The 45,031-nt window shown below is 52.1% G+C and carries 33 protein-coding genes, 1 tRNA gene and 2 pseudogenes (1 of these 36 running past the window's edge); 28 read left to right on the forward strand and 8 right to left on the reverse strand.

The features are described from left to right. From ACCW76_RS17015 to ACCW76_RS17060, 10 genes are all read left to right on the forward strand, one after another. Positions 1-1,576 carry the 3' portion of a T6SS effector phospholipase Tle3 domain-containing protein gene (locus ACCW76_RS17015; RefSeq protein ID WP_436339369.1) on the forward strand. It extends 569 nt beyond the left edge of the window, so only the last 1,576 of its 2,145 coding nucleotides appear in the window; its start codon lies off the left edge, out of view; its stop codon occupies positions 1,574-1,576. Then, positions 1,570-2,322, forward strand: coding sequence for a T6SS immunity protein Tli3 family protein (locus ACCW76_RS17020; RefSeq protein WP_436339370.1), 753 nt, complete (start codon positions 1,570-1,572; stop codon positions 2,320-2,322). The genes ACCW76_RS17015 and ACCW76_RS17020 overlap by 7 nt, the downstream gene beginning before the upstream one ends. Continuing rightward, positions 2,322-3,077 (forward strand): T6SS immunity protein Tli3 family protein, encoded by a 756-nt coding sequence (locus tag ACCW76_RS17025; RefSeq protein ID WP_436339372.1) that lies wholly within the window; start codon positions 2,322-2,324, stop codon positions 3,075-3,077. The genes ACCW76_RS17020 and ACCW76_RS17025 overlap by 1 nt, the downstream gene beginning before the upstream one ends. Further along, entirely contained in the window at positions 3,077-3,820 is a 744-nt protein-coding gene (locus ACCW76_RS17030; RefSeq protein WP_436339373.1) for a T6SS immunity protein Tli3 family protein, read from the forward strand. Before ACCW76_RS17025 ends, ACCW76_RS17030 begins: the two co-directional genes overlap by 1 nt. Before the next feature lie 58 nt (positions 3,821-3,878). Next, on the forward strand, positions 3,879-4,133 hold the full coding sequence (locus ACCW76_RS17035) for a PAAR domain-containing protein (RefSeq protein ID WP_436339374.1): 255 nt from the start codon (positions 3,879-3,881) through the stop codon (positions 4,131-4,133). After that, the gene (locus ACCW76_RS17040; RefSeq protein ID WP_436339376.1) at positions 4,134-5,558 is read left to right on the forward strand and encodes a hypothetical protein; all 1,425 of its coding nucleotides are present in this window, start codon (positions 4,134-4,136) and stop codon (positions 5,556-5,558) included. Positions 5,559-6,252: 694 nt separating this feature from the next. Next, the gene (locus tag ACCW76_RS17045; RefSeq protein ID WP_436339378.1) at positions 6,253-8,346 is read left to right on the forward strand and encodes an AAA family ATPase; all 2,094 of its coding nucleotides are present in this window, start codon (positions 6,253-6,255) and stop codon (positions 8,344-8,346) included. Positions 8,347-8,367: 21 nt separating this feature from the next. Next, positions 8,368-9,348 carry a helix-turn-helix transcriptional regulator gene (locus ACCW76_RS17050; RefSeq protein ID WP_436339380.1) on the forward strand — a complete coding sequence of 327 codons (981 nt, stop codon included), beginning with the start codon at positions 8,368-8,370 and terminating at the stop codon, positions 9,346-9,348. Positions 9,349-9,878: 530 nt separating this feature from the next. After that, positions 9,879-11,294, forward strand: a complete 1,416-nt coding sequence (locus ACCW76_RS17055) for a hypothetical protein (RefSeq protein ID WP_436339381.1) — start codon at positions 9,879-9,881, stop codon at positions 11,292-11,294. Between the two features lie 10 nt (positions 11,295-11,304). Further along, positions 11,305-14,514 (forward strand): hypothetical protein, encoded by a 3,210-nt coding sequence (locus tag ACCW76_RS17060; protein ID WP_436339383.1) that lies wholly within the window; start codon positions 11,305-11,307, stop codon positions 14,512-14,514. 121 nt (positions 14,515-14,635) lie between these two features. Here ACCW76_RS17060 and ACCW76_RS17065 read toward each other — a convergent pair. Both ACCW76_RS17065 and ACCW76_RS17070 read right to left on the reverse strand, forming a co-directional pair. Then, positions 14,636-14,836, reverse strand: a pseudogene (locus ACCW76_RS17065) (IS3 family transposase); the annotation flags it as partial. 91 nt (positions 14,837-14,927) lie between these two features. Next, positions 14,928-18,443, reverse strand: a complete 3,516-nt coding sequence (locus tag ACCW76_RS17070) for an AAA domain-containing protein (RefSeq protein WP_436339385.1) — start codon at positions 18,441-18,443, stop codon at positions 14,928-14,930. A gap of 369 nt (positions 18,444-18,812) precedes the next feature. Here ACCW76_RS17070 and hsdR point away from each other — a divergent pair, with 369 nt between their 5' ends. From hsdR to ACCW76_RS17090, 4 genes and pseudogenes are all read left to right on the forward strand, one after another. After that, the gene (hsdR, locus tag ACCW76_RS17075) at positions 18,813-21,248 is read left to right on the forward strand and encodes an EcoAI/FtnUII family type I restriction enzme subunit R (protein WP_436339387.1); all 2,436 of its coding nucleotides are present in this window, start codon (positions 18,813-18,815) and stop codon (positions 21,246-21,248) included. 74 nt (positions 21,249-21,322) lie between these two features. Next, positions 21,323-22,795 (forward strand): N-6 DNA methylase, encoded by a 1,473-nt coding sequence (locus ACCW76_RS17080; protein WP_436339388.1) that lies wholly within the window; start codon positions 21,323-21,325, stop codon positions 22,793-22,795. Then, positions 22,795-24,543 (forward strand): restriction endonuclease subunit S, encoded by a 1,749-nt coding sequence (locus ACCW76_RS17085; protein WP_436339390.1) that lies wholly within the window; start codon positions 22,795-22,797, stop codon positions 24,541-24,543. Before ACCW76_RS17080 ends, ACCW76_RS17085 begins: the two co-directional genes overlap by 1 nt. A gap of 10 nt (positions 24,544-24,553) precedes the next feature. Beyond that, a pseudogene (locus ACCW76_RS17090) lies at positions 24,554-25,653 on the forward strand (nuclease). A 166-nt stretch (positions 25,654-25,819) separates the two neighbouring features. Here ACCW76_RS17090 and ACCW76_RS17095 read toward each other — a convergent pair. Continuing rightward, positions 25,820-25,896 (reverse strand) — tRNA-Arg (locus tag ACCW76_RS17095). Positions 25,897-26,071: 175 nt separating this feature from the next. Further along, on the reverse strand, positions 26,072-26,575 hold the full coding sequence (locus tag ACCW76_RS17100) for a DUF1198 family protein (protein ID WP_436339392.1): 504 nt from the start codon (positions 26,573-26,575) through the stop codon (positions 26,072-26,074). A gap of 176 nt (positions 26,576-26,751) precedes the next feature. Here ACCW76_RS17100 and folD point away from each other — a divergent pair, with 176 nt between their 5' ends. After that, positions 26,752-27,618 carry a bifunctional methylenetetrahydrofolate dehydrogenase/methenyltetrahydrofolate cyclohydrolase FolD gene (gene folD / locus ACCW76_RS17105; RefSeq protein WP_436339394.1) on the forward strand — a complete coding sequence of 289 codons (867 nt, stop codon included), beginning with the start codon at positions 26,752-26,754 and terminating at the stop codon, positions 27,616-27,618. Then, positions 27,618-27,830 (forward strand): ribosome-associated protein YbcJ, encoded by a 213-nt coding sequence (gene ybcJ, locus ACCW76_RS17110; RefSeq protein WP_038648448.1) that lies wholly within the window; start codon positions 27,618-27,620, stop codon positions 27,828-27,830. The genes folD and ybcJ overlap by 1 nt, the downstream gene beginning before the upstream one ends. A gap of 173 nt (positions 27,831-28,003) precedes the next feature. Here the strand turns inward: ybcJ and cysS are convergent, their stop codons facing one another. Next, positions 28,004-29,389: a cysteine--tRNA ligase gene (gene cysS / locus ACCW76_RS17115; RefSeq protein WP_436339396.1), complete on the reverse strand. Its 1,386-nt coding sequence runs from the start codon at positions 29,387-29,389 to the stop codon at positions 28,004-28,006. Between the two features lie 218 nt (positions 29,390-29,607). Here cysS and ppiB point away from each other — a divergent pair, with 218 nt between their 5' ends. The 4 genes from ppiB (at position 29,608) to purK (ending at position 32,580) form a co-directional block, all read left to right on the forward strand. Beyond that, positions 29,608-30,102, forward strand: a complete 495-nt coding sequence (gene ppiB / locus ACCW76_RS17120; RefSeq protein ID WP_034828227.1) for a peptidylprolyl isomerase B — start codon at positions 29,608-29,610, stop codon at positions 30,100-30,102. Beyond that, positions 30,102-30,818 carry a UDP-2,3-diacylglucosamine diphosphatase gene (gene lpxH, locus ACCW76_RS17125; RefSeq protein ID WP_436339399.1) on the forward strand — a complete coding sequence of 239 codons (717 nt, stop codon included), beginning with the start codon at positions 30,102-30,104 and terminating at the stop codon, positions 30,816-30,818. Before ppiB ends, lpxH begins: the two co-directional genes overlap by 1 nt. 191 nt (positions 30,819-31,009) lie before the next feature. Continuing rightward, positions 31,010-31,519 carry a 5-(carboxyamino)imidazole ribonucleotide mutase gene (gene purE / locus ACCW76_RS17130; RefSeq protein ID WP_038648460.1) on the forward strand — a complete coding sequence of 170 codons (510 nt, stop codon included), beginning with the start codon at positions 31,010-31,012 and terminating at the stop codon, positions 31,517-31,519. Next, a complete protein-coding gene (gene purK / locus ACCW76_RS17135; protein ID WP_436339401.1) occupies positions 31,516-32,580 on the forward strand; it encodes a 5-(carboxyamino)imidazole ribonucleotide synthase in 1,065 nt (354 codons plus the stop codon). The genes purE and purK overlap by 4 nt, the downstream gene beginning before the upstream one ends. Positions 32,581-32,723: 143 nt before the next feature. Here the strand turns inward: purK and ybbP are convergent, their stop codons facing one another. Next, complete coding sequence (gene ybbP / locus ACCW76_RS17140; RefSeq protein WP_436339403.1) at positions 32,724-35,141, reverse strand: putative ABC transporter permease subunit YbbP; 2,418 nt, start codon at positions 35,139-35,141, stop codon at positions 32,724-32,726. Continuing rightward, positions 35,138-35,824, reverse strand: coding sequence for a putative ABC transporter ATP-binding protein YbbA (ybbA, locus tag ACCW76_RS17145; RefSeq protein ID WP_045833127.1), 687 nt, complete (start codon positions 35,822-35,824; stop codon positions 35,138-35,140). The genes ybbP and ybbA overlap by 4 nt, the downstream gene beginning before the upstream one ends. Between ybbA and tesA the strand changes: the two genes are divergently transcribed. The 6 genes from tesA to ACCW76_RS17175 all read left to right on the forward strand — a co-directional run bounded on the left by tesA (position 35,792) and on the right by ACCW76_RS17175 (position 40,953). After that, positions 35,792-36,418 (forward strand): multifunctional acyl-CoA thioesterase I/protease I/lysophospholipase L1, encoded by a 627-nt coding sequence (gene tesA, locus ACCW76_RS17150; protein WP_436339405.1) that lies wholly within the window; start codon positions 35,792-35,794, stop codon positions 36,416-36,418. The genes ybbA and tesA overlap by 33 nt on opposite strands. A gap of 242 nt (positions 36,419-36,660) precedes the next feature. Then, positions 36,661-37,752: an acyltransferase family protein gene (locus ACCW76_RS17155; RefSeq protein WP_436339406.1), complete on the forward strand. Its 1,092-nt coding sequence runs from the start codon at positions 36,661-36,663 to the stop codon at positions 37,750-37,752. A 57-nt stretch (positions 37,753-37,809) separates the two neighbouring features. Next, on the forward strand, positions 37,810-38,583 hold the full coding sequence (locus ACCW76_RS17160) for an SDR family oxidoreductase (RefSeq protein WP_436339408.1): 774 nt from the start codon (positions 37,810-37,812) through the stop codon (positions 38,581-38,583). Positions 38,584-38,662: 79 nt separating this feature from the next. Then, a complete protein-coding gene (locus ACCW76_RS17165) occupies positions 38,663-39,517 on the forward strand; it encodes a co-chaperone YbbN (RefSeq protein WP_436339410.1) in 855 nt (284 codons plus the stop codon). 63 nt (positions 39,518-39,580) lie between these two features. Next, complete coding sequence (locus tag ACCW76_RS17170; protein WP_034828210.1) at positions 39,581-40,495, forward strand: SPFH domain-containing protein; 915 nt, start codon at positions 39,581-39,583, stop codon at positions 40,493-40,495. Further along, a complete protein-coding gene (locus ACCW76_RS17175) occupies positions 40,495-40,953 on the forward strand; it encodes an NfeD family protein (protein WP_045816373.1) in 459 nt (152 codons plus the stop codon). The genes ACCW76_RS17170 and ACCW76_RS17175 overlap by 1 nt, the downstream gene beginning before the upstream one ends. On the opposite strand, the gene cueR is transcribed toward ACCW76_RS17175, so the two are convergent. Continuing rightward, entirely contained in the window at positions 40,929-41,345 is a 417-nt protein-coding gene (cueR, locus tag ACCW76_RS17180) for a Cu(I)-responsive transcriptional regulator (RefSeq protein WP_045816350.1), read from the reverse strand. The two genes, ACCW76_RS17175 and cueR, sit on opposite strands and share 25 nt — an antisense overlap. A gap of 110 nt (positions 41,346-41,455) precedes the next feature. On the opposite strand from cueR, the gene copA reads away from it, so the two are divergent. Beyond that, positions 41,456-43,954: a copper-exporting P-type ATPase CopA gene (gene copA / locus ACCW76_RS17185; protein WP_436339413.1), complete on the forward strand. Its 2,499-nt coding sequence runs from the start codon at positions 41,456-41,458 to the stop codon at positions 43,952-43,954. A gap of 71 nt (positions 43,955-44,025) precedes the next feature. Further along, complete coding sequence (locus ACCW76_RS17190) at positions 44,026-44,826, forward strand: TraB/GumN family protein (protein ID WP_045833131.1); 801 nt, start codon at positions 44,026-44,028, stop codon at positions 44,824-44,826. Positions 44,827-45,031 lie beyond the last annotated feature (205 nt).

A 45,031-nucleotide genomic window follows, 5' to 3' on the forward strand; every position in this document is an offset into this window, starting at 1 on the left:
CTGTATTCCAGACATGCTGGGACCTGGCGCGAACGGCGGAGCCACATGGATGGCGGGGATTTACAGCCGCAAACTCAACGGTGGGGACTTTACGCACCCGATCTACGGCAATCCGCACCGCATTTACCAGTTTTTCGCCGCGCAGCGACTGGCGGATTTGATCCTGGCCATCCGCAGTAACCCCAACACGACATACGACACCATTAACATCGTCGCGCACAGTCAGGGCACAATCATCAGCATGCTGGCGAACATGCTGCTTAAGCAGAAGGCAAAAAATTTACCCGTCGCCGACTGCGCGATTCTCTGCCATTCACCCTACTCGCTTGAGCCACGATCTATGGAAAATATGCTGCCCGGCAAGCAACAGACGGCGCACGGGCGCCAGGAAACGCTGCGCAATTTCTGTCGGCTGATGGCCACCAACCCTAAGTACGACACTGCCGGTCGCTACAGCCCGGACTTTGTCAAAGCGATGTACAACGATGCCACCCTGTGGCGCAAGCACCGCTGGGACAGCGATCCCCGCTACAGCCGCAACAACTACGGCCGGGTCTATAACTACTTCTGCCCGGATGACGGCACCGTGTCGCTCTCTAACGTGCAGGGCATGGGCTGGCGCGGTATTCCAGATTCGTTCGCCAAAGGCATACCCAATCTGTATCAGCGCGCTTTCTGCCAGCACCACTGTACGGGCGTCACCCCGACCGGCGCGCCTTTTGAAAAGCCCGCTTTCCGTCCCGGTGATTTTAAGTATGACGGCTGGCCAACTAACGCCGCTTATCCGATGAAGAGCGGCGTGACCGAAAACGCTGAGGCCCTGCCTGAAGTAATTGAGCTGACCCTGATGGGGCAGGATAACCGCGGGGACATGAAGTACAAAACCGGTGTCGGGGGGGAGGATCGCTATATTGATTACTCCGCACGTGAGCATGAAAACGCCTGGCAGGTGACCGAGTTTCGCCCAGCGATCAGATTTGCCTATCCGCACCGCCCCGGTCAGGTGCTGTCAGAAAACGAGCTGGCCGAGGTCAACCGCCACTATGGAACCGCGTTTGTATCCGGTCGCGTGATTGGCAGCGCAACGCAGCGCTATCTGCTGAAACGGCGCAAAACGGACGATGAAATTAACGAGATGGAAAAATACGGCGACCCGGTAAAGTTCAGCCAGCACTCTTCAATAGTGATGGACCCTAACGTGCAGGAAAAGTCGGTGGCCTACGATCTCGCCATCGGTAACTGCATGGCCTTTGAAGACCCCTCATTCTGGCTCAGCCTACGCAAGCGTGCCGACTGGCGGCACGAGTTTAATCCGGATGCAAAAACCAAAATGTATTACAAAACTGGCATTTTGCATGAGGAAGAAACCAAACAATTTATGAATAAACCGGATAAAGCGCTGCCGACAGGGGAGTTTGGCGTGGTGAATGATTACGGTCCAAGAACGCGTATCAAACCAGCCCGGCATCCGGAGGTGCACAATAAAGAAGATCCCGTTCATCAGTGGAGCCAGCCGGAGCCGGCAGGCTATCAGGACGTGCCGGCGTATAGGAAAACCGAGGGAACAACATGGTGATGTTTAGGAAAAAGTCTGTAGCTACTACGCTGGCTGCCCTGATGGTGCTGAGCGCGAATGGATGCAGCAGTGTCCAGCTTAAGAAAAGGGAGAAGCCGGTTCAGGTGGTTTACCGCTTTGACGACCACCGCTGGCTGGAGTTGCATGGTTTTGCCTGCCAGGGCGCGCTTTGGTTCGTGGATGAAAAACGCGACATACGTAGTGAGATAACTTCACAGTTCTATCGCATTTTTACTCACCCTTACATCAACGCCTCTGAACAGTACATTGCTGTTCCGTGGTGGGGTTCTTCCGGAATGTCGATTTCACGGGATTTTGGCCACACGTGGAAGTCTGCCACCGTGAAAGGACGTGAAGACGATGAGGCAGGCTCTGATTCTCCCGAATACGAAAACATTAAATCTCTAACCGTAGTTAATAACCAGGGGTTTCTGCTGACAAAACAGGGGCATTTGTATATGTCCTCCTACCCCTTTGACGATCCTCGAATCCTGCCCGGGGGGGCAGGAATTGAATACGACGTAACATTCAGGGGTAAAGTTCGCCATTACAGATTAGAGCCGAGAAAGGAGTGGGTGGGGGGGGATGTTTCAGATTGGGGACTTTTCTATGTAGAACCTAAAGTCCTGCCTGAGCTCATACATCAGTATTACGCTAACTTCCAGAACCTGCCGACCCGTGTGCCTGAGGTTGTGGGATATACGGGCTGGACGCACATGCAGTGCGATATGAAGGCCGGTCTCTAATGCTCAAATTCGGTCTTAATAAGCATGCAGCTTCGGCGCTGGTTGGCCTGATTGTTTTAACTACGAGTGGCTGCAGCGGTAATCCGCTGAAGAAAAGGCAAAAGCCGGTTCAGGTAGTGTACCGCTTTGACGACCATCGCTGGCTGGAGCTCCACGGAATCGCCTGCCAGGGCGCGCTGTGGTTCGTGGATGAAAAGCGCGATATACGCAGTGAGGTGTCCTCACAGTTCTACCGCATCTTTACTAAACCCTACATCAACGCCTCTGAGCGTTACATTGCTGTACCGAGCTGGGACTCTGCGCATTTCTCTGTTTCCCGCGACTATGGCCAGACATGGATATCCTCTGAGATAAAAGGACGTGAAGACGATGAAGCAGGTTCTGATTCTCCTGAATACGAAAACATCAAATCCCTGACTGTGGTTAATGATCAGGGTTTTCTATTAACCAAACAAGGGCACCTGTATATGTCCTCCCTGCCTTTTGATGATCCGCGCATCATGCCGGGAGGGGAAGGGATTGATTACAGCTATACGTTTAAAGGCAAAGTTTACCATGACAGGCTGGAAGCTATTCGTCCGGGCAAAGGAGAAAACGTTTCACGCTGGGGTCTCCTGTATATCGATCCCCGTATTTTGCCTGTAAGAATGGAGCAGTATTACGCCAACTTCCAGAATCTGCCAACACAAGTGCCTGAGGTTAAGGGATATACGGGCTGGACGCACATGCAGTGCGATATGAAGGCCGGACTCTGATGTTCAGATTCATTCTGCATAAGCAACCCGCAGCGGCACTGGCAGCTCTGATGGTGCTAAGCGCAAGCGGGTGCAGCGGTGTTCCGCTTAAGAAAAGGGAGAAGCCGGTTCAGGTGGTTTACCGCTTTGACGATCATCGCTGGCTGGAGCTTCATGGTTATGCCTGCGAAGGCGCGCTGTGGTTTGTGGATGAGAAACGCAACATCCGCAGTGAGATAACCTCACAGTTCTACCGCATCTTTACCCACCCTTACATCAACGCCTCAGAACGGTACATTGCTGTTCCGTGGTGGGGCTCCTCCGGAATGACGATTTCACGGGATTATGGCCGTACGTGGAGGTCTGCAACCGTGAAAGGACGTGAAGACGATGAGGCGGGTTCAGATTCTCCTGAATACGAAAACATCAAATCCCTGACTGTGGTTAATGACCAGGGTTTTCTACTAACTAAACAAGGGCACCTGTATATGTCCTCCCTGCCTTTTGATGATCCGCGCATCATGCCGGGAGGGGAAGGGATTGATTACAGCTATACGTTTAAAGGCAAAGTTTACCATGACAGGCTCGAAGCTATTCGTCCGGGCAAAGGAGAAAATGTTTCACGCTGGGGTCTCTACTACGTTGATCCCAGGATTCTGCCTGAACTCATCACAAAGCACTATGCCAACTTCCAGAACCTTCCAACCCGCGTGCCTGAGGTGACGGGATATACGGGCTGGACCCACATGCAGTGCGATATGTAGGCTGGGATGTGAATTAACTCCCGCAGAAATGAATAACAAAATAAAAGGAAAAAATTACATGGACGGCGTCATTCGTTTGGGAGACCGGCTTTCGCCGGGCGGCTGCGTTACCGAAGCTAGCGGAGAGATGTTCGACGGTAAACCGGTCATGCTGACTGGTGACAAAGCACAGTGCAGTCAGCACGGTGCAACATTTGCTGTTGAAGGGCATCCTGCATGGATCATGAATGGTCGTAACGTTGTTACTGACCGCTGCAAAGCGAAGTGTGGCTGCCAGCTGCTGACCTCTTTGCCTGAAGCGGGAGTGCGGTAAATGAAATACTTCTGGAAGCCGCTGCTTTCCTACCCGGGTAAAACGGAGACACGCTTTCCTCGTCTGTTTACGGCGGTTGCGGGTATTGTTGCCACCCTTCTTATGCTGATGTTCAGTGCTCTCACGCTTGAGAGTGAGCAGCTGACTCTCAGCCTGCTTATCTGGCGATTATTGGCCCTGCCTGTGGCGGTATGTTCTGCTGTTGTTTCACTATGTTTTATTGTTTTCCACCTTATCTGTTCCTGGCGTCTTTTTATGCAACTTGCGTACATCGGCATCGAGAAAGATTGGAAATCCCGGGCTTCTGAATGGATGCGCCTGGCTGAACACGCTTCTATCTTTCCGGTTGATAACGCTGCGCTAAAAATGCTCAAGCTTGAGGGAGAAATGCCCGCGGATGGCGATATTGCTCTCAGACTTTCCGTTGAGGATGATGAAACGTCAGGCATGAGCCGAATGCAAATTGTGGTGCAGCATCTGCTGGAACAACTGGATCTGACGCACATTGACGCGAGAACCGAGCGCCCTGAACTGTTCCTCTACCTGGGAAACTCAGCGGAGTCTGTACGCGATGACTTAACATCACTGATTCAGTCTGCCCATGCCTCTCTGAAACAGGCCAGCTTCCACTACATTGAAGAAGTGCCTGACCTGTCACTGGTGCAGGAATGGGCAGATTCGTCATTTAGCGGATTTCGCCTGCTGATCATTGCCGAACTTCACAACGGCGATAGCCGTAATTTCTGCGAATATGCCTGCGCACTGCTCTTTTCCCGCAATCGGAAAATAGGCGGTGACAGAATGCCAGTCTGCTGCTTTAAGGGAATGAGCTCAAAAGTTCATCACCTGGGTAAGAAGATAGACGTACTGCTGTCTGCTGAGCAAGTCAAGGCCTCTGACCTGAGGCACGCCTGGACCGGCGACCTGCAGGGGGAAAGCCTTCATTTGCTGATGGATTCACTAAAGGAAAATAACGCAGGTATCAACATCCGGAGCTGGCAAAACATGCGGATAGCCGATACATGGACGCCCGGTTATCAGTGGCTGATGATGGAATGGTCAGCGAAGGCGGTTCGTCACGGACAGCGTGGTCAGCTTCTGGCTGCCAGGGAGAGCGCAGGCGAGCAGGTCATATTTCTTCAGATGCACAGTGAACTCACCCGGCTTAAGGATAATTACAGCTCTGTTTATTTAAAAAGTATAAAAAAGGTTGGCAGCCTGCTTGGCTGTACTTTTATGCTTGGCGCTTCACTGCTGATGATTGCCACCAGTATTCAGGAAGGATGGGCATTTGAAAGCGATTACTTTATTCGCACTGTGGTGTTTATCATACCGCCAATGATGGCGTTGATAGTTACTGGATTTACGCTGGATAAAAGCTACAAGCGAGAAGCTGAGCTGATTAGTTATTACGATTATGAATAATTAGCAACGTGCGCTATTAACGACTCTGTTTGAAAAATCCCTCCATGGTGTTAGTGGGTTACAGAACTTCGCGCCATCGATAATTTATCTTTAATTTCCCACACAAGCTTCGCAGTCTTATTTTTCAGGCAAAGCTGGGAGGGGCGCTTCCCACAGATATGCATATCAGCCGCGCTCTAATTGAAGTCACCAGATCCTGAGTTCAATATTCGGATAGACTTAATTTTATTGAACTCTATTCAAGGTCAGAGGCATACGGTCTCACTAGTCAAGGTTTCTTTTTTCTAATCGCCCGCTATCATTAAACCAATATACTTGAACATGTTAACGAAGGTGCCACTTATCTTCTCCACTAACTCAAGATATTCGAAATATCTGGTGAGCAGAGCTACTCGGGCTGTATTGGATGTCATACTACCACCCACTAAAAAAGCAGCCACAACCTATTAACTAACTTATCTCGACAGCTGCAATTAAAGAAAGTCGTACTATTCATATAAAATAACCACAAAGAAAAAAGAATGGCGGAATTTATTAAAAAACCCAGTTTCATTTCATTCAAGAGAAACTCATCCACATCCTTGCGACAACTTGTGTCGCAGTCAATCAAGAAATCCAAAAAAATCTTCTCATTTCCTGCGACACAAAATGTCTCAGCGCAATATAAAAATAGCGCTTTCACAAGGAGAAGAATATGAACACTGTAATGTCTGCAGAAGTAAGTCAAGTCGCTGAAATGAATTACCAGGATACCAAAATGCAGCAATGGATCTTGCGGATACTATTTCGTCTGGGCGCACACAAACAGTTTATTACTCAGCATGGATTCAGTAGCCAACCGCTGGCTGATTATCTTCATCTCAACAATGAGCATACTTTTAATCTGAGCCAGCAGGATCACGATTCGTTGCTGAAGAGATTACGCAAACATTATCAGGATGCTGAACAGCATAACTCGTTAACCCAAGCTTCAATTTTTCAAACTGCAGTAAACAGGTTTGCCACGCGTATTGGACTGAACAGCGCCGAAAAAGTCATTCTGGAGTTCACATTACAGCTCCACCAGGAAAGGCTGCTTGACGATGTCACGGAATGGCTTGGGCCGCTCACCTCCGCCAAAGTTTATCGCACGCTGGCGATGATTTTAGATATCACTGAGACCGAAGTACGCGAAGCGCTTGGCCCCTCCAGCACCCTGACTAAAACCGGTCTGGTTAGCCTTGAAATGAACGGTGCGCATTTGCTACGCAATAAACTTGAGCCATTCTCACCCACACTGGCAGAACGCCTTTACGCGGGTGAGACAAGTCCAGCACGTCTCCTGCAAGGCATGATCAACATCTGTGGGCCAGCCCATCTGAAGCTAAATAATTATGACCACATCCCGGCAGTCAATATTCTGCGCCAGTGGTTGCATCATGCGCTGAGCACCCAACGTATCGGGGTCAACGTCCTGATTCATGGCCAACCGGGTAGCGGAAAAAGCCAGCTGTGTCGTTTGATTGCCAACGAGTTGCAAACCCCTCTGTATGAAGTGAGTAGTGAGAATGAATCCCTGCGCCCGATCAGTGGCAGCCGTCGTTTGCGTGCCTGGCGTGCTGCGCAGCGCTTATTCATTGATGAAAGAGCCATCATTCTGCTCGATGAGGCAGAAGATGTTTTTGTCGAAAGTCCCGGGATACATAACAGCAGCCCGCTTCCATTAGCGAAAGCCTGGATCAATCGTCTGTTGGAAGAGAATGTGGTTCCCTCTCTATGGGTAGCCAATGACATCAATTGTATGGATCCGGCAATGGTGCGCCGCTTTGACATGGTCATTGAGCTCAATACCCCACCACGTCATCTGCGGGCAGAGATCATTCAAGAGGCCTGTGGCGGAATACTGGCACCTCACGCCCTTTCCCAATTAGCAGAAGTCCCTTATCTGGCACCTGCAGTTATTAACCGGGCGGCCAGCATCCTCGCGGGCGTTGGCGACAAGCTCTCAATGGAAAAACGCCCTGAGACTTTAATGTATTTAATCAATAACACCCTAAAGGCTCAGGGGCATAAGCCGATAAAAAACCATGTTACGGCCCAAACACCCGCAATCTATGACACGGCATTTATCAATAGTGATAACCAACTCGATGAAATTGGTAAAGCTCTGACATCGGGTCACTCAGCGCGTTTTTGCCTCTCTGGCCCTTCGGGCACGGGTAAAACGGCATGGGCACATTGGCTTGCGAAGCAGTTAGATAAGGTCGTTATAGAACGCAAGGCTTCACAGCTTTTAGGCCGCTACGTTGGTGAAAGTGAACAGAACATTGCGGCGTTATTTGAACAGGCACAACGCGACAATGCGATCCTGCTGATTGATGAGATTGATAGTTTTCTTAGCGCACGCGACGAGTTCCAGCACCATTGGCAAGTGAGCAGTGCCAACGAAATGTTAAGCCAGATGGCACTGTTTGAAGGTGTGCTGATCGCCACCACGAACAGATTTGATGTGCTAGATGCCGCCGCGCTGCGTCGTTTCGATCTTAAGGTGCGGTTCAACTATTTGTGTGATGACCAGGCGGTCGCATTGTTGAATCTTTACTCTCGTGAGCTTCAGCTCAATGAACCGCAATCTACTGAAATTAAAGAAATATCTAAACTGGACTACCTGACGCCGGGCGATTTTGCACTGGTAGCACGTCAGCATCAATTTAAGCCAGTGAGTTCAACAGAGGCTTTTATTGCCGCACTGAAAGCCGAGTGCTGGATGAAAACACGCGAAAAACCGGCGATTGGCTTTTTGCACTAAGTAATTTGATAGGAAATCAAAATGGCTAAAAGACCTGAAACCATTGAGACCACCGTGCTCGCTCTTGAGCTTCTGCGCCGTATTCCACGCGGCAGAAAAATCACGGCAAAAGAGCTTCATGAGCAGCTACAGCATGCTGGAATCGAGCGCGATGTAAGGACCATTCAGCGTAATCTGGAGATGCTTTGCGAACATTTTGATATCGAGCGCGACGACCGCAACCGTCCTTATGGCTATCGTTGGCTGGAGAATTCTAGTGGCGTCTCACTTCCAATGCTGACGCCGCAAGAATCGCTGCTATTAGCGATGGCGGAAGCACATCTGAAGCCTATTTTGCCGACCCGACTGATTAAATCCATGACCGGGCTGTTTACCCAGGCGCAGCGTAATTTACACGACAACGGCCCTACCCGCCTTGAAGCGGAGTGGCCAGATAAAGTGCGTATCGTGGCAACCAGCCAGCCATTACTGCCGCCCCCGATCGCTGAAGGCGTGTTTGAATCCGTCAGTGAAGCGCTGTATCTCAATCACTTACTACGCATCACGTATCGCAATGCGGGCGGCAAAGAGAGCGAAAACACAGTGATGCCATTGGGATTGGCGCAGCAAGGGCCTCGCCTCTATCTGGTTTGCCGCTTCGAGGGATACAACAACGAACGTAGTCTGGCGCTCAACCGTATTCTTTCCGCGAGCGTCAGCACCTTTACCTTCGAGCGACCAGCTGAATTCAACTTAAAAAAATATGACGACGACGGCCGCTTTGGATTTGGTGAAGGGCAAATGATTTTTCTTACTTTTGAAATTGACCGCGCTGCTGGGCTCCACTTGATTGAATCTCCGCTATCAACTGATCAAACGCATCGGGATATTGGTGAAGAGCGACTGGAAATTTCTGCCACCGTGGTGGATAGCGCAATGCTGAAATGGTTTTTGGCCGCGTTTGGTGATGCGGTGAGTGACGTTAGAAGGCAGCCGGTTGTGGAAGGAAGTATCGAAGAATGAGTATAAACAATATCTCTTGGGGTCTTTGCGCAGCGGCTACTTTAAATTCCGTTGACCAGCATAATCGCACAATAATTTACCTCGGAAATAATTTACTTTTGCTGCAAAAAAATTGCCTTGAGGTAGAACAACAAGTAACTCCGGTGATTACAGTAGTTAATTCAGGCGCCAAAGTGTGGAACTGTCCTCACGTAGCTGTGAAGATCACGTTTGGTTCAACATGAACAAAATGGAGGTACCGTTGAAGTGCTTCCTGATATCGCCAGCTATTTCGAACGGCGCTGCGTATTGCCGCAGCAAAAAGTCATTAGTAAAACGCAGGACGGGAAGCTAATCGTGACGACGCGAATTGTCCATCGGGATCAGCTCTTTCCTTGCTTACGATTCTGGTTATCTAATGTAAAGACCGTACCACCCGTCGCTGAAGCTAACGCGTTTCAGCGCAAATTTATCAGTATATCTCGCGACTTACTTAAGAAAATAATCCCGTAACCGATAATGCTTTTCAGGATAACGTCTGAGGATGCAGCATGACGAATGATCACAAAAAGGCCATAACGCAATCGATTAGCCTCTGTCCAATCTGGCCAATGCAGGCATCAGAGAAGATTGGCCGCATGGTTGGCGAAATAAACCAAGCTAACTCTATTATGTCTACCATCTCGTCGACGGCGCAAAACAACGCCATAAAAGGAGGTTTTGCTGCTGAAACCTGGCACGCAGAATCCTTTAACCTTGATGCCATTCTGAAAGATAAAGACATTTGCGCCTTTACTGACCAGTTTAAGAAAACCCCTCTGTTAAAAAATCATCAGGTGCATGACATCGTGGTGATGAAGGGTGATGAGCAGGTGCTGGGAGCGCAACTGAAATATTTTCAGAATGCCGATAAAACCCAAAATGCATTCCGTTCAACCAAAGATGGCGTGCATCAATATCAGCACAGTGATGTGTTTATCGGTCCAGCCGATCAAATTGAGGACATTAAAGCCTCTGCACAACGTACGGCACTTAAAAATCAGCAAACGCGCCCAGAGGTTTCCGAAGCCGCGGCAAAAGTGCGTGATAACACTGCCGGGTCCATTGAGGCGGAAGGGGTAAGTTCCACGCCGCTCAGCAAACGCGATGCCGAGTCTGTGGGATCCGGTACACCAGCCGGGAAAGATCTGCATAAGAACATGCAGGACGGTTATCTCAATAAAGCGACCATCCAGCAAAGCGTGCGTGCAGCAGGATCGGCGGCGATGATCACTACCGTTATTGCCGGAAGTATTAACACTTTCCAGTATATTCGGCAGGTAAAAAATGGCGAAATTACGTCTGAACAAGCCACCATCCAGATCCTGCAAAACACGGTAATTGCCGCCGGGGACAGCGCCCTGAAAGCCGGAGTTGCAAATGCAAGCGTCAGCATCGCCGCACGCTCTATGCCCGGTCTGTTTGCCGGTACGGTCTTCAAACGCAGCATGGCTAACGGCGGCGTTGCCGGAGCGGCCGTTTGCGCCGTGGATGTAGTGCAAAATGTGGTGCTGTTCGCGGCAGGGAAAATTAGCGCCCAGGAGCTAGAATCCCGGGTGGGTAAGAATTTGTTCCAGACCGGCGCGGGCGTCACGGGAGCCTCGGTCGGCGCGGCGGTGGGCGCCCTCGGCGGGCCGGTGGGCGCACTGGTAGGCAGCCTTATCGGCGGCGTGATCACCACGCTCGCCATGAATATCGCCATTGATAATCATATCGAGAAAAATTTCCAGCTTACCCTTGCCAACACCGAACAGGTGGTGGGTACCGGCCTGGTGATGCACGATGCGTTAAATTATCTGCAGCATTCGCAAGCCTATTACGCCGATTTACATAAAGGGCTTTATCTCTCGGAAAAACATTTCACCAGCCAGATAAAAACCCTGCAAGCACAGAGCCTGCTTTTAAAAAATAAAATTAATAATCTGTAAGGAACAGAAAATGACCGACATGACAGCTGAGCTGCAACAACGGATTTTTCATCAACCCCTGGAAGGGACTGAGTTGGAAGCAGTTAACAACTTGGTCAGGCAACATTCTGCTAATGCGGCGCTTACGCAGCAACTGGCGCTGGACGCTTCAAAGCTGATTTCCACCAGCCAGGAGCGACTGCAAAATCAGGCAAGCAGCGGTTTTTTTAAACGTTTTGCCAGCGCGATCACCGGCAAGAACAGTGAAAACCAGCTACAGAATCAATCTGATACATTGCAAATGCAGAAGTTTGCTTGGCATTATTTGATGCAATTGCAGCAGCAGAACATGCTCAATTCTCAAAGCATTGCCATTATTCGTAATAACCTGGGGACTATGAATGAATTTATTATTGAAACCCGGGATTTCCTTGAGCAGGCAATTGATAAAATTAATCGCAGATTGGTGCATGTAGAAAATAACACCCGTTTTAATAACTGGTCGTTATCTATCGAAGCGAATAAGCGTCGCTATAAATCTTATCCAGACACCATTCTGATATTAAGCCTGACCTATGATTTTATGTGCCGACACAAAGATGCTGAACTGGCGACAGCGGATATCAATTACCTGATCGTAACACTGGAAAAACTCGGCATAAACTGCGATGAAGAAGTACGTCTGCTGGATTTTATTATTGAGCTTATCGACCAGATCGAGATTGCCGGTATTGATCGCTACCGCTCGCTAATTGAACTTTCTTTGGATGAGCATCTAATTGATTCAAATTTCATCCAGTCCAATATCTCGGGAATCGGATTTAACGCCCTCTATTTCCTTTCTGATCAATACGAAAAGATAGTCTCGTTGATTGATGATGATGTGTTGTGCAACAGTGATGAGGCTCGCGAAAAACTCATTTCCAAATTGTTTGGCGAAACCTTTGCTGGCTTATCAACCATCTACAGTATTCGCGATCTGATTAGCGAAGTGATCGGCGGTAGTCTGGTGACTATCGATATTTTCAAGGATGTTAACGGGTTAAATGCCGTTGCGATTGAGGCTCCGCAGGCAGACGCCGCTGAGGCGTTAACGCTGGTTTCTGTGCTGCCCGATATTCGCCATCACAGTTTTCTGGATACCGCAGAGAGCGAAGAGAAAAAGCACCTTTATCTGTTGTTGCTGGCGCTAAGTATTGAGAATTCAGCATCGCTGAGTAAACAAGGGGCTGAGTTTTTGTCGCTGCTCGGCGAGAAAGCAGGCTGCCCGGCAGTGGCTGGAGAGATCGCCAGCCTGGCCGATAGCGCGCACAAGTTCCAGCAATTTCAGCCGGAGATGCTGGCGCTGCTAAGTGATGATAACGCGCGTTACAACTGGCTTTTCGATGTGTTTTTCCTGCTGGAGATCTGCGGCAAGACCATTGAAAACCCTCAGATGATGCGCCTACTTGGTGTGCTGAAACCTGCACAGTTTAAAGATAATTTTGCCGCTATGCTGACGCTGCTCCGCGAAAGTGATGAAACGCAGTTGATTACTAGCGCCGCGAAATTAAACGCACTAACGCAGGGCTGGAAAAATATCGTTCGCTACCGCGAACTGCAATTTAAAGAGCACTTCTCCGCCGCGATTAAACAGCTTTACGCCGCCGACCATGCCGCAACGATGCTGGGCTTTGAACTGATGAAAATAACAGACAAAGCATCCGACGTGGGCTTCTTTATGGGCTCATTTGAAGGTGACAGCTTCTTCGGCAAAATGGGATCAGCGGTCGGAAGCTCGGCCTATACGCTGGGACGCAAATCCTGCCTTTCTGGCCTAAATGATTTTCGTAAAAAAGCTAGCGAGTTTATCTCGACGAAAGGTACAGCATTGAGTACCGGCAACGCAATGACCTCACGCTGGGGTTTGCCAACGTTTGAATATGACGAGCACATCAGTTATTCCGATTATGAACTGGATAATTCCGCCGAAAACGAAGACTGGTACGATCAATTCAACGAATACCAGAACCAAATTGATAGCGTGTTAACCGCCTTTTCGAAAGCTTGTTCCGATGCGGCGGAGCAACTGGAACTCTTTTCCCTGGGTGATTTTGATAGTTCGGTTATTCGCATTAAACAGCAAAAGTACGCCGAGCGGTTGCAGCAGCAGGAGCAGGAAAAACGCAATAAGCAGTCGGTTACCGTCGTGAAAGCGGGACAAGAGTTCCGACTTAGCATTGACTGGCAGGATGTGGAGAAGCCGCCCTGCGATCCGGAAAACATCCGACATATCAAAACCGACGGCAAAGTATGGTTAATCGTTGATAACGAGGAATGTTTCTACCGCAGCGAGGATCGGCTGAACTGGCAGAGCGTGAATCCCGTTGCATCAGATGAAAGATGCTATGTAAATAAGATAATTATTGTTGAAGGTGTGTGGGTGATGTTCGTTGGCTCCGGCCCAGGGTTCCTCTATTCCCGCGATGCACTTAACTGGCAAAAAAGCCAGTTTCCGGATTTTCCCAATGCCTGGGACTACAGCGCCACCGAGGATTTGGTCTATTTTAATCATCGCTGGTTGTGGCGTTTTAAAGAGCGCAAAGAGTATCAATACAAGGATGAAGGCTTTTTCTTCGATTCAACGAAAACCTCGACCTACGATAAACCGCTGATTTTTTGTGCTGAAAATCCGGGCGCAGCATGGCAGCGCTATGACGAGTCGCCAAACTACAACGAAGGTATCGAGATAGAAAACCTTTGTGCGCTGCCGGGCGTGGATTGTCTCTTGGCATTTAGCAGATACGACAACTACTACACGTCGGTGAAAAAGCGGCCCAAATCAGAACCGATGATCGAATACCATGTGCCCGGTAAAAACTGGCGTAGCTGTACCTGGAATGGCGAGAAAGAGTTTTACAGCGACGTTCGGGTCACGCGAATGAATGACACGCTGATGTGTTTCTACTCCCGCTATCTGCTGACGTCCGATAAAGGCTACGAGTGGAAACGGCATGACAACGAAATGCGCGTCGCCGATTGTTTTCACCTCGATGGGATCAGCATGTTCCCATCCAGCTTTAACCGGCAGGTTATCTACCTGAGCAATAACGGTACGGATTTCAAAGAACTGATGATGGAAGAGGGAAACTGGCAGTATCTCGCAGCCAACGAACAGGGGTTATTGAGTGTCTATTCACCGAACTCTCACGAAACACTCCTTCGATTAGGGTCGTATATTTGGGCGCCCCAAAAGGAGTAACGCAGTCTCGCAACCTTGGCCAAACCTCATTATTTGCCCGTTACTCAAAGTATAACGGGCATCTTTGAGTTTTCTACAGGAATCATGGACTTGACCCCACGCCCATAGACAATTCCTGTCCTCACGACGAGGCCTGTTCGAAGGCCTCCGGGCTGACGCCACTCAGGTGACTGTGCCGCCGGGCCAAGTTCTAGAACACTTCAATGTAATCGAAGATATCGGCCCGGGCCAGGCCCCGGATTTTGTGGATACGTTTTCTGATTCGCTCTATTTTCAGTGAACTGAACAATGATTCAGCCACCGCATTATCCCGGCAGGAGCCATAAAGACATTCTCTGGACAGTTCATCTTGCGGCGAGCAATGGTCGGTTCTGCGCATTCTCGTTAGTTAACCTGGGAAAGACACTTGAGAATTACAACTGACGTTGTTCCAGGCTGGAATAAATCGTTTTAATTTCGATTTTTAAACTTTCACCACGATATACCATCGACGTATCGTATCGTTGATACTTCTCATCGCGCGTAGCGCTAAACCAGTTAAAGGAACCGACGCAGAGCAGTCCCTCATCACCAATCACAATCTTACTGTGAACACGGTTAACCAGCTTCGTTGTGATGCCCATTTCATTCAACCTTTCCACTGCTTCATTTAGGCGCTGATGTTTCTCTTTGCGCTTTTCAAAATCTACATGCTCTGTATTAGACGTTTTATCCGTTACTACAGTGATATTAACACCACGGGCGCGCGCCTGAGACATCGATGCCAGAAAACCTGTCTGTTCCAGCTTTTGCCAGGTGAGCCACGGGGAAACGATAGTAATGCTCTGATTAATGGCGTCAAAAGTCTGATTCAGAAACGCATCATGTTGCTCCACCCCGTGTAGGGTTGAAATCTGCGTTTGTGAGGTACTTAAATCCTGGCGCTCCTGAAACTCAAACTGCAATCTATTGCCATTGGAAGCAAACAGGTATTTAGCCAGCAATCCCCGAGGTGACGATCCAGGCTGGATCTCAAACAGATCCATATCACCAAAGACCAGGAAGCTGTCTTTAGCTCGTGAAACGGCGACGTTCAGCATGCTACTGTCGCTGTCAATAAAACTGCCATCTTCATGTTTCGAATATACAGGAGAGAAAAGCACAATCGCCCTTTCCGCCCCCTGCAATGAATGGACAGTACCAACTGTCAGCGAATTTTCATCGCCGCTACAATTAATATCCAGCTTACGTAATGATGACTTTATCGCATTGACCTGCGCCGAAAATGGGGTAACAACCCCCACTACTTTATGTAGAGGTTCGCCATAATGACGCTCGATTTCCTCTTTGTGCGATGCAAGCCATGCCGCTATCGTCTTCGCTTCAAAGTCGTTATAGCGACTTCCCCCACTTGCCTGCATACCTTTACCATCGATATGCAAATATCCCATTGCAGGAAATATTGTCTCTTTTTCTTCCCCTCGTTTGGGCTGCAACTTACCGTGATAGCAGAGGGTGTTACAGTAACTAATGATGTTATCGAAGCAACGACGGTGTTCATAAAGGTACATCCCTCTCGCCAGATCCGGATCGTACTGGTAGCGAGAATTAAACTGTGCAACCTTCATAACGCTGCCAGATGCAGCACTTTTTCCAGAGTCACACATCAGTGCATAAGCTTCAGTAAGTTCTTCCTGCGTACCTCCCGGAAGAATGTTCTCCTCAACCATATTGCCGATATCAATACCGGGCAAGCTATTCCAGATAGGCGCAATCTGATCTGTGTCACCAATCACCAGGGCTTTCTTAGCCAGTGCGAAAGAAGCTGCCGCAACCTCAGGCAACACCTGCCCCGCTTCATCGACAATCAGCAAATCGGCAAAGTTAAATAAATAGCCATCATCAAACTTCTTGCCGCCAACATGCTCCCTGATGAGCATGTGGTGAGGAAGCATAAAGCAGGTCATCACAACACAAGGGGTGAGCTTCATTCTACGCAACCAGCGGGCTTTAATGGCCTTCGCCCCTTTGAGACCTTTTTCTTTTTGAAGGTTCTCAATAGCAGCCATATCCATCAGCCACCGACCTTCCCAATAATGCGTCGCCAGCAAAAATGCTGGGAATCGGAGCTGTGTATCGGCAAGCTCATCGGCTTCTCTCAGACTCAACTCTGCTTCACCCAGATTTCCCAGTGAGTGAGTAATCTCGCGCCAGCGTATTGCAGCTTCACTTTCACGTCGGAAAATGTCCTCAGCAAGATCAATTTGCTGCTGATACTCGGCCTGTTCTTTAAGCGCTTGTGTAATTAGGCCATCGATAAAGGAATCAATTCCATCAGGCAGAGGTCCTAGGAACGCTGTCATTCTTTCACCAAACGCTGCCTCCAAAAATAGATTCATTAGATAATGACGCTTAGTACGAACGGCGGGAAGCCAGGAGAAGAGAGCGAACATGATCGACTCACCGGCTCGATATTGCTCCCACTGTTTTTTGCCCTGTGTTAATAGCGAGATTTCATTTTTGCTATTGAACAATAACGTACTCTTATCCTGAATATACTGTTCGAAATCGTCGCTGATGGCACGCCGCTCCCGACGGATTGCATTCAGGTTGTCCCACGCTGGTTCGATTTGCTTAAGCTCTGCAGAGAGCTCAACTAAACGCTGATGCAAGAGATCCACAACATATTCAGGAGAACGGCATTCCTCAGTTGGGAATGCTACTCTTGCCTTTTCCAGGAAAAAGCACTGGGCATCTTCTACATATTCAAGAGACTCAACACGGTTAAAGAAATCCTTCGTCTGGTATTTTTTTGCTGCCTCGGCTTTTCGGCTTGAAGAAGGGAAGTAAGCGCCAAAGCTTTTTACATCAGGTAACCAACGTCCGGCCATAGGCCCGGTGCCGGTAGCAAAATCTTTTCCGAAGGCCTCAATGATGTTGGTAACGGCCTGGTTGTTGGTTGATGTCGCAATCACCACTGGGGGTTCAGTTTTGTTTAAAGCCGCTCTCGCCCACTCCGTAGCAATGATGGAAAGTACCAGGGTAGTTTTTCCTGTTCCCGGAGGACCGTTCACAGCAAGAATATCGCCCGGCTGTTGAGTGAGATAATGGCTAAGAGCATCGCGCTGCGCCACAGCCAGCGGAAATTTATCACCTGAATGCCCCAGACGCTCACTGAACATGGCATTACTGGCAAGGAGCGGCTCAATAGGAGACTTCTCTTTTGAGGCAAAGCTCGCCAGCAATGGCACCTCTTTTTTGCACGACAGCAGATGATCGTACATAGGCAGGATATGGATGCTGGCCCCTCCAGACTGGTTGGCTTTAATAATGTAGCCATATCCAGCTGGTTCATATTGCTCAGGTGATGCGAGCCATCTGCCAGAAACATTTTTTAAAAGTTCATCAGTGTCTTTAAGGTACTTTTGCCACAGCTGATGATAACGAGCATATCGTTCCACTCGTTGTTCATCAGTCTCCTCACGCAGCTCATCCTCATTACTGGGACCAAAAGTGATTGAATCATGCGTGGTTTTGTACTTGTCATATTCCGCCATCTCACCAATAGAAAAGGTACCTTTAGGGAGAGGTTCGAGCAGGTCACGGGGAATGGTGGCAGGAGATGTAGGGAATAAAAAGCCTTCGCGGTTCAATAGTGCGGAAGTCACCAGAGGCGTAACTATACCTGGTGCACCTGCCGTACGTTCCTTGCCATGCTTTAACTGGCGGATCCATACTTGTGGCCGTAGTAATACTTCAACAGTCTTAACTTGATCGTCTTCGCCCTCGAAAAACGATTGCACGATCTCTTCACCCAGCCTTCCCTGATCGACATTCATCCATCGCGTGAATGAATCTTCATCTTTATGCTCAAATGCCCCTTTTCCAGACTCGGCATCAGCTAAGGTATTACGCCAGTATGAAGTGAATCCTTGAGTATTGCTGTCCATTCCCCATCCCGTCACTTAAAAAACTATTGATTTCGTTGATATAAAATCCTCATGGTTAAACATTGTCCACGATGCGAGTGCGATCGCAAGGATTTGTTTGTGTTGGGAGGAATATCAAATTGCCTTGTGCCCTGATTCACGCAGCGTTCTATTCCAACGGTCAGAAACGCCGTATGGCCTGGCCTGTATTCGAGCGGCTTCGTGAAATTTGGGAGAGGGTAGGTTAACCATAAGCTGGTTTATCGATGCAGTTCTCGCCAGCTAAAACATATCATACTAGTAGCTAACCAAAACATCTTTTCAGTCTATTACGTATCTCACTAATCTGTGTAAAATCAGAGCTAACCCAATATCGTGGAGTGTTCTGCTATGGCTGGCGTAAACAAAACTTATCTGACTGAAACGGACATCATCACCAAATTCATCCTTCCAGCAATCAAAGAGGCTGGCTGGGATGTCATGTCACAGATCCGCCAGGAAGTGAAACTCCGCGATGGCAAAGTGGTGGTGCGCGGTAAACTGGCCGCACGTCTGACAGTGAAATCAGCGGATATTGTGCTTTACCACAAGCCGGGATTACCTCTTGCAGTTATAGAGGCTAAAGCTAATAAGCATGAGATCGGCAAGGGGATGCAGCAGGGCCTGGATTACGCTCGCCTGCTCGACGTGCCTTTTATCTTTGCTTCTAATGGTGATGGTTTTATTTTCCACGACAAAACGAACCCCGCACAGCTTGAATCAGAAATCACACTCAACGATTTCCCAACACCGGAACAGCTGTGGAGTAAATACTGTGTCTGGAAAGGTTTCACCGCCGAGCAGTTGCCTGTCATCAGCCAAGACTATTACGACGACGATACCGGGAAATCCCCGCGTTACTATCAGCTCCAGGCGATTAACAAAACGGTAGAAGCTGTTTCTGCGGGACAAAAGCGACTGTTATTAGTCATGGCGACCGGCACCGGGAAAACCTATACCGCGTTCCAGATTATCTGGCGTCTATGGAAAGCAAAAAATAAGCAACGCATCCTGTTTCTTGCTGACCGCAATATCCTTGTTGATCAAACTAAAACTAATGACTTCGTGCCCTTTGGCAGCGCGATGGCAAAAGTGACGGGTAGAACGATTGATCCAGCCTATGAAATTCAGTTAGCACTTTATCAGGCGATTACTGGTCCGGAAGAACATCAAAAAGCGTTTAAGCAGGTTGCCCCTGATTTCTTTGATCTGATTGTAATTGACGAATGCCATCGCGGCAGTGCGTCAGAAGACAGCGCTTGGCGTGAAATTCTCGAATACTTCAGCAGCGCCACACAAATTGGCCTGACCGCCACGCCGAAAGAAACTGATGAAGTCTCCAGCACCGACTACTTTGGCGAGCCGGTTTACACCTATTCGCTTAAAGAAGGCATCGAAGATGGCTTCCTCGCACCGTATAAAGTGGTGCGAGTGGATATCGATGTCGACTTACAGGGCTGGCGGCCCACAAAAGGACAGGTTGATAAACGTGGTGAACTGATTGATGACCGTATTTATAACCAGAAAGATTTTGACCGAACGATGGTCATTGATGAGCGCACCTGGCTTGTGGCGCAAACCATCACTGACTATCTCAAACGCACCAACCCGATGGATAAAACCATCGTCTTCTGCAACGACATCGATCACGCAGAACGTATGCGCCGTGCGTTGGTCAACCTCAATCCTGAGCAGGTGAAAAAGAACGAAAAGTATGTGATGAAAATCACCGGTGACGACGACATCGGCAAAGGACAGCTCGATAACTTCATCAACCCGAAGAAAGCCTATCCCGTAATAGCAACCACCTCAGAGCTGATGAGTACCGGTGTGGACGCACAAACCTGCAAATTGGTGGTGCTGGATCAGAACATTCAGTCGATGACCAAGTTCAAACAAATCATCGGGCGCGGCACGCGCATTAATGAGAGGTTCGGTAAGCTGTGGTTCACTATTCTCGACTTCAAAAAAGCGACTGAATTGTTTGCCGACGAACGCTTTGATGGCGTGCCAGAAAAAGTGATCCGCACCACGCCGGAAGAGATTACCGATCCAGATTCTGATTTCGAAGACCAACTTGAAGATGAAACATCCGAGCAAGAGTCATCTGATTTGGTTGATAGTTTCGCAGAGACAGCTGCAACCTATGATCCAACTTCAGGTAACGGCAATGAGACTTTTGAAGAAGACGATGAAAACAAGATCCGTAAGTTTCACGTTAACGGTGTCAGCGTAAAAGTGCTGGCTAAACGCGTTCAGTATTACGATGCCGACGGCAAGCTGGTCACTGAATCCTTCCAGGACTACACCCGCAAAACGTTACTTAAAGATAAAGACTACGCATCGCTTGATGACTTCATCCGTAAATGGCACTCTGCGGACCGCAAAAAGGTCATCATTGATGAACTTGAGCAGCTGGGAGTGCTTTGGAATGTGCTGGCAGAAGAAGTGGGCAAAGATCTCGATCCGTTCGATCTGCTGTGCCATGTGGTTTACGGCCAAAAACCGCTGACGCGTAGAGAACGCGCCGACAACGTTCGCAAGCGTAACTATTTCACTAAATACTCCGAGCCTGCGCAAAACGTATTGAATACGCTGCTTGATAAATACGCCGATGATGGTGTGCAGGAAATCGAGGACATCCAAGTGTTGAAGTTGAAACCGTTCGACTCGCTTGGTCGCCCACTGGAAATTATTAAAAGCAGCTTTGGTAGCAAACAGGCTTACGAAAACGCGGTAAACGAGCTGGAAAGCGAAATCTATCAGTTACCGCCACGCTCAGCCTGATAACCAAATCCCCTATTCTGCCATCGGGTGCTCACACATCCGGTGGCATCCTTTTTTAAGAATGGAAAGAAAACATGTCGATTAGCTCAGTTATTAAATCCCTTCAGGACATTATGCGTAAAGACGCAGGTGTTGACGGCGATGCCCAGCGTCTCGGACAGCTTTCGTGGCTGCTGTTTCTGAAGATTTTTGATACCCAAGAAGAAGAGCTGGAACTGGAGCAGGATGACTATCAGCTTCCAATTCCAGAGCGCTATTTATGGCGTACCTGGGCGGCTAATAGTGAAGGCATTACTGGTGATGCCCTGCAGGAATTCGTCAACGACGATCTGTTCCCAAAGTTAAAAAACCTCATCGCGCCAATCGATAAGAACCCGCGTGGTTTTGTGGTCAAACAAGCCTTCAGCGACGCCTATAACTACATGAAAAACGGCACGCTGTTGCGTCAGGTGATCAACAAGCTCAATGAGATCGACTTTAGCAGCAGTCAGGAACGTCACCTGTTTGGCGATATCTACGAGCAAATCCTGCGCGACCTGCAAAGTGCCGGGAATGCAGGGGAATTTTACACGCCGCGTGCAGTGACGCGCTTTATGGTCAACCGCATTGACCCGAAACTGGGCGAATCGATCATGGACCCGGCGTGTGGTACCGGCGGCTTCCTTGCGTGCTCGTTTGACCACGTAAAAGAGCACTACGTCAAAACCACCGAAGACCGCAAAACGCTTCAAAAGCAAATCCACGGCGTAGAAAAAAAACAGCTGCCGCACCTGCTGTGTACCACCAATATGCTGCTGCACGGTATTGAGGTGCCGGTGCAAATCCGCCATGACAACACGCTTATTAAACCGCTTTCCTCGTGGGATGAACAGATCGATGTCATTGTCACTAACCCACCCTTTGGCGGCACCGAAGAAGACGGCATTGAGAAGAACTTCCCGGCAGAGATGCAGACCCGTGAAACCGCCGATCTTTTCCTGCAACTGATTATCGAAGTGCTGGCCGACAAAGGCCGTGCAGCAGTGGTATTGCCGGACGGTACGCTGTTTGGTGAAGGTGTAAAAACCAAAATCAAGAAACTGCTCACCGAAGAGTGCAACCTGCACACCATCGTGCGGTTACCGAACGGCGTGTTTAATCCCTACACCGGCATTAAAACCAATATTCTGTTCTTCACCAAAGGCCAGCCGACCAAAGAGATCTGGTTCTACGAGCATCCGTACCCGGACGGCGTGAAGAACTACAGCAAAACCAAGCCGATGAAGTTTGAAGAATTCCAGACCGAAATCGACTGGTGGGGTAACGAAGCCGATGGTTTTGCCAGCCGTGAAGAGAACAATCAGGCGTGGAAAGTCAGCATCGATGACATTATCGCCCGCAGCTTCAATCTCGATATCAAGAATCCGTACCAAGGCGAAACCGTCAGCCACGATCCAGATGAGCTGCTGGCGCAGTACCAGACGCAGCAGGCGGAAATCAGCGAGCTGCGCAACCAGCTGCGCGATATTCTGGGTGCCGCTCTGGCAGGCAATAAGGGGACGAACTGATGACCGTTGAGAAACTAATTACCGACCATCTCGATATTTGGTCCTCTGCCCTGCAAACTCGCTCCACCGCCGGTCGTGGCAGCAATGGCAAAATCGACCTCTATGGCATTAAGAAACTGCGCGAGTTGATTCTGGAGCTGGCAGTGCGCGGCAAACTGGTACCGCAGGACCCGAATGATGAACCGGCTTCTGAGTTACTGAAGCGTATTGCTGCTGAGAAAGCGGAACTGGTAAAGCAGGGAAAAATTAAAAAGCAGAAGCCGCTTCCTGAGATTAGCGAGGATGAGAAGCCGTTTGAATTGCCGGTGGGTTGGGAGTGGGAAAAATTAGGCAACATATGCTCGAAACTAACAGATGGGTCACACAATCCTCCAAAAGATAATGGCTCAGGTTATCCTATGCTCAGTAGTCAGAATATCCAGAATGGATTGATAGATTTCGATAATCCTTCTCGCTATGTCTGTGAAGATGACTTCATTAAAGAAAATGGACGAACACTAGTTAAAAAAGATGATATTTTGTTAACTATAGTTGGCTCATTGGGACGTAGTGCTGTAGTCAACGACAATACCAAATTTGCCCTGCAAAGAAGTGTTGCTGTTTTAACCAGTGGATTATATTCAAGTTATTTGTCAGATTATTTTAAATCAATGACAGCACAGTTTTATTTTATCGAAAATGGGAAAGGTACAGCACAAAAAGGTATATATCTCGGACAGCTTTCTCAGATGCTTGTCCCTGTGCCTTCATTGGCTGAACAAAAGAGAATAGTTTATAAGATTCTGGAGTTCATGTCCCTCTGCGACCAACTGGAACAGCAATCCCTGACCAGTTTAGAAGCGCATCAGCAATTGGTGGAAACCCTGCTGGCAACGCTGACCGATAGCCAAAATGCCGAAGAACTCGCCGAAAACTGGGCGCGAATCAGCCAGCACTTCGACACGCTATTTAACACCGAAGCGAGTATCGAGGCGCTTAAGCAAACCATTCTGCAACTGGCTGTGATGGGCAAACTGGTACCGCAAGATCCTAATGACGAACCGGCTTCTGAACTGCTTAAACGTATTGAGCAGGAAAAAGCACAACTGATGAAAGAAGGCAAAATTAAAAAACAAAAACCGTTGCCGCCTGTAAATGATGAGGAAAAACCATTTGAATTACCGGAGGGATGGGAGTGGTGTAAGTTACAAAACATCACGTCAAAAATAACTGATGGTGATCATAAAACCCCACCGAGAATTACTTACGGTTATAAATTACTGTCGGCTAAAAATGTTCGAGATGGGTATATTGATTATGATAACTGCGACTATATTTCTGAAGAGGATTATCTTAAATCAAGACAGCGGTGCCTTCCTGAGATCGGTGATCTTTTAATTGTATCTGTTGGCGGAACAATTGGCCGTAGTTCTTTAATAAAAGAGAGTGCTAACTTTGCATTAGTTAGAAGTGTAGCAATTATAAAACCATTGTTGTTTAATTCTAACTATCTTAAGTTTTCAATGGACTCATTTTTATTGCAAAAAATCATCAATGAAACTAAACGGGGGGGAGCACAACCTTGTTTGTATCTTTCTGAAATATCGAATTTTCTTTTCCCTATGCCTCCAGAAAAAGAACAGAAGCGAATAGTTTCAAAAATAGAACACCTTTCTTCAATTTGCGATCGCCTTAAATCCCGCCTGCAATCCGCCCAACAAACCCAGCTTCACCTGGCGGATGCGCTCACTGACACAGCATTAAACTAAGGAACAGGCGGTGCCGGTTCACCATGCTATCTGGCGGGTTGGGGAGGATCCCCAACCGCTGACCATCAGCAAACTCGCTAGTGAGCAACTGCTGTAGAGAATGATTATAAACGACCCGACGATCCTCTCCGATCAGTGGATGATTATCGGCCATCAGGAAAATACGCTCGATAAAGGGCGTATCGACCTGCTGGCCATTGCGCCGGATGCGTCGCTGATCCTGATTGAGCTTAAACGCGACCGCACGCCGCGTGAAGTAGTCGCACAGGCGCTGGATTATGCCTCCTGGGTGGATACTTAACTGCCGATCGTCTGTCTAACATTTACGAAAAATTCTCCAATGGCGGTAATTTGGGTGACGCGTTTAAACAGCGTTTTAATATCGAACTGGAAGAAGAATCGCTCAACCAGTCACATCAAATCATTATTGTCGCAGCGGAACTGGACCCGTCCACCGAGCGCATCGTCGACTATCTGAATAAAAACGGCATCTCGATTAACGTGCTGTTTTTCCAGGTATTCCAGCATGGTGATGAACAGTTCCTAAGTCGTGCCTGGCTTATCGACCCAAGCGAAACGCAAACCAATGCTGCACAAGCTACGGCTACCAGTGCCAGCACAAAAGAACCTTGGAACGGCGAGTTTTACGTCTCGTTTGGCGATGCAAACAGTCGCGTCTGGGAAGAAGCACGCCGTTACGGTTTTATCAGCGCAGGCGGTGGTAGCTGGTACAGCCAAACTTTAAAACAGCTCCAGCCGGGTGATCGTGTCTGGGTAAACATTCCTAAAACAGGTTATGTGGGCGTGGGTTTGGTACAAAGCGCCATTGAGCCGGCCAGCAGCTTTATGGTTAACACTGACAATGGCGATAAGCTCGCAATGGACGTGCTCAAATTTGGTGATTGGTATCGAGACAACGCCGATGATCCCGATAAATCAGAATATTTTATCTCAGTTAAATGGCTTGAAACCCGCAGCGAACAAGAAGCGGTGAGCGAAGTCGGCTTCTTCGGTAATCAGAATACTGTATGCAGACCAACTGCACCGAGGTGGCGTCATACCATCGAGAAGTTGAAGCGATATTTCGGAAATTGGAACGCCGAATTGTAATTCGCGGAAATAGTTTTCCCTAACATGTTCCCGCAAAGGTCACAGACACCTATTGATTTGGGTTGAACTGAGTAGACTTGGGTTGAGCTCGCGACAGAAAAATCCAGCTATATCAAAGAGTATAAAGCAAAGAAAGAGAGTTCAGTAGAAGTGTATTGACTTGAAATGGCACGCCCTACAGGATTCGAACCTGTGACCTACGGCTTAGAAGGCCGGTGCTCTATCCAGCTGAGCTAAGGGCGCATAGTGGTTGCGTCGGATTATACGTTTGCACGCTCTCGCGTCAACGTTTTTGCCGCCCTGCGGCTCCAGAGTGTTGAATCATTGAACAATTCCTCCTCAAGACCGAGCAGTACGCCCCACGTCGCGCGCCATCCGCCCTCAATGCCCATGCTCATATCCAACAATCCCCCGCCCATCAATGCCGCTTACGCCACTCGCTCATCGACACCAGATTACTCACCTCGCCAGCCTCCCCTTCCAGCTCGATCCCCTGCTGCGTAAACCGCGCATTATACTGCTCACGCAACGCATGCAGCTCCGCACTCTCCGGCTCCAGCTGTCGCAAAAAACCCAACGCTAACAACAGCTGCTGCCGCGAAATCAGCCCCGAAAACCCAGCTTTAGTCAGAATCCCGTGCCAGCGCACCGCGTTCTCGTCGCTACCATCGACAATCAACACCTGCCAGATCAGCATCACCGCTGCGCCGTTAGCCAGATGGGTTTCATTATCGCCCGCGATGTAATCGGTGAACTCTTTGGCCGCATCCTTACCCATTAGCGACAGCATCGATTCGATATGCACCGGCGGCAGTTGCAGCCTTTTACTCAGCCCTTGCGCAGCATGGCGCGAACCGGCCGTCAGTAGTTGAAACCCTACAACAAACACCACCGCCAGCGTGGCGAGTATTAACCAAATCATCACGGCATCCACATAATTTCCTGAGGGACATAATACGCGCTAAGGCGGTCTCACGTCACTGCGGAAAGTCGTGAAACGCACAGGCGAAATGAATCTCTACCTGACAGCCGGACGCGCTTCTGACAGAATAGGCGCCAATCCCCGATTTAACTTTCTACAGATGGATTTCCTCTCTGATGGCAGCAAAAATTATTGACGGTAAAACGATTGCGCAGCAGGTGCGCCTTGAGGTTGCCGAAAAAGTACAGCAGCGTCTGGCAGCCGGTAAACGTGCACCAGGTTTGGCAGTGGTGCTGGTGGGTGAGAACCCCGCTTCGCAGATCTATGTCGCCAGCAAACGTCGCGCCTGTGATGAAGTGGGCTTTATCTCCCGCTCTTACGATCTGCCTGCGACCACCAGCGAAGCCGAACTGCTGGAACTGATCGATACGCTGAACAATGACAGCGACATCGACGGCATTCTGGTTCAGCTGCCGCTGCCAGCCGGCATCGATAATGTGAAAGTGCTGGAACGTATCGTGCCGGACAAAGATGTCGATGGCTTCCATCCCTACAACATCGGTCGTCTGTGCCAGCGTGCACCGAAGCTGCGTCCTTGTACGCCGCGCGGTATCGTCACGCTGCTGGAGCGCTACAATATCGATACCTACGGCCTGAACGCCGTGGTGGTTGGCGCATCCAATATCGTCGGTCGTCCGATGAGCATGGAGCTGCTGCTGGCGGGCTGCACCACTACCGTCACGCACCGTTTCACCAAAGATCTGCGTCATCACGTTGAGCACGCCGATTTACTGGTGGTGGCGGTCGGTAAACCGGGCTTTATTCCGGGTGACTGGATCAAGCCAGGCGCGGTGGTGATTGATGTTGGCATCAATCGTCTGGAGAGCGGTAAAGTAGTGGGCGATGTAGATTTCGCGAGCGCGTCTGAACGTGCGTCTTATATCACCCCGGTTCCCGGTGGCGTCGGTCCGATGACCGTTGCGACCCTGATTCAAAATACATTAGTCGCGTGCGAAGAGTATCACGACGTGGAGGAGGCATAATGGCCAGTTTTTCTTTGGGCGAACATGCTCACGTTGATTTGTGTGACCTGCTGAAACTTGAAGGTTGGGTACAGAGCGGTGCGCAGGCAAAAGTCGCCATCGCGGATGGCGAAGTGCGCGTGGATGGCGCAGTCGAGACGCGTAAGCGCTGCAAGATTGTGGCAGGCCAGAACGTTGAGTTCGCCGGTTTTAAAATTACCGTAGTAGCTTAAGCATTCAGGCAAATAAAAAGGGGCGAACTGCGGTTCGCCCCTTTTTTTTATTCTGCGGCCGGTAAGTCCAGGTACACATAAATGCGTACCCTACAATTTCGGTCAGAGTGCCGATGGAAGCGCACCGTAAAATCTGTAGCATCCAGGTGCCGATAAAAGCACACCCGAAGAGATTACTTACGACGCCAGCTCGACCCCTGCGGACCGTCTTCCACAATCACGCCCAGCTCATTCAGCTTGTCACGCGCAACATCGGCCTGTGCCCAATCTTTTGCGGCACGCGCATCAGAACGCGCTTTGACCCAATGCTCGATTTCCGCCACTTCGTCATCATTCACCTGCGCACTGCTCTGCAGGAACTGCTCTGGATCCTGTTGCAGGATGCCGAGCACGTTCGCCAGCTGACGCAGTTTCGCGGCCAGCCCATCAGAGGCGGCTTTGTCTTCGGTTTTCAGGCGATTCACTTCACGCGCCATGTCGAAGAACACCGAGTAGGCTTCCGGCGTGTTGAAGTCGTCATCCATCGCGGTGCGGAAGCGCGCTTCGAACTCTTCGCCGCCTGCTGGCGTGGCGCTGCCATCGGTGTGACGCAGTGCGGTGTAAAGACGTTCCAGCGCCGCACGAGCCTGATTGAGGTTATCTTCGCCGTAGTTAAGCTGGCTGCGATAGTGGCCCGACATCAGGAAGTAACGCACGGTTTCCGCATCGTAATGCGCCAGTACGTCACGCACGGTGAAGAAGTTGCCGAGCGATTTCGACATCTTCTCGCGGTCGATCATTACCATGCCGGAGTGCATCCAGTAATTGACGTAATCGCCGTCGTGCGCACAGGTTGACTGCGCCACTTCGTTTTCATGGTGCGGGAACATCAGATCCGATCCGCCGCCGTGAATATCGAAGTGGGTGCCCAGCTGTTTGCAGTTCATCGCGGAACACTCGATGTGCCAACCTGGACGACCGTTGCCCCACGGCGAATTCCAGGCTGGCTCATCCGGCTTGGACATTTTCCACAACACAAAGTCCATCGGGTTGCGTTTGATTTCGGTGATTTCAACGCGCGCGCCCGCCTGCAGCTGAGTCAGATCCTGACGCGACAGCACGCCATACCCTTTATCACTCAGCACATCGAACATCACATCGCCGTTATCCGCCACATAAGCGTGTTTGCGTTCGATCAAACGCTCAACCAGTTCGATGATTTCAGCGATATGGCGCGTGGCACGCGGCTCCAGATCCGGCGGCAGAATGCCCAGCGCGTCAAAATCTTTGTGCATTTCGGCGATCATACGGTTAGTCAGCGTTTCAATGCTCTCACCGTTTTCGTTGGCGCGTTTGATGATCTTGTCATCAATATCGGTGATGTTACGCACATACTTGAGCTGATAGCCCACATAGCGCAGATAACGTGACACCACATCAAATGCAACGAAGGTACGCCCATGACCGATATGACAGAGGTCGTAAACCGTAATTCCACAGACATACATGCCGATCTGACCAGCGTGGATCGGTTTAAATTCCTCTTTCTGACGGCTCAGGGTGTTATAGATCTTCAGCATTGAACGATTCCGTTATTAACGTTTGCGGGATACGCCTTTCCAGCGTAGCTGGATATTGTGCCGTATTTTTCTCAGTTGTGCATCGCTCGCTTAGCTTCTGTGGCTGCCTTACTGACGAGCCATCGGAATTTGTGATATAAGAGGCGTCTACAAAAATGCCCCGCCGCTTAGCAGGCGCGGCAGTTGATACTGACGACACCCGTAACAGGACGAATATAATGGTCACTTTCCAGACGAACCATGGCGACATCGTAATCAAAACCTTCGATGACAAAGCGCCGGCTACCGTGAAAAACTTCCTGGACTACTGCCGTGAAGGTTTCTACGACAACACCATCTTCCACCGTGTTATCAACGGTTTCATGATCCAGGGCGGCGGTTTTGAGCCAGGCATGAAGCAGAAAGACACCAAAGAAGACATTCGTAACGAAGCCAACAACGGTCTGAAAAACACCAAAGGTACGCTGGCGATGGCCCGTACTCAGGCGCCACACTCCGCGACTGCACAGTTCTTCATCAACGTCGCAGACAACGACTTCCTGAACTTCCGTGACGAAAGCCTGCAGGGCTGGGGTTACTGCGTGTTCGCTGAAGTGGTTGAAGGCATGGACGTGGTTGAGAAAATCAAAGCGGTGAAAACTGGCCGCAGCGGCATGCATCAGGACGTTCCGGTTGACGACGTTGTCATCCAGAAAGTGACTGTTAGCGAGTAATGTCGCGCACGCTGTTTATCGCAGATTTGCATCTGTGCACAGAAGAACCGGCAATTACTGCCGGTTTTCTGCATTTTTTGCAGGGTGAAGCGCGTGATTGCGATGCGCTTTACATCCTCGGCGATCTGTTTGAAGCCTGGATTGGCGATGACGATCCCAATCCGCTACATAGTGAAATCGCCGCAGCACTAAAAGCCCTGCCGATCCCCACATTCTTCATCCATGGCAATCGAGACTTCCTGCTCGGTAAACGTTTTGCCCGTGCCAGCGGCATGACGCTGCTGCCGGAAGAGCAAGTGCTGAACCTTTACGGCCATCGCGTGCTGATTATGCATGGCGATACCTTGTGTACCGACGATGAAGGCTATCAACGCTTCCGCGCCAAAGTGCATCAGCGCTGGCTGCAACGTCTGTTCCTTACCCTGCCGCTGCGCATCCGCATGCGCATTGCTGCGCGTATGCGCGCCGACAGCAAGCAAGCCAATCAGCATAAGTCGATGAGCATCATGGATGTTAATCAGCAAGCCGTGATCGATACGATGACGCGCCAGAAGGTGCGGATTCTGATTCACGGGCATACCCACCGTCCGGCGGTGCATGAGCTGGTTGTGCAAGGTGAAAGCGCCCAGCGCGTGGTGCTCGGTGCCTGGCATGAAAATGGCTCAATGATTCAGGTTGATGCCGATGGCGTGCAGCTGATCGAATTCCCGTTTTAAAATCGAATCCTGAAATAGTCGGGCGCATTCGTGCTCGACACTCAGCGGGATGAAGTTTCCTCTTCTCGCATCATTGCCCGTTTTCCGGCCACGCAACCGTTTTCCTTGCTCCCTTCTCATGCTATTCTCTGTGCCCTTCTTTACCTGCCCGCCCGGCCAGGTTCGTTTGACTATTCACAGGAGTTGACCGCATGTCATCCAACGCCACCCCGGCTCGTATCGCCATCGTCATGGGTTCTAAAAGTGACTGGGCTACCATGCAGTTCGCCGAGGAAATTCTTAACAGCCTGGATGTTCCGTTCCACGTTGAAGTGGTCTCTGCTCACCGTACGCCAGACAAACTGTTCAGCTTTGCCGAAACCGCCGCAGATAACGGTTTCCACGTGATCATTGCCGGAGCGGGCGGTGCTGCGCATCTGCCGGGCATGATTGCCGCCAAAACCCTGGTACCGGTGCTGGGCGTGCCAGTGCAAAGCGCCGCGCTGAGCGGTGTGGATAGCCTCTACTCCATCGTGCAGATGCCGCGCGGCATTCCTGTCGGCACATTAGCGATCGGTAAAGCCGGTGCGGCTAACGCGGCGCTGCTGGCGGCACAGATTTTGGCGGTGCATGACAAAGAGCTGGCGGCGCGTCTCGCCACCTGGCGTCAAACCCAGACTGACGAAGTGCTGAACAACCCAGATCCACGGGTGGACGCATGAAACCGGTTTGCGTACTCGGCAACGGTCAGTTAGGCCGTATGCTGCGCCAGGCGGGTGAACCGCTGGGCATCGCGGTGTATCCGGTGGGTCTGGATGCCGAACCTTCTGCCCTGCCGATCGCCGAAAGCGTGATCACCGCAGAGATTGAGCGCTGGCCAGAAACTGCGTTAACGCGTGAGCTGGCGTTGCATCCTGCATTTGTGAACCGCGATATCTTCCCGCGTCTGGCCGATCGCCTGACGCAGAAACAATTGCTCGATCAACTGAACCTGGCAACGGCGCCCTGGCAGCTGCTGGCAGCTAAAGCTGAGTGGCCGCAGGTGTTCAGCTCGCTGGGTGAACTGGCGATTGTGAAACGTCGCACCGGCGGTTATGACGGTCGCGGTCAGTGGCGTCTGCGCGCTAACGAAACCGATGCGCTGCCGGATGAGTGCTACGGCGAATGCATCGTGGAGCAGGGCATCAACTTCAGCGGTGAAGTGTCGCTGGTCGGCGCGCGCGGTCAGGATGGCACCACGGTGTTCTATCCGCTGACGCACAACCTGCATCAGGACGGCATTCTGCGCACCAGCGTCGCCTTCCCGCAGGCCGATGCCGCGCAACAGCAGCAGGCGGAAGCGATGCTCAGCGCGATCATGCATGAGCTGAAATATGTCGGTGTGATGGCGATGGAGTGTTTTATCACGCCAGAAGGCCTGCTGATCAACGAACTGGCCCCGCGCGTGCACAACAGCGGTCACTGGACGCAGAACGGCGCGTCGATCAGCCAGTTTGAGCTGCATCTGCGTGCGGTGCTCGGTTTAGCGCTGCCGAAGCCGGTCGTGTTTGCGCCATCGGTGATGGTGAACCTGATTGGCACCGACGTGAATGCTAACTGGCTGCAACAGTCGCTGGTGCATCTGCACTGGTACGACAAAGAAGTGCGTCCGGGCCGTAAGGTTGGGCACTTAAATCTCACCGATAGCGATCAGGCACGCCTCGCGACGGCGCTGAACGCGCTGGTGCCGCTGCTGCCGGAAGAGTACGCCAGCGGAATTGCCTGGGCGGTTGGGAAGCTGTAAATGAAAAAGGCCGCGCAAGCGGCCTTTGATTTGTGCTGTTTGTTCAGGCGCGAATAAATGCGCACCTTACGAACGAATGCCGCCTGCCGCTCCCCAACAGATTCGTTCCCATTGTAGGGGCGGCATTGATGCCGCCCATTCCCTTAAGCTGCTTCAAACCGCCTGAACAGCGCCTTGCCTTTCAGCAGTCGCACGCCCAGCCAACCGCCGCACAGCGACAACAGCAGCGCGCCGCAAATCGGTAATGCCATCCACAGCGTCCAGTCTGGCTCCCAGGGGAAGTCAAAAATCTTACGCTGCAAGCCCCATAGCGCCGCTTCTGCGCCCAGTGCCGCCGCAATCCCCGACACCACGCCGAGCAACGCAAACTCACACCACAGCGTGCCGCGCAGCAGCCGTTTACTCGCACCCAGCGTGCGGTACACCACCAGCTCTTGTCTGCGCTGACGCATTCCCACCTGAATCTGCGCCAGCAGCAGCAACACGCCGCATATCGTCACCAGCACCACCATGATCTCCAGTGCCTGACTGACCTGTGCCAGCACCTGACCAATCTGCTTCAGCATGCTGCCAACATCCAGCAAGCTCAGCGTCGGGAAGGCACGATTGAGTTGCGCCAGCAGCGCCGGATTACTGTCCATGCGGAAGCTGGTGAGCCAGGTTTGCGGCTGTTGATCCAGTGCGCCCGGCGGGAAGATAAAGAAGAAGTTCGGCCGCAGGCTCTCCCAGTCCACTTTGCGCAGGCTGGTGATTTTGGCGCTGAACTGCTGGGTATCACCGCTGAAGGTCAGCGTATCGCCGAGCTTCAGGCCAAGACGATCCGCCAGCTCCACTTCCATCGACACTTCCCCGGCTTTCGGCGGCCAGCTTCCGGCCAGCAGCGGATTGTGATCCGGTCGATCCGCCTGCCATGTCAGATTCAGTTCGCGGTTCAGCGCGTTATCCATCTTCGGATCGGCTTCTTTGCCGTTCAGTTCGGTCAGACGCGCACGCACAATCGGATAGTAGGATTCCGGTTTAACCTTATGTTGATTGAGGAAGTCACGCACCTGCGGCACCTGTTCCTGCGTCATGTTGAGCAGGAAGTAGTTCGGCGCATCCGGCGGTAACTGCTGCTGCCAGCGATCCAAAAGATCGCCGCGCATCACCAGCAACAGCGCCAGCAGCATAAAGGAGAGCGAAAATGCCGCCAGCTGGCTCAGTGTCATCACCGGCTGTCGTAGCAGACGATTGATCGCCAGACGCATCGCCAGATTGCGCACCACCAGCTTACGCAGCAGCAACAATGTACCCCAGCCGAGCAGTGACAGCAGCAGCGCCAGCATCACCACGCCCGCCAGCAGCGCCCACAACATTTTGCTGCCGCCCATCAATAACGCCAGCAGGCCAACCACCACCAGCGCCATGGCGGGCAGATAAAACCGCAGCGGCCAGACATTGGCCACCGCATCACGCCGGAGCACACGCAACGGCTGAGTCGCCATCAGCAGGCGATACGGTCGCAATCCCACCAGCAGCGAAATGACAAACATCGCGCCAATCGCCCATAACCACGGCCAGAAACTGGCTGCAGGCAAGGCGGCGGGCAGCACCGGCTTAAGCATCGCCAGCAGGATGATCTCAATCCCCTGCCCCAGCACGCTGCCCGCTATCGCCGCCAGCAGCAGCACCGCCAGCCACTGGCCGATGATCAACCGTTGTAAGGCTTTACGCGTGGCGCCCAGCGTTTTCAGCACTGCCACCAAATCGTAGCGGCTGCGGCAGTAATGGCTCATTGCTACCGCCACGGCCGCAATCGCCAGCATCAGCGTCAGCAGTGCCGATAACAGGAGGAATTGCTGCGCACGCTGCATCGATCGGCCCAGTGCATCTTCCGAGTTCTCGACGCTGATCCAGCGCTCACCGGCTTTCAACTGCGGCTGGATCCAACTGTCATAACGCGCCAGCGGAGCCGGATCGCCAGAGAATTTGTAGCGCCAGCTGAGCCGACTGCCAGGCTGGATGGCACCGGTTTTATCAACATCCGCGAGGTTCATCAGCAGGCGTGGCGCCGTCTGGAACGGATTGAAGCCGCCATCCGGCTCCTGAATCACCTCACCCGCGATGCGCAGCGTGGTATCCCCCACATCGACGTTATCGCCGACTTTCAGATTAAGCAGCGCCAGCAAGCGCGGCGCGGCCAGCACCGTGCCCGCTTGCGGTTTTAATCCCGGCGGATCGGTCTGCAAGGTGCCGAACATCGGATAGGCATCGTCCACCGCTTTCACATCCGCTAACTGCGGCGTCTGATCGGCGAAAGTCATGGTCATAAAGCTGAGCTGACGACTGACGGAGAGCCCTTCATCACGCGCTTGATTCAGCCAGGCTTCCGGCGCGGGCGCGCTGCTGCGCAGAGTACGATCGCCCGCCATAAAATCACGGCTCTGCTGGCTCAGCCCTTTTTCCATCCGATCGCTGATCGAGCCCAGCGCCAGCACGCAGGCCACCGCCAATGTCAGCGCCAGCCAAACAATCAACAGTGAGGGCGAACGCCATTCACGCCAGAACCAGCGCCAAATCATGTCTCCTCCCACAGCTTGCCGTCGCGCAGGCGCAGCCGACGATCGCAGCGCGCCGCCAGTTGCTCATCGTGCGTCACCAGAATCAGCGTGGTGGCGAAATCGCGGTTGAGGGAGAAAAGCAGGTCGGCGATGCGATCGCCGGTTTTGCGATCCAGGTTGCCAGTCGGTTCATCGGCGAACAGTAAACCAGGGCGGCCGCTAAACGCGCGAGCCAGCGCCACACGCTGCTGCTCGCCACCGGAAAGCTGCGCGGGCAGATGATGCAGACGATCTTTCAGGCCAAGCTGCGTTAGTAGATCAACAGATTGCGCGCGGCTGTCGCGATCGCTGTCACCGCGCAGCAAAGCAGGCAGCTGGACGTTTTCCAGCGCGTTGAGCGTCGGTACCAGCATAAAGGACTGGAACACAAAGCCCACTTCCCGTGCGCGCAACGCGGCACGTTGCTCTTCGTTCATGTTATGCAGCGGCTGGCCGAGCAGATTGACCTCGCCGCTGCTGCCATCGTCCAGCCCGGCCAGAATGCCCAGCAATGTGGATTTGCCGGAACCCGATTCGCCGATCAGCGCGATGGTCTCAGCTGGTTTGACAACCAGCTCAACTCCGGTAAGGATGGTCAGCTGATGCTCTCCCTGACCGACGGACTTAGTAAGATGATGAACTGCAACAATGTTTTCCGCTGGCATTATCCCTTCCTGTTGTTATTGCTTCTGCTGGTGTCCCGTATCGCCGCCGCCGATACCTTGCTGGTATTGGGTGACAGCCTGAGCGCCGGGTACCGCATGTCCGCCACCGCGGCATGGCCCAGCCTGCTCAATAAAACCTGGCAACAGCAGCCCCAGATTATTAACGCCAGCATCAGCGGAGACACCGCAGGACAAGGGCTGGCGCGTTTGCCTGGCCTATTAAAACAGCATCAACCCCGTTGGGTGTTAATCGAATTGGGCGGTAACGATGGCTTGCGCGGCTTCCCGCCTGCCAATATCGCGCAGGATCTGAGTAAAGTGATCGACGAAGTCAAAGCCGCCAACGCGCAGCCGCTGCTGATGCAAATTCGTTTACCTGCTAATTATGGACGTCGTTATACGGAGGCGTTTAGCGCGATTTATCCGCAGCTGGCACAGCAGTACAACATTCCTCTGGTGCCCTTCTTTATGGAGCAGGTCTATCTGAAGCCGGAATGGATGCAGCAGGACGGTATTCACCCCAATCCGGATGCACAGCCGTTTATTGCCAACCTGATGGCTAACGAACTGGCTCCGCTAGTAAAGCAGAATTAATGCCGGCGTGTGATTTTAAACAGGTAAAGAAATGCAAACCCAGGCAACGACTGCATTAAAAACCTTTTACGCGCATCAGGTCTACCGATGCGCAACATCACACATCTTACTTAAATCAAATAAATATTAACAAATTCCTTTCACTCTTAACTTTTCGTGGTCACACCCTTAACGCAATGATATAAAAGGACACAATTTAAGCCGCCTACTTGCGGCTGGCTACCACAGTTAAGAAAAATTAAATGAATGCGAGTTATTTCAAGAGTGTGCACGCGCTCAGGGGATTAGCTGCCCTCAGCGTGATGTTTTTCCATTTCCGCTGGAACATTAATGCAGAGTCGCCTGGGTTAGGAGATGCATTATTTGGTTGGGGGGCTACCGGTGTTGACCTGTTTTTCCTGATTAGCGGCTTTGTGATTGTTTTAACCTTAAAAACAACACCCGCTACGTTTTCGGGTACTGTGCATTTTTTAAAGCGCCGCCTCTTCCGTATATTACCGGCGTACTACATTATTCTGATTGTTACCTTTCTGCTCTCTGGTGCTATGAGCACCTTCCACTATGCGGATAAAACCCAGAATCTGATAAGCGCACTCACCTTTCAGCCGATATATCCTGATCACGGTCCTTTTTATGTGGATGACAGTGGCATGTATGGCATTCGCTGGACCCTCAATTATGAACTCTACTTTTATCTTGCAGTCGGATTGCTTCTGGGATTACCACGTCGAGCTTTAGCCATCGCAATTTGGTTCGTCTTAACACTGTTCGCCATCCCCTGGCTTGCCGGGAAAGACTTGAGCCTGGCAGAACAAGGTTATGAGCTCGGCAGTGCACAGCTAAACCTTGTGACCAATCCGATGATTTTATTGTTCCTGGTCGGCATGCTCATTGGGCTAAGTGTACCGCTGCTGCGTAAACTCAACGCTCACCTGATGCTGATCATGTTTACTGCTTCGGTAGTCATGATGGTTGCGCTTTTTAGCCATGGGCTGTTTGTCGGGCATGGCTTAACCGGCTCAGGATGGATTTATGCACTTATTCTCTTATTCGCCATTGCTTCAGAAGAGAGAATTGGGAAGCTTATCCCACGCGCATGGCTGAAGTTAGGTGATATCTCATTTTCACTTTATCTCGTACACACCTTAATGAATGAAGGGCTAGGTAAACGTTTGAATGGTCTGGGGATTGAAGATGGGCCTTTGCGATTTTGTATCTCGGTCGTCCTCTCATTACTACTGGCATGGCTGGCATGGAAGTACATAGAAAGGCCATTCAACGCACTCAGCAAACCACGCGCTGAAGCATCCGGGTTGGCCATAACTAAAGGTTGACGCCAGTAGTACAAATCACTGAATCTGTTATCAATCTCAAACAGCCTTACAGTGATTATGCAAAAAAATATCCTCATCACCGGCTGCTCCAGCGGTATTGGCTTAGCGGCCGCCAACGATCTGCAATCTCGCGGCTATCGCGTGATTGCTGCCTGCCGTCGTGCGGAAGATGTGGCGCGCATGGAAGCCCTGGGCTTTATTGGCGTCCAGCTCGACCTTGATGATGCCGCCAGCGTGGATGCCGCCGCTGAGCGCATACTGGCGTTGTGCGAGCATCGCCTGCACGGCTTGTTTAACAACGGCGGCTTTGGTCAATATGGCCCACTGAGCAGCGTGTCGCGCGCGCAGCTGGAAAAACAGTTCTCCACTAACCTCTTCGGCACCCACCAACTGACAATGCGTTTGCTGCCTGCGCTGCAAGCCAGCGGTAATGGGCGTATTATTAATACCAGCTCGGTGCTGGGGCTGATCTCCACGCCCGGACGCGGCGCCTACGCCGCCAGTAAATGGGCATTGGAAGCCTGGAGCGATGCACTGCGCATGGAAGTTCGCGATAGCGGTGTGCGCGTGAGTTTGATCGAGCCCGGGCCAATTGCCACGCGTTTCACCGACAATGTGCATCAGGGCGAGCAGGATAAACCAGTGCGTAATCCGGGCATTGCCGCACGTTTCACCCTGCCACCGGAAGCCATTTTGCCCAAATTGCGCCACGCGCTGGAAAGCAAACACCCGCGCCTGCGTTATCCGGTGACGCTGGTCGCATGGGTGATGAGCCTGCTGAAACGCCTGTTACCCGGCTGGATGCTGGATCGCATCTTGCGCAGCAACTAAGCTGCAAGCCAGATTTGAACTTGAACACGGGCAGCTTGCCCCCATATTCTCAACACACTTTCTGCAAAGAGACGTATTCATGTCACACGCTTTGATTATCGACATCAACGAATCCAACCTGCACCAGACGCTGGAACAATCCACGCAGATGCCGGTGCTGTTCTACTTCTGGTCCGATCGCAGCCAACACTGTCAGGAGCTGACGCCGGTGCTGGAGCGTCTGGCACAGGAGTATGCGGGTCAGTTCATTTTGGCCAAACTGGATTGCGATAACGAGCAGATGGTGGCATCGCAGTTTGGTCTGCGCTCCATTCCAACCGTGTATCTGTTCCAGAATGGACAGCCGGTAGATGGCTTCCAGGGCCCGCAGCCGGAAGAAGCGATCCGTGCACTGCTGCAAAAAGTGCTGCCGCGTGAAGAAGAGATTAAAACCCATCAGGCGATGCAGTTGATGGAAGAAGGCAAACCGCTGGATGCACTGCCGCTGCTGAAAGATGCCTGGCAGTTGAGCAACCAAAACAGTGAAATTGGCTTCCTGCTGGCAGAAGTGTTGATCACTCTGAACCGCAGCGATGAAGCCGAAGCGGTACTGGCGGTGGTACCCTTACAGGATCAGGATACCCGCTATCAGAGCCTGGTTTCGCAAATCGAACTGCTAAAACAAGCTGCGGATACCCCAGAGATCCAGCAATTGCAGGAACAGCTGGCCAGTGAGCCCGCGAATGCGGAGCTGGCTGCTAAACTTGCTTTACAGCTGCATCAGGTGGGCCGCAACGAAGAAGCACTGGATCTGTTGTTCAGCTTCCTGAAGAGCGATCTCAGTGCGGGCGAAGGTCAGGTGCGCAAAATGTTCCAGGAAATTTTGGCTGCGCTCGGCACAGGCGATGCACTCGCTACGCGCTATCGTCGCCAGATGTATTCGCTGCTGTACTGATCGGTACCGCACGTGCAACGGGCCGAACGACTCGGCCCGACAATCTGACAACCCGGAGGTTATATGTTGACTGTGATTCCCGTCATTATCGTGCTTGCGCTCGTTACCGTGTGGGCCGGTGTAAAAATCGTGCCACAAGGCTATCAGTGGACGGTAGAACGTTTTGGCCGTTACACTAAAACCCTGCCACCCGGCCTGAGTTTGATCGTCCCGTTCATGGATCGTATTGGTCGCAAGATCAATATGATGGAACAAGTCCTCGATATTCCCTCGCAAGAAATCATTTCCAAAGATAACGCTAACGTCACCATTGATGCTGTGTGCTTCATTCAGGTGGTTGATCCTGCACGCGCGGCCTATGAAGTCAGCAATCTTGAGCTGTCGATCCTCAATCTGACCATGACTAATATCCGTACTGTCCTCGGTAGCATGGAATTGGATGAGATGCTGTCGCAGCGCGATAACATCAATACCCGCTTGCTGCACATCGTCGATGAAGCCACCAATCCGTGGGGCGTGAAGATCACCCGTATCGAAATCCGTGACGTGCGTCCGCCGCAGGAACTGATCGCCGCGATGAACGCGCAGATGAAGGCCGAGCGTACCAAGCGTGCCGACATTCTTACCGCAGAAGGCGTACGCCAGGCGGCGATTTTACGCGCCGAAGGGGACAAGCAGTCGCAGATTTTAAAAGCCGAAGGTGAACGAACCTCCGCCTTCCTGCAGGCCGAAGCGCGTGAACGCCAGGCGCAGGCCGAAGCCAACGCCACGCGTGCCGTATCGGAGGCGATCGCGGCAGGCGACATTCAGGCGGTGAACTACTTTGTGGCGCAGAAATATACTGATGCGCTACAGAAGATCGGTGAATCTCATAACAGCAAAGTGGTGATGATGCCGCTGGATGCCAGCAGTTTGCTGGGTTCCATTGCCGGGATCGGTGAATTGCTGAAGGAGAGCCGTCAGGAGCGTAAACCGTGATCCTGATGGAACTGATTGCCCATCCGCACTGGTTCTGGCTGACGCTAGGCGGCTTGCTGCTGGCGGCTGAAATGCTGGGTACCAGCGGCTATCTGCTGTGGAGTGGATTAGCGGCGGTGCTGGTCGGCCTGATCGAATGGCTGTTCCCGTTCTCGTGGACGCATCAGGGCATTTTGTTCGCGGTGCTGACGTTGCTGTGCGTCTACTTCTGGTATCGCTGGATGCGCTACCGTGAGGTTTCACAGCAGCCGAACACTTTGAATCAACGCGGATCGCAGATGATCGGGATGCACCTGACCCTGGATACCACGCTCAGAGAGGGTTTAGGTCATGTGCGCATTGGCGACAGCAGCTGGCGCGTGCAGGCTAAAGAAGATTTGCCTGCCGGAACACCCGTGATCGTCACCGGTGTGGTGGGTATCACACTGTTGATTCAGCCGCGCTTTCCTTCACCCTGATGGCAGCAGCCCGCCAGATGATTGATGATCGGGCATTCAGCACTGTCATCGCCGGGGCAGGCTTCAGCAAGTTCCAGCAATCGCGCGCGCATCGCATGCAATTCTTCGATGTGCGCAGCGATTTCATCCGCTTTCTGCAAGGTGCGCGCTTTGACATCCGCGCTGTGGCGAGCGGGATCGTTGAACAGGGTCACCAGCTCGCGGCACTCGTCCAGGGTAAAGCCAACCTGGCGCGCCTGACGCAGTAGATTCAGCTCATCAATATGATGCGCGGCATAGCTGCGATAACCATTGTGACTGCGCAACGGCGGCGTCACCACGCCCTTCTCTTCATAAAAACGGATCGCCTTGCTGGTTAGCCCGGTTTTTTTTGCCACATCGCTGATGTTCATCTTTTGTCTTCACCTCATGACCGCTTGACCTTCCCCTGAATGGAAGGTTTAGGCTCTATAACTAATGCAAAGTTTGCAGACAGTCAAACCTCTCGTTTAAGGAGTTTAAGATGTCACACACACAATTACTGGCGCTGGACGGTTTGTCCTGTGGCCACTGCGTAAAACGGGTCAAAGAAGCGCTGGAGCAGCGCGACGATGTGGAACAAGCGGACGTCACGCAGCAGGAAGCGCGCGTTACCGGTGCGGCCAGCGCCAGCGATCTGATTGCAACCGTTGAACAAGCCGGCTATCACGCGGCGGTGAAAGACAGCCCAAAGCCTGAGCCGTTGACAGCAACAGAGCCGCCGCCGGAGGCGCTGACAACGGAGTCGCAACCGGCAGAAGAAAACCTTCCTGTTCACCATTTGCTGATCAGCGGCATGAGCTGTGCCAGCTGCGTGGGCCGTGTGGAACAGGCGCTGCAAAACGTGCCCGGCGTGAGTCAGGCACGCGTCAACCTGGGTGAGCGTAGCGCACTGGTATTGGGCAATGCGTCTGCCGAAGCGCTGATGAGTGCCGTGGATCAAGCAGGCTACGCCGCTGAAGCTATCGACGATGAACAAACCCGACGCGAACGCCAGCAAAGCAGCGCACAGCAGGCGATGCGCCACTTTAGCTGGCAGGCGGCATTGGCGCTGTTGCTCGGCGTGCCCATGATGATCTGGGGCATGCTCGGCGACAATATGATGCTGAGTGACGCCAACCAAACGTTATGGCGCACACTCGGCGTTATCACCTTGCTGGTGATGGTGATCGCCGGCGGTCATTTCTATCGCAGTGCGTGGCGCAGCTTACGTCACGGCACCGCCACCATGGATACGCTGGTGGCCCTCGGCACTGGCGCCGCATGGATCTACTCGATGAGCGTGGCGCTGTGGCCAGAATTTTTCCCGATGCAGGCGCGACATCTCTATTTTGAAGCCAGCGTGATGATCGTCGGTTTGATTAACCTCGGCCATGCGCTGGAACAGCGAGCACGCCAGCGGGCATCCAAAGCCCTGGAACGTCTGTTGGATCTTACCCCTGCTCAGGCGCGTGTGATCGGTGAACAGGGCGAAACGCTGGTGCCGTTGAGCGAGGTCCAGCCCGGCATGCTGCTGAAGCTGGTCACCGGCGATCGCGTACCGGTGGATGGCGAAGTCGATAGCGGCGAAGCCTGGCTTGATGAAGCGATGTTAACCGGTGAAGCGGTGCCGCAGGTGAAACAGCCCGGCGATAAAGTCTATGCTGGAACGCTGGTGCAGGATGGCACGCTGCGCTTTGTGGCGCGCGCCACCGGCAGCCATACCACGCTGGCGCGTATCATCAATCTGGTGCGCCAGGCACAAAGCAGCAAACCGGACATTGGCCGCCTGGCCGATCGCATCTCAGCGGTGTTTGTGCCGGTGGTGGTGGCGATTGCGCTGCTGGCCGGTCTGGTGTGGTTTCTGGTCGGCCCGCAGCCGCAGCTCGCCTACACGCTGGTGATCGTTACGACGGTGTTGATTATCGCCTGTCCTTGCGCACTGGGGCTGGCGACGCCGATGTCGGTGATTGCCGGGGTGGGTCGCGCGGCAGAACTTGGCGTGCTGGTGCGTGATGCTGATGCGCTGCAGCGTGCCAGCGAAGTCGATACCATCGTGTTTGATAAAACCGGCACGCTGACGCGCGGCACGCCTCAGGTGAGCGATGTGCTGGTGTATGGCGACTGGAATCGCCAGCAGGTGCTGAGCGCTGCGGCGCAGCTGGAACAAGGTTCGAACCATCCGCTGGCGAAAGCGATTTTGGCGGCAGCACCCGATCTTAGCGATGAGCCGACTAAGCAATTTCGTACAATACGCGGCAAAGGCGTGAGCGCTAAAGTCGCGGGCAGAACGCTGCTGCTCGGCAATCAGGCTCTGCTGGATGAACAACAGATTGATTACCGCGCCGCACAAGAAGATATCGACCGTTTCGCCGCGCAAGGCACGACGCCGGTGCTGCTGGCCGATCAGCGTCAGTTGCTAGGCTTGATCGCCCTGCGTGACAGCCTGCGCCCGGAAAGCGCGGAGGCGTTACAGCGCCTGCACCAGTTGGGCTATCGGTTAATCATGTTGACCGGCGATCACCAGAAAACCGCGCAGGTAATCGCTGCCGAAGCCGGTATTGATGAAGTGATTGCGGGCGTGCTGCCCGAAGGCAAGGCGCAGGCGATCGCGCAGTTGCAGCAGCAGGGGCGTAAAGTGGTGATGGTCGGTGATGGCATCAATGATGCCCCGGCGCTGGCGCAGGCCGATGTCGGCATTGCGATGGGTGGCGGCAGCGATGTGGCCGTCGAAACCGCCGCCATGACGTTGATGCGCAACGATCTGCACTGTGTTGCCGATGCGCTGGCGATGGCAGGCGCGACACTGCGTAATATGCGTCAGAACTTGCTCGGGGCTTTTGTGTATAACAGCCTGGGAATTCCGATTGCGGCGGGCGTGCTCTACCCGTTCACCGGCTTGCTGCTTAGCCCGATCGTGGCGGGCGCGGCGATGGCGCTATCTTCGATTACCGTGGTGAGTAACGCGAATCGTTTGTTGCGCTTTAAGCCAGCAAAACGCTAATCGCCCTCTCTGCCCTGTTTTTCGCTGACTGAAATCGCTAGCATGGATTTTTGACTTCAAAAGGACAGGGCATGAGACGCAGTCTGTGGCACAGCTTCCAGCAGATGGCCGCCAGCCTCTTACCGGCGCGATATACCTGGCCGGCAATGGATATCAAATTGGGCGATCGACGCCTGCATCTGGCGGGCAGTATTCATATGGGCACGCGCGATATGCAGCCGTTGCCAGCGGGCCTGTTGCGCCAGTTGAGTCGCGCCGATGCGCTGATTGTCGAGGCGGATATCACTCAGGGCGCATCGCCCTTCACCCATGACGATGCCTGTCCGCCGTTGGCGATGCGTCTGGACGCAGAGGTGTTGCAGCGGCTGGATGTCCTGTGCGATGAGCTTTCACTTTCCATGGCGGTGTTCGATACGTTGCCGTTCTGGCAAATCGCTTTGATGCTGCAGGCGCAACAGGCGCAGCGTCTGGGGCTGCGACCGCAATATGGCATAGATTACCAGTTGCTGATGGCGGCGAAATCGGCCAATAAGCGCATCATTGAACTGGAAGGCCCGGAAACCCAGATCGCGCTGCTGAAATCGCTACCGCAGGAGGGCTTATCGCTGTTACTGGATACGCTGGAGCATTGGCACACCAACGCCCGCCTGCTGCAAACCATGATCAGCTGGTGGCTGGATGCACCGCCCACGCAGCAACCGGTGGCCCTGCCGACCACCTTTAGCAGCGATCTCAATGACACGCTGATGCGTAATCGTAATCAGCACTGGCGCGAGCTATTGCAGGCCTTGCCAAAAGGCCGTTATGTGGTGGCTGTGGGTGCACTGCATCTATATGGCGAGGATAACCTGCCAGGATTGTTGAAGTCGTAACAAGTGCAGTCACCGCAAGACCTTATGCATCCTCAAGTCCTGAAAGTCATCTGGTCGATGACGTGCGTATGTCTGATTGCGCAGTAATGTGCATTGGCGGATGCGCGGCGGAGGGTTGGCTCAGCGGATGAGCAGTGAGCAGTGAGCAGTGAGCAGTGAGCAGTGAGCAGTGAGCAGTGAGCAGTGAGCAGTGAGCAGTGAGCAG

It is taken from the genome of Pantoea sp. C8B4, assembly GCF_051336905.1.
GTDB classification, from domain to species: domain Bacteria; phylum Pseudomonadota; class Gammaproteobacteria; order Enterobacterales; family Enterobacteriaceae; genus Pantoea; species Pantoea rwandensis_B.

Bases quoted from the DNA above. Each gene is read 5' to 3' on its own strand.
- ACCW76_RS17020 (WP_436339370.1), top strand. From the start codon at position 1,570: ATGGTGATGTTTAGGAAAAAGTCTGTAGCTACTACGCTGGCTGCCCTG.
- ACCW76_RS17025 (WP_436339372.1), top strand. From the start codon at position 2,322: ATGCTCAAATTCGGTCTTAATAAGCATGCAGCTTCGGCGCTGGTTGGC.
- ACCW76_RS17030 (WP_436339373.1), top strand. From the start codon at position 3,077: ATGTTCAGATTCATTCTGCATAAGCAACCCGCAGCGGCACTGGCAGCT.
- ACCW76_RS17035 (WP_436339374.1), top strand. From the start codon at position 3,879: ATGGACGGCGTCATTCGTTTGGGAGACCGGCTTTCGCCGGGCGGCTGC.
- ACCW76_RS17040 (WP_436339376.1), top strand. From the start codon at position 4,134: ATGAAATACTTCTGGAAGCCGCTGCTTTCCTACCCGGGTAAAACGGAG.
- ACCW76_RS17045 (WP_436339378.1), top strand. From the start codon at position 6,253: ATGAACACTGTAATGTCTGCAGAAGTAAGTCAAGTCGCTGAAATGAAT.
- ACCW76_RS17050 (WP_436339380.1), top strand. From the start codon at position 8,368: ATGGCTAAAAGACCTGAAACCATTGAGACCACCGTGCTCGCTCTTGAG.
- ACCW76_RS17055 (WP_436339381.1), top strand. From the start codon at position 9,879: ATGACGAATGATCACAAAAAGGCCATAACGCAATCGATTAGCCTCTGT.
- ACCW76_RS17060 (WP_436339383.1), top strand. From the start codon at position 11,305: ATGACCGACATGACAGCTGAGCTGCAACAACGGATTTTTCATCAACCC.
- ACCW76_RS17070 (WP_436339385.1), bottom strand. From the start codon at position 18,443: ATGGACAGCAATACTCAAGGATTCACTTCATACTGGCGTAATACCTTA.
- hsdR (WP_436339387.1), top strand. From the start codon at position 18,813: ATGGCTGGCGTAAACAAAACTTATCTGACTGAAACGGACATCATCACC.
- ACCW76_RS17080 (WP_436339388.1), top strand. From the start codon at position 21,323: ATGTCGATTAGCTCAGTTATTAAATCCCTTCAGGACATTATGCGTAAA.
- ACCW76_RS17085 (WP_436339390.1), top strand. From the start codon at position 22,795: ATGACCGTTGAGAAACTAATTACCGACCATCTCGATATTTGGTCCTCT.
- ACCW76_RS17100 (WP_436339392.1), bottom strand. From the start codon at position 26,575: ATGATTTGGTTAATACTCGCCACGCTGGCGGTGGTGTTTGTTGTAGGG.
- folD (WP_436339394.1), top strand. From the start codon at position 26,752: ATGGCAGCAAAAATTATTGACGGTAAAACGATTGCGCAGCAGGTGCGC.
- ybcJ (WP_038648448.1), top strand. From the start codon at position 27,618: ATGGCCAGTTTTTCTTTGGGCGAACATGCTCACGTTGATTTGTGTGAC.
- cysS (WP_436339396.1), bottom strand. From the start codon at position 29,389: ATGCTGAAGATCTATAACACCCTGAGCCGTCAGAAAGAGGAATTTAAA.
- ppiB (WP_034828227.1), top strand. From the start codon at position 29,608: ATGGTCACTTTCCAGACGAACCATGGCGACATCGTAATCAAAACCTTC.
- lpxH (WP_436339399.1), top strand. From the start codon at position 30,102: ATGTCGCGCACGCTGTTTATCGCAGATTTGCATCTGTGCACAGAAGAA.
- purE (WP_038648460.1), top strand. From the start codon at position 31,010: ATGTCATCCAACGCCACCCCGGCTCGTATCGCCATCGTCATGGGTTCT.
- purK (WP_436339401.1), top strand. From the start codon at position 31,516: ATGAAACCGGTTTGCGTACTCGGCAACGGTCAGTTAGGCCGTATGCTG.
- ybbP (WP_436339403.1), bottom strand. From the start codon at position 35,141: ATGATTTGGCGCTGGTTCTGGCGTGAATGGCGTTCGCCCTCACTGTTG.
- tesA (WP_436339405.1), top strand. From the start codon at position 35,792: ATGATGAACTGCAACAATGTTTTCCGCTGGCATTATCCCTTCCTGTTG.
- ybbA (WP_045833127.1), bottom strand. From the start codon at position 35,824: ATGCCAGCGGAAAACATTGTTGCAGTTCATCATCTTACTAAGTCCGTC.
- ACCW76_RS17155 (WP_436339406.1), top strand. From the start codon at position 36,661: ATGAATGCGAGTTATTTCAAGAGTGTGCACGCGCTCAGGGGATTAGCT.
- ACCW76_RS17160 (WP_436339408.1), top strand. From the start codon at position 37,810: ATGCAAAAAAATATCCTCATCACCGGCTGCTCCAGCGGTATTGGCTTA.
- ACCW76_RS17165 (WP_436339410.1), top strand. From the start codon at position 38,663: ATGTCACACGCTTTGATTATCGACATCAACGAATCCAACCTGCACCAG.
- ACCW76_RS17170 (WP_034828210.1), top strand. From the start codon at position 39,581: ATGTTGACTGTGATTCCCGTCATTATCGTGCTTGCGCTCGTTACCGTG.
- cueR (WP_045816350.1), bottom strand. From the start codon at position 41,345: ATGAACATCAGCGATGTGGCAAAAAAAACCGGGCTAACCAGCAAGGCG.
- copA (WP_436339413.1), top strand. From the start codon at position 41,456: ATGTCACACACACAATTACTGGCGCTGGACGGTTTGTCCTGTGGCCAC.
- ACCW76_RS17190 (WP_045833131.1), top strand. From the start codon at position 44,026: ATGAGACGCAGTCTGTGGCACAGCTTCCAGCAGATGGCCGCCAGCCTC.